General features: G+C 71.1%; 35 protein-coding genes, 1 pseudogene and 1 riboswitch. Of the genes and pseudogenes, 13 read left to right on the top strand and 23 right to left on the bottom strand.

The genetic code is table 11. From position 1 onward, the window contains the following. The first annotated feature begins 281 nt into the window (after positions 1 to 281). Positions 282 to 1,313: a septation protein SepH gene (gene sepH / locus AC3ETA_RS12310; RefSeq protein WP_432192884.1), complete on the top strand. Its 1,032-nt coding sequence runs from the start codon at positions 282 to 284 to the stop codon at positions 1,311 to 1,313. A 155-nt stretch (positions 1,314 to 1,468) separates the two neighbouring features. Here the strand turns inward: sepH and AC3ETA_RS12315 are convergent, their stop codons facing one another. Next, on the bottom strand, positions 1,469 to 2,356 hold the full coding sequence (locus AC3ETA_RS12315; RefSeq protein WP_432192885.1) for a sulfurtransferase: 888 nt from the start codon (positions 2,354 to 2,356) through the stop codon (positions 1,469 to 1,471). Between the two features lie 293 nt (positions 2,357 to 2,649). Between AC3ETA_RS12315 and AC3ETA_RS12320 the strand changes: the two genes are divergently transcribed. Next, on the top strand, positions 2,650 to 3,453 hold the full coding sequence (locus tag AC3ETA_RS12320; RefSeq protein ID WP_432192886.1) for a VOC family protein: 804 nt from the start codon (positions 2,650 to 2,652) through the stop codon (positions 3,451 to 3,453). Between the two features lie 18 nt (positions 3,454 to 3,471). Here the strand turns inward: AC3ETA_RS12320 and AC3ETA_RS12325 are convergent. The 3 genes and pseudogenes from AC3ETA_RS12325 to AC3ETA_RS12335 all read right to left on the bottom strand — a co-directional run. Beyond that, positions 3,472 to 3,732: pseudogene (locus AC3ETA_RS12325) on the bottom strand (thymidine kinase); the annotation flags it as partial. A 559-nt stretch (positions 3,733 to 4,291) separates the two neighbouring features. After that, entirely contained in the window at positions 4,292 to 4,783 is a 492-nt protein-coding gene (locus AC3ETA_RS12330) for a hypothetical protein (RefSeq protein ID WP_432192887.1), read from the bottom strand. A 17-nt stretch (positions 4,784 to 4,800) separates the two neighbouring features. Beyond that, complete coding sequence (locus tag AC3ETA_RS12335; protein WP_432192888.1) at positions 4,801 to 15,447, bottom strand: LamG-like jellyroll fold domain-containing protein; 10,647 nt, start codon at positions 15,445 to 15,447, stop codon at positions 4,801 to 4,803. A gap of 535 nt (positions 15,448 to 15,982) precedes the next feature. On the opposite strand from AC3ETA_RS12335, the gene AC3ETA_RS12340 reads away from it, so the two are divergent. Next, a complete protein-coding gene (locus AC3ETA_RS12340) occupies positions 15,983 to 16,459 on the top strand; it encodes a DUF2397 family protein (protein ID WP_432192889.1) in 477 nt (158 codons plus the stop codon). A gap of 102 nt (positions 16,460 to 16,561) precedes the next feature. Here AC3ETA_RS12340 and AC3ETA_RS12345 read toward each other — a convergent pair whose 3' ends face one another. Genes AC3ETA_RS12345 through AC3ETA_RS12360 form a run of 4 tightly spaced genes read right to left on the bottom strand, consistent with a single transcriptional unit; the run spans position 16,562 to position 21,945 of the window. Next, positions 16,562 to 17,212, bottom strand: coding sequence for a thymidine kinase (locus AC3ETA_RS12345; RefSeq protein WP_432192890.1), 651 nt, complete (start codon positions 17,210 to 17,212; stop codon positions 16,562 to 16,564). Between the two features lie 44 nt (positions 17,213 to 17,256). After that, positions 17,257 to 18,459: an alkaline phosphatase family protein gene (locus AC3ETA_RS12350; RefSeq protein ID WP_432192891.1), complete on the bottom strand. Its 1,203-nt coding sequence runs from the start codon at positions 18,457 to 18,459 to the stop codon at positions 17,257 to 17,259. Beyond that, positions 18,459 to 19,046: a DUF5998 family protein gene (locus tag AC3ETA_RS12355; RefSeq protein WP_432192892.1), complete on the bottom strand. Its 588-nt coding sequence runs from the start codon at positions 19,044 to 19,046 to the stop codon at positions 18,459 to 18,461. The genes AC3ETA_RS12350 and AC3ETA_RS12355 overlap by 1 nt, the downstream gene beginning before the upstream one ends. A gap of 52 nt (positions 19,047 to 19,098) precedes the next feature. Further along, on the bottom strand, positions 19,099 to 21,945 hold the full coding sequence (locus AC3ETA_RS12360; protein ID WP_432192893.1) for a bifunctional acetate--CoA ligase family protein/GNAT family N-acetyltransferase: 2,847 nt from the start codon (positions 21,943 to 21,945) through the stop codon (positions 19,099 to 19,101). Positions 21,946 to 22,125: 180 nt separating this feature from the next. Between AC3ETA_RS12360 and AC3ETA_RS12365 the strand changes: the two genes are divergently transcribed. Beyond that, the gene (locus tag AC3ETA_RS12365; RefSeq protein ID WP_432192894.1) at positions 22,126 to 22,407 is read left to right on the top strand and encodes an HPr family phosphocarrier protein; all 282 of its coding nucleotides are present in this window, start codon (positions 22,126 to 22,128) and stop codon (positions 22,405 to 22,407) included. 291 nt (positions 22,408 to 22,698) lie between these two features. On the opposite strand, the gene AC3ETA_RS12370 is transcribed toward AC3ETA_RS12365, so the two are convergent. From AC3ETA_RS12370 to AC3ETA_RS12385, 4 genes are all read right to left on the bottom strand, one after another. Then, positions 22,699 to 23,394 (bottom strand): GntR family transcriptional regulator, encoded by a 696-nt coding sequence (locus AC3ETA_RS12370; RefSeq protein ID WP_030957660.1) that lies wholly within the window; start codon positions 23,392 to 23,394, stop codon positions 22,699 to 22,701. A gap of 188 nt (positions 23,395 to 23,582) precedes the next feature. Beyond that, a complete protein-coding gene (locus tag AC3ETA_RS12375) occupies positions 23,583 to 24,368 on the bottom strand; it encodes a M23 family metallopeptidase (RefSeq protein WP_432192895.1) in 786 nt (261 codons plus the stop codon). Positions 24,369 to 24,380: 12 nt separating this feature from the next. Next, positions 24,381 to 24,546, bottom strand: a riboswitch (cyclic di-AMP (ydaO/yuaA leader). Positions 24,547 to 24,758: 212 nt separating this feature from the next. Continuing rightward, positions 24,759 to 26,147 (bottom strand): M16 family metallopeptidase, encoded by a 1,389-nt coding sequence (locus tag AC3ETA_RS12380; RefSeq protein WP_432192896.1) that lies wholly within the window; start codon positions 26,145 to 26,147, stop codon positions 24,759 to 24,761. Beyond that, positions 26,144 to 27,520, bottom strand: coding sequence for a M16 family metallopeptidase (locus AC3ETA_RS12385; RefSeq protein WP_432192897.1), 1,377 nt, complete (start codon positions 27,518 to 27,520; stop codon positions 26,144 to 26,146). The genes AC3ETA_RS12380 and AC3ETA_RS12385 overlap by 4 nt, the downstream gene beginning before the upstream one ends. A gap of 420 nt (positions 27,521 to 27,940) precedes the next feature. Between AC3ETA_RS12385 and AC3ETA_RS12390 the strand changes: the two genes are divergently transcribed. Beyond that, positions 27,941 to 30,397, top strand: coding sequence for a DNA gyrase/topoisomerase IV subunit A (locus tag AC3ETA_RS12390; RefSeq protein WP_432192898.1), 2,457 nt, complete (start codon positions 27,941 to 27,943; stop codon positions 30,395 to 30,397). 6 nt (positions 30,398 to 30,403) lie between these two features. Here AC3ETA_RS12390 and AC3ETA_RS12395 read toward each other — a convergent pair whose 3' ends face one another. Continuing rightward, positions 30,404 to 31,555: a CobW family GTP-binding protein gene (locus AC3ETA_RS12395; RefSeq protein WP_432192899.1), complete on the bottom strand. Its 1,152-nt coding sequence runs from the start codon at positions 31,553 to 31,555 to the stop codon at positions 30,404 to 30,406. A gap of 322 nt (positions 31,556 to 31,877) precedes the next feature. On the opposite strand from AC3ETA_RS12395, the gene AC3ETA_RS12400 reads away from it, so the two are divergent. From AC3ETA_RS12400 to AC3ETA_RS12420, 5 genes are all read left to right on the top strand, one after another. After that, entirely contained in the window at positions 31,878 to 32,429 is a 552-nt protein-coding gene (locus AC3ETA_RS12400) for a DUF6082 family protein (protein WP_432192900.1), read from the top strand. Positions 32,430 to 32,581: 152 nt separating this feature from the next. After that, complete coding sequence (locus AC3ETA_RS12405; protein ID WP_432192901.1) at positions 32,582 to 32,818, top strand: hypothetical protein; 237 nt, start codon at positions 32,582 to 32,584, stop codon at positions 32,816 to 32,818. A gap of 245 nt (positions 32,819 to 33,063) precedes the next feature. Next, the gene (locus AC3ETA_RS12410; protein ID WP_432192902.1) at positions 33,064 to 34,008 is read left to right on the top strand and encodes a ferredoxin family protein; all 945 of its coding nucleotides are present in this window, start codon (positions 33,064 to 33,066) and stop codon (positions 34,006 to 34,008) included. Between the two features lie 559 nt (positions 34,009 to 34,567). Continuing rightward, the gene (locus tag AC3ETA_RS12415) at positions 34,568 to 36,250 is read left to right on the top strand and encodes an ATP-binding protein (protein ID WP_432192903.1); all 1,683 of its coding nucleotides are present in this window, start codon (positions 34,568 to 34,570) and stop codon (positions 36,248 to 36,250) included. Further along, positions 36,247 to 36,927 carry a response regulator gene (locus AC3ETA_RS12420; protein ID WP_432192904.1) on the top strand — a complete coding sequence of 227 codons (681 nt, stop codon included), beginning with the start codon at positions 36,247 to 36,249 and terminating at the stop codon, positions 36,925 to 36,927. The genes AC3ETA_RS12415 and AC3ETA_RS12420 overlap by 4 nt, the downstream gene beginning before the upstream one ends. Before the next feature lie 260 nt (positions 36,928 to 37,187). Here the strand turns inward: AC3ETA_RS12420 and AC3ETA_RS12425 are convergent, their stop codons facing one another. The 3 genes from AC3ETA_RS12425 to AC3ETA_RS12435 all read right to left on the bottom strand — a co-directional run bounded on the left by AC3ETA_RS12425 (position 37,188) and on the right by AC3ETA_RS12435 (position 41,628). Then, positions 37,188 to 38,780 carry a solute symporter family protein gene (locus AC3ETA_RS12425; RefSeq protein ID WP_432192905.1) on the bottom strand — a complete coding sequence of 531 codons (1,593 nt, stop codon included), beginning with the start codon at positions 38,778 to 38,780 and terminating at the stop codon, positions 37,188 to 37,190. Next, complete coding sequence (locus AC3ETA_RS12430; protein WP_432192906.1) at positions 38,777 to 39,238, bottom strand: DUF485 domain-containing protein; 462 nt, start codon at positions 39,236 to 39,238, stop codon at positions 38,777 to 38,779. Before AC3ETA_RS12430 ends, AC3ETA_RS12425 begins: the two co-directional genes overlap by 4 nt. Before the next feature lie 266 nt (positions 39,239 to 39,504). Further along, positions 39,505 to 41,628 (bottom strand): DNA gyrase/topoisomerase IV subunit B, encoded by a 2,124-nt coding sequence (locus AC3ETA_RS12435; RefSeq protein ID WP_432192907.1) that lies wholly within the window; start codon positions 41,626 to 41,628, stop codon positions 39,505 to 39,507. A gap of 445 nt (positions 41,629 to 42,073) precedes the next feature. Between AC3ETA_RS12435 and AC3ETA_RS12440 the strand changes: the two genes are divergently transcribed. Continuing rightward, on the top strand, positions 42,074 to 42,304 hold the full coding sequence (locus tag AC3ETA_RS12440) for a DUF7455 domain-containing protein (protein ID WP_380865525.1): 231 nt from the start codon (positions 42,074 to 42,076) through the stop codon (positions 42,302 to 42,304). 111 nt (positions 42,305 to 42,415) lie between these two features. Here AC3ETA_RS12440 and AC3ETA_RS12445 read toward each other — a convergent pair whose 3' ends face one another. The 7 genes from AC3ETA_RS12445 to AC3ETA_RS12475 form a co-directional block, all read right to left on the bottom strand. After that, on the bottom strand, positions 42,416 to 43,273 hold the full coding sequence (locus tag AC3ETA_RS12445; protein ID WP_432192908.1) for a S1 family peptidase: 858 nt from the start codon (positions 43,271 to 43,273) through the stop codon (positions 42,416 to 42,418). A gap of 143 nt (positions 43,274 to 43,416) precedes the next feature. Then, entirely contained in the window at positions 43,417 to 44,961 is a 1,545-nt protein-coding gene (locus AC3ETA_RS12450) for an RNA polymerase sigma factor (RefSeq protein WP_432192909.1), read from the bottom strand. Between the two features lie 425 nt (positions 44,962 to 45,386). After that, on the bottom strand, positions 45,387 to 46,274 hold the full coding sequence (locus AC3ETA_RS12455) for a FadR/GntR family transcriptional regulator (RefSeq protein WP_432192910.1): 888 nt from the start codon (positions 46,272 to 46,274) through the stop codon (positions 45,387 to 45,389). A 163-nt stretch (positions 46,275 to 46,437) separates the two neighbouring features. Then, entirely contained in the window at positions 46,438 to 48,423 is a 1,986-nt protein-coding gene (locus AC3ETA_RS12460; protein ID WP_432192911.1) for an ABC transporter ATP-binding protein, read from the bottom strand. Positions 48,424 to 48,589: 166 nt separating this feature from the next. Then, positions 48,590 to 49,348 (bottom strand): NUDIX hydrolase, encoded by a 759-nt coding sequence (locus AC3ETA_RS12465; protein ID WP_030950575.1) that lies wholly within the window; start codon positions 49,346 to 49,348, stop codon positions 48,590 to 48,592. Positions 49,349 to 49,646: 298 nt separating this feature from the next. Beyond that, the gene (locus AC3ETA_RS12470) at positions 49,647 to 51,557 is read right to left on the bottom strand and encodes a glycogen debranching N-terminal domain-containing protein (RefSeq protein WP_432192912.1); all 1,911 of its coding nucleotides are present in this window, start codon (positions 51,555 to 51,557) and stop codon (positions 49,647 to 49,649) included. 614 nt (positions 51,558 to 52,171) lie between these two features. Further along, the gene (locus AC3ETA_RS12475; protein WP_432192913.1) at positions 52,172 to 53,980 is read right to left on the bottom strand and encodes a DUF4192 domain-containing protein; all 1,809 of its coding nucleotides are present in this window, start codon (positions 53,978 to 53,980) and stop codon (positions 52,172 to 52,174) included. A gap of 304 nt (positions 53,981 to 54,284) precedes the next feature. Between AC3ETA_RS12475 and AC3ETA_RS12480 the strand changes: the two genes are divergently transcribed. Together AC3ETA_RS12480 and AC3ETA_RS12485 are read left to right on the top strand one after the other, a co-directional pair. Continuing rightward, on the top strand, positions 54,285 to 56,450 hold the full coding sequence (locus AC3ETA_RS12480; RefSeq protein ID WP_432192914.1) for a RecQ family ATP-dependent DNA helicase: 2,166 nt from the start codon (positions 54,285 to 54,287) through the stop codon (positions 56,448 to 56,450). A gap of 314 nt (positions 56,451 to 56,764) precedes the next feature. Further along, complete coding sequence (locus tag AC3ETA_RS12485; protein ID WP_432192915.1) at positions 56,765 to 57,400, top strand: hypothetical protein; 636 nt, start codon at positions 56,765 to 56,767, stop codon at positions 57,398 to 57,400. Positions 57,401 to 57,671 lie beyond the last annotated feature (271 nt).

Consider the following 57,671-nt stretch of genomic DNA (forward strand, 5'->3'; position numbering starts at 1 on the left):
CGTGGCCCAAATGGAGTACTGTGGCGAGCCCTGGGTCCGGTCTCCCGCCTGGGCATCCGTGGCCTCCAAGGACCACCGGGAGGGGGCCAGTTGCACAGGGTGACGAAGTTGTCACTTAGCGTTGCGAATAGGTAACCGTGCCATAACGGCGATCCAGGGCCCTGGCCCGACACGCCGGGCAACTCGGCAAGGTTGTGGCAGGCTGCACCCGGGCAGGCCACACTCGACTAGCGGAAGCAGCGACGCACGTGACGTCGGCAGGCACCACCCGGGAGGTCCCCATGCCCGAACTGCGTGTCGTGGCCGTCTCAAATGACGGCACACGGCTGGTGCTGAAGGCTGCCGACGCAACGGAGTACACCCTTCCGATCGACGAACGCCTGCGCGCAGCCGTGCGCGGCGACCGTCCGCGCCTCGGCCAGATCGAGATCGAGGTGGAGAGCCATCTCCGCCCCCGCGACATCCAGGCGCGTATACGCGCCGGTGCCACCGCGGAAGAGGTCGCCCAGCTCGCCGGCATCCCCGTCGACCGCGTGCGGCGCTTCGAGGGTCCCGTGCTCGCCGAGCGTGCCTTCATGGCCGAGCGGGCGCGCAAGACTCCGGTGCGCCGGCCCGGTGAGAACGCCACGGGTCCGCAGCTCGGTGAGGCCGTCCAGGAGCGGCTGCTGCTGCGCGGCGCCGACAAGGACACCGTGCAGTGGGACTCGTGGCGCCGCGACGACGGCACCTGGGAAGTGCTGCTGGTCTACCTGGTGGCGGGCGAACCGCACTCGGCGAGCTGGACCTACGACCCGCCCAGGCGGCTCGTCCAGGCCGTCGACGAGGAGGCGCGCTCGCTGATCGGCGAGTCCGACGACCTCGCCGCGCCGGAGCCCAGCTTCCCGTTCGTGCCGCGGATCGCCCGGCTTCCGCGTGAGCGTTCCATGGACCGCGCCCTCGACCGGCCGAGCCTGCCCGCGCAGGCCTCCGAACCGGTCGAGGAGATCACGGAGGAGCGGGACTCGCTGACCAGCCTGCTGGAGGCGGTGCCGAGCTTCCGCGGCGACATGGTGGTGCCCGAGCGCCCCGCGGAGCCCGAGGTGGAGGAGCCGCAGGCCGAACCGGCCGCGGAGGAGCCGCCCGCTCCGGCCGCGTCGGCCGGTTCCGCCTACGCGGACGTCCTCATGCCGCGCTCCGTGGGCAGCCATCGCGATCGCCTCATCGGCGCCACCGACCGCCAGGCCGAGGCGGACGGCGTCCGTCCGGGCCGCCGGGCCGCCGTCCCGAGCTGGGACGAGATCGTGTTCGGCACCCGCAGGAAGAAGCAGGAGTAGCCGGTAGACCGACGGTCGACGGTCGTACGGCTGCCCGTGCGGCCGTACGAAGACGAGGGCCGCGTTGTTCGCAACGCGGCCCTCGGCCTGTCTGCGGGGCTGCGTCGGCGGCCACTTGGCGCTGCCACGCGCGGCGGCACCCGGACGGCTGAGCGTCAGTCGCCCGCGGACCGTCCTGCCCGGCGCTCGCTCTCTTGCGGATCCGCTCCCACGGCCACCGGACGGGACGGGTCCGAGGACCACTCCGACCAGGATCCGACGTACAGATCGGCCGGGATGCCCGCGACCGCCAGGGCCAGGGCCTCGTGCGCGGCGGAGACTCCCGAGCCGCAGTAGACGCCGACCCGGGTGTCCTCGGAGGCGCCCAGGGACTTGAAGCGGGCGGCGAGTTCCTCGGCGGGCAGGAAGCGGCCGTCCGGGGCGACGTTTTCGTTGGTGGGGGCGGACACCGCGCCGGGGATGTGACCGCCGACGGGGTCGATCGGCTCGACCTCGCCGCGGTAGCGCTCACCCGCTCGTGCGTCCAGCAGTACCCCCGACCGGGCGAGAGCCGCGGCGCCGTCGGCGTCGAGCAGACCCGTCGCGCCCGGAACCGGCTGGAAGTCGCCCTGCGCCGGCGTCGGCACCGAGGTCTCCAGCGGGCCCCGCCAGGCCGGCAGTCCGCCGTCCAGGACCCGCACGTCGGGGTGCCCCGTCCAGCGCAGCAGCCACCAGGCACGGGCCGCCGCCCAGCCCTGCCCGCCGTCGTACACGACCACCGGCGTCCCCGAGGACACGCCCGCCCGTCGCATCGCCGTACCGAATTCAGCCAAGTCGGGAAGGGGGTGACGGCCGTGCGAGCCGGGCGCGGAGGCCAGTTCCCGGTCCAGATCGACGTAGACCGCGCCGGGGACGTGGCCGGACTCGTAGGCCTTGCGGCCGTCGAACGGGGGCTCGCCAGGGGTCTTGGCCAGGCTCAACTGCCAGCGGACGTCGAGCAGCACCGGCGGCTGCTGCCCCGTCAGCGCGCTCGCGAGGTCGGATGCGGTGATGATGGCGTTCATGGCCACCATCCTCGCGCACGGGGTGGCCGCATCGCCCCGCTCCGGATACTCTGCCCGCCGGACAGGCCCGATCACGAGGCGTACGGGATCGGGCACATGCTGTACAGCCGATCGACATCCGTCGGCAATCGCACGGAAACGGGCAGTCCCTCGCACACCGGGCATCCTCCGGTCGGCGGCCGTCGTGCGGCGGCGTGCCCGCAGCGCGCACGACCACGGGCGGTGCGAGCATCGGCACGGGGCGGGACAGCGGATGAGACGCGGCCACCACGAGGGCCGAGGAGAGAGTGACGATGACCGAGGCACGGGGGTCGGCCGGCCCGAACAGCGTGACGCACGCTCGGCACTCGCCCGGCACGCCCTGCTGGGTGAGCCTGATGGTGCACGGGCTGGCCGCGACCCAGGAGTTCTACCAAGCGCTGTTCGGCTGGGAGTTCCGCCCCGGCCCCCAGCAGCTCGGCCCCTATGTGCGGGCCCTGCTCGACGGCCGTGAGGTCGCCGGCATCGGCCAGCTGCCGCCCGACCGTCACCTCCCCGTCGCCTGGACGCCCTACCTCGCCTCGAACGACGTGGACCTGACCGCCGACACGGTACGGCTGTGCGGCGGCACCGTCGGCGTCGGCCCGCTGGACGCCGCCGAGGCCGGCCGGATGGCGATCTGCTCCGACCCCTCCGGCGCCGTCTTCGGCATCTGGCAGACGGCCGCCCACCTCGGCACGGCCATCACCGGCGTGCCCGGCACCCCGGCCTGGAACGAGCTGGTGACCTTCGAGACGGTGACCGTCGCCAAGTTCTACGAGACGGTGTTCGGCTACGAGGGGGAGGCGGCGGCCTCCGCCGACCTCGACTACGTCGGCCTGTACCTCGACGGCCGACCGGTCGCCGGCATCCACGGCGTCGGCACCGCCCTGCCCCGCGACCGGGGCCCGCACTGGATGACGTACTTCGAAGTCGCCGACGCGGACGTCGCGGTGGAGCGGATCGTCGGCCTCGGCGGCCATGTCCTGCGGCCGGCCCACGACAGCGCACACGGCAGGGTGGCGACGGTCGCGGATCCCGAGGGCGCCAGGTTCTCCGTGATCCAGAACCCGCGCTGACGACGGCCGCGCGACGACTCAGGCCGGCTGCACCGGCAGCACGTCCGGGGACAGCGCCGCCGCCCGTGCGCTGGCCGCCGTCATCCGGCGGCGGTGGTGGCGGCACAGGACCTCGTAGCCGACGGCGTCGGACTGGTTGACGTCGCCGACGACCACCTGGGCGCCCTCGACGACCATCTCGCCGCCTGTCGTGCGGGCGTTGTGGGTGGCGCGGGCGCCGCACCAGCACAGGGCCTCGACCTGGAGCACCTCGACCCGGTCGGCGAGTTCCACAGTGATGACGCAGCCCGTGTACCTGCTGCTCTTCTTCGACGCCGGCCTGGCCTTCCCTACCCTCGCCGTGACGGCCCGGCCCCGCTGGACGCCGTCGAACGCGCCCGCACCAAGTCCTGGACACACCACTCCTACCTGGTCGCCTGCGTGCAGCGCGAGGTCGCCGTCCGCGAAGATCCACGGCGGGGAGGCCGCACCGCACCTGGGAACACTCGACTTCAGAACGGCCAAGGGGAACGCCGTTTTCCTCGGCCCGCCCGCCTGGCAGGCCCTCACGACGAGCCCGGTCGTGGCGTGCGTCTTGCCGGTGCGACCGCCTGGCCGCCGCCCATCACAACGACCGGCGCCCCCCTTCGAGGCCGAAGCCGCGAACCTGTTCTTCCGCAGTCGTGCAGCGCCCAGGCATCCAGACCTTGAGCGCGAGTACCGTCCGCCATGGCCCGGTCGGCCGCCCCCGGCTCGACATTGAACGGAAGTCCTCGATGGCTACGGCGCCGGCCCTACCGGCGCGGCGCTCGGCCGGTGCCGTGGCGGCATCCCCGCTCAACGGATGTCGCGCTCCTGCTCAATCGAGGAGACGGCGCTCCTCATCGCGCCATGTCTCGTACGTCGGCGGGTTGATGTCCAGCTGAGCGCCGAGTGGAACGCTGATGCGGCCTTGCACGAGCAGCAGCAGAAATTCCGCCATGCCCATGTCGTAGCCGAGCTGCCGGTCACGTCTTCTGGGAGAAAAGACCACCGTCCACTGATCGGGTGCCCCGTTGCAGCGCCAGAGGAAGCTGTCGGCGGCCTCGTTCGTGCCCCATTGCAGCACGCCGTCCGGCGGCGGGTACTCGACGTTGTACAGCAGGTGATCCCCGTAGGGATAGCCAGGGAACGGGGGGGTCGAGATCGCGATCGAGTCGCTGATCGCCCCCATCCCGTACACCGCCACGAAATCACGGTAGTCGGCGGGAAGAACCCATCCGAACTCGTCCCGCACCGAGTCCCAGTCCACGGCGTCACCGACTTCCGGTGGCGTCATGATGCGCCGCAGTTCCTCAACGGCCCAGTGCATGGGGTGCTCCTCCCTAGTCATCGTGTCGGCACGTCCAGCCCGGTTCGGGAATCCACGACAGTTCCCAGGTTCTTCCATCCGGAAGGCGTGTTCATGAGATTCGGTACATAGCGGCTCGTGGTCCCCACGTAGTTGCCGCCCGCATCCCAGGAGGTCGCCGACATGGTGAAGCCCCGGGGTACCGTCCGCCGCCCCGAGTAGTCAGGGGTCACCGTGTACGCGACGGTGTGCCGTGCCTGGACCTGGGCCAGTACCTGATTCTCGAACTGGACCATGTTGTCCATCGCTCCAAGACCACCCCTTGGGGGGTAGGCGTTCGCATCCCGGCCGCATGTGGCCAGGTTACGCAGGTCGGTGCCGGATCCTGAGAGCTGGGAGCCGAGGAGGTGGCAGTTGTTCACGGACACCTTCGGGATCGCTTTGAGATGCCTTGCGTATTTCTGGGCCCATGTATAGCCCGGAGGCCGGATGTACCTGTTGGTCTCGGTGCCCTCGTGCGTCTCCACGTACTGCCTCGTCAGACATGCGGTCACTCCCTGCGCCCGGTTGCCGTTGTCCGGGTCGGTGTCGCGGTAGTCCACCCAGCCCTCGCCGCCACGCCGGCAGTCGTTACCGCGGCCGTCAGCGCCGTTGCCGTTGCCGGGGTCGGTGCCGGGAGCCGGATGGGTCTGCGGGTCGGTCTCGGTAGGGGTGTAGGTGTCGTCGCCCGTGATCATGTCGATCAGGTCCTGGGTGTTGTAGACGGCCTTCACCGCGGCGAGGATCTGTTCCGGGGTCGGCTTCCACGGGTCCCAGTCCGGCTTGCGCGGCGCGCGCACCACCCGGGGAAGCGGACCCTTGGGGTTCTGGATGATCGGGGGACGGGGCGGAGTCAGGACTCCGCCGCCACCACCGCCGCCTCCGGTGCCGCCGCCACCGCCTCCTCCCGGGTAGCGGGGCGTGCTGCTGCCGGGGCCGCGGCCGCCGCAGTCGTACCGGCAGGTGTTGCCACCGCCCCTGCCGCCGTTTCCGCCGTTGCCTCTGCTCGCCGCGGCCGACTGTGCTCTGGCCTGAGCCGCGATCGAGTCCGCGAGACTGCCCGAGTAGCTGTAGGACAGGGCGGTGCTTCCCGCGTACGACGAGGAACTGGACGACGACCACGACCAGTTCCAGTCCCAGCCCCAGTCCCAGCTGGAGGTGTTGGTCTGGCTCAGCTCGTAGGACGCCCATCCGGCCAGTGCCACCCCGCCGGCGATGAGCAGGTAGCCCTCCATCGCGCAGGCGTCCCAGAAGCAGTGGCCGCTCGGGTCCGTCCCGTTGAGGGCCGCGCCGCTGCCGTAGCTGTAGCGGTTGGCCTGTCCCGAGGGCACCGGATCGAGCTGCCAGGTGTCGCGGGAGGCGAAGGCGCCGGTGCCCGGCCGGTACCAGCGGGCGGCCATGTTGACGTCGCCGTTGTCCGGGTCGGTCCAGCCGGACTGGTAGCCGAGGGCGGGTGTGCTGCCGGCGGTGGCCGTCACGGTGCCGAAGGGGTCGTAGGCCGTGGAGCCGGTGACCGTCAGACCGTCGGTGGACAGGCCCGCGACCAGGTCGGTGTGGCGGTCGGTGACGGACCACTGAGCCGTGGTGCCGTCCCCGGCGGCCAGCAGGGAGCCGTCCGGCATGCGGGTGTAGTCGGTCGTGCCGTCGCTCAGCAGGTTGTTGGAGCCGCCGTCGTAGCGGAACACCGTGGTGCCGTTCCGCGCGACGCGGTCCAGGGAGTCGTACGTGTAGGTCGAGGCGCCGTCGGTCACCTTGCGCTCGAAGGCGTCGAAGGCCTGGTGGCGGGTGTCCGTCCCCGTCTCGACCCCGGCAGTGGTGCCTCGGGGGGTGTAGGTGTACGTCGATGAGCCGTCGGCCAGCAGGCGGTTGCGCTCGTCGTACGTCGCCGTGGCCTCACCGGCCTTGGTGCGGTTGCCGGCCGCGTCCCACTCGTAGTGGGTGGTCTGGCCGTCCTTGGTCCGGTAGGCCAGGCGGCCGATCCGGTCGTAGCCGTAGACGTGCTCGCCCGCACCCGCCGTGCCGCTGGTCTCCTTCCAGGTCAGACGGTCGTCCAGATCGTAGGCGTAGGTCGTGGCCGCGATCTCGGTGGTCTCGTCCGGGGTGGTGATGACGTCGTCGGTCAGGCGGCCCAGGCTGTCGTAGCCGTAGGAGCGGCGCGCCGACTCCACCCACTCGGTGGAACCGTCCGGCTGGATGGCGTACTGCTCCATGACCGGCCGCCCGGCGGCGTCGAAGTCGTACCAGATGTCGGCGCCGGTCATCTCGTTCCACAGCCACTCCGGGCGGCCGGCCGAGTCGTAGCCGTAGGAGGTGGTGTACTTCCCGTCCGTCCGCTCGGTCATGCGGCCGTCGGCGTCGTAGGTGTAGTCCACCGTGCCGCCGGGGCCTTCCGCGGTCAGCAACTGGCCGCGGTCGTTGTAGGTGTAGGTGTTCGGGGTGAGCGGGGTGTCGGAACCGGCCGAGGTCATCCGGCCCGCCAGGTCGTACGTCAGTGTGCGGTCCGTTGTCGCCGCCTCCGCGCCGGTACCGGTCTCCTGGATCAGGCGCCCCAGGCCGTCGTAGGTGCGCTCGCGCTTCACCCCGCCGGGCAGCAGTTCCGTCACCGGCTGGCCGGCCTTGTCGTAGACCGTGGTCCAGGTGCGGTCGGCCGCGTCCGGGTGGGCGGTCGTGGACGGTTCGATCGTCGACTCGGGCAGGCCCCGGCTGTTGAAGGTGTAGACCGTCTTGTTGTCGCGTCCGTCGGTCAGCCGGGTGCGATGGCCCGCCTCGTCGTAGCCGAACGTCGTCGTGATCGACTCCTGAGCCGAGACCGGCTCCACCTGCCGAGTCATCCGGCCCAGCGCGTCGTAGGTGAACGTCGTGCGGGCCTGCGTCTCCGGGGAGATGACGGCCGTGCGGTTGCCGTCGGTGTCGAACTCGGCCGACGCCGTGCGCAGTTCCGCGGTGCCCGTGCCGTAGTCGGTGGACGCGGTGACATTGCCGAGCGCGTCGTAGGTGGTCGTGGTCCGCCGGTTGGTCGCGTCGATCGCTTCCGTCCGGCGGCCGAGGCCGTCGTGGTCGAAGCGGGTGGTGCCGGCCGGGTCCGTCACCGAGCGGACCTCGCCCGCCGGGTTGAAGGTGGTCGTCGTGGTGATGCCGCCCGGCGTCGTCGACGCCGTCTGGTTGCCCGCGTCGTCCCAGGTGTATCGGCTGGTCAGGTTCTGGACTGCCGGGTGGCGCTCGACCGTGGTGGCGGTCAGCTGACGGCCCAGTTCGTCGTAGGTGGCCTCGGTGCGCGCGCCCGTGGGATCCGTGGCCGACAGTTGCAGGCCGGTCGGGGTCCATGTGTGGCGGGTGACTCCGCCGCCGTCCTCGCTCACCGTCGGGCCCATGACGAGGTCCGGGTCCGTCTCGGAGGCCGCGAGAGCCGCGGCCGCATCGGCAACCGGGTCCGTCCTGCTGGTCAGCCGGCCGAACTGGTCGTAGGCGTAGCGGGTGGCACGGCCCAGCGGGTCGGTGACCGACGCCGGCAGGCCCAGGGCGTTGTACGTGGTGCGGGTGGTGGCGGTCAGTGGTGCGGCGGCGCCCGGCGGGGTGTAGTCGGGCAGGGTCACCGCGGTGGCACGGCCCAGGGCGTCGACCTCGGTGCGGGTCACCTCGCCCTGGGGGTCCTTCGTCTCGGTTGCCTCGCCGAAGGTGTTGTAGCCGGTCAGCGTCACCGGCTCGACCGTCGTGGCCGCGTCGCCGTTCTGCTCCGCCTGCACCGGCGGGGCGGTCTGCTGGACCAGGCGGCCCAGTTCGTCGTAGCGGTACGTCGTGGTGTACGCGGTGGTGTCGGCGCCGGACTCGTTGCCGCGCGGGCTGACCGTGGTCAGGGGCAGGCCGCGGTCGTCGTAGGTGTGGGTGGTGGTGTGGGAGCTGGTGCCGTCGGTGACGGTCTGCCGTGTCGGGTTGCCCGCGGCGTCGTACTCGGACACGGTGGTGAGCTTCTTCGTCCCGGCGATGGTCCGGGTCTGTTCGGTGAGCCGGTCGTCGCCGTCGTAGGCGTAGGTGGTGGTGCGATTCAGGCCGTCCGGGTCGAGGACCGATTTCACGGTGCGGCCCGTCGCGTCGACCTGGTGGGTGATCGTGGTCGCGCCGCCGCCGGTGACCTGCCGGGTCAGGTGGCCGGCGCCGTCGTACACGTTGCTCGCCAGCACGATGTCGTGCCGGGTGCCGTCGGACTGTGTGACCTGCTCGGCGGTGACCGTGGCCGTGAGTCCGTCGTCGAAGTAGGTGGACGTCGTCGTCGCGCCCATCGCGTCCGTCGTGGACGCCAGACGGCCGGCCGGGTCGTAGGCACGGGACTCCAGCACCAGGTCGCGGATCTCGCCGGACGGGTCGCCGGTCCAGTCCTTCAGGACCGTCTCTGCGAGCTGCCCGCGGGGCGTGTAGGCGTAGGTCACGGTGGTGTCGGCCGGGTCGGTCTCGCTCCTGACCCGGCCGAGGGGGTCGTAGGTGTACGTGGTGGTGTTGCCCTCGGCGTCGGTGACCGACTCGGGCAGGCCGTGGCTGTCGTAGGTGTGGGTGACGGTCCGGGCCGGATCGCCGCCGGTGGTGTCCGCGGTGGACTCGGTCAGCAGGTTGCCGTCCGCGTCGTAGGAACGGGTGACTCTGGCCCGGTGCGTGACGTCGGTGATCTCGTTCCTCACTCCGGCGCCGGTCTCGGTGACGACCCGTGACATGGCGTCGTAGGCGTAGTCGGTCGTCACGCCGTCCGGGTGGGTGTCCGAGGTCTGGGTCTCGGTCGTCTTGCGGCCCAGATTGTCGTACGTGAACGTCGTGACCAGCCCGGACGGGGAGGTGACCTGCGCCAGGTCGCCGCTCGCGAAGTAGGCGTACGTGGAGGCCGCGCCGCCCGTGGTGGTCTCCGAGGCGAGGAGCCCGGCAGGGGTGGTGCCGCCGCCCGCGGCCGGTTCGGTGCCGTCGGTGTAGGTCCTGGTGCTGCTGCGGCCGTCGGACAGAGTGGTGGTCGTGGGTTGGCCGAGAGCCGTGTAGGCGAGCTCGGTGGCGTACCGGTCGTCGGACGGGCCCGAGGAACGGGCGTCGCGGACGGTGACCGGGCGGTCGTTGCGCGGGTCGAGTGCGTCGTCCGGGTTGAGGTGGTGGTCGGTGAAGGACGTCCAGCAGGAGTCCGCGTCCCGGCAGGTGGTGCGGGAGACCGTGTTGCCCCGGGGGTCGTGACCGGTGACGGTGATGTGTCCGGCCGGATCGGTGACGGTGTGCAGGAAGCCGCCGGTGTCGTAGGCGAAGGTGGTGACGCCGCCGTCGGCGTCGGTGGCGGTGACGGCGCGCTGGGCGTGGAGTGCGTCGTACGTCTTGCCGGTCACGACGCCGAGCGGGTCGGTCACCTGGACCGTGGACAGCAGAGCCGACGTATCGGACTCGACCGCCGAGCGGTAGTGCGCGGAGACCTGCTGGTCGGTCAGGGGATGCTGGTAGATGGCGACTTCGTCGATCTGGCCGGTGAAGTGGCTGATGTCGCCAGGGCTGCTGGGCCAGGCCGCGGCTGCGAAACCGGCACCGATGTACGTGCGGGAGTTCGCCTGATGACTGACCGCACCGGCCAGCGTCCCCTGCTTCACCCCGTCCAGATACAGGGTCTGGGTACTGCCGGACGCAGAGACCACCGCGTGGTGCCACTGGTTGTCGGTGACGGTGCCCGTGGAGTTCAGAGAGGTGCCGGTCACCGACGTGCCCGCGTAGAACTTGCCGTGCAGCTTGCTGTCGGTGCCCACATACAGCACCGGGGTCCACGAGCCGCCCACTCCGGCCGGGTCGTCGATGGCACGCGACTGGTCGCCCACCAGCACACCCGCCTTGGTGGTCTTGAACCACAGTTCCACGGCCAGGTCGGTCGAGGCGTGCATGATGTCGCCGGGCAGCTCCGCGTGGTCGTCGCCGGAGAACTGTGCGGCGCTGCCCTCACCGGGTCCGAAGGCGCCGGTGGTGTCCAGGGTGACGCCGGTGTAGGTGCCGGTGCCGTCGTTGGCGGCGACCGTGCTCCTGACCGTCGTGCCGGAGGTCTCGTCCAGCCGCCAGTAGCCGCCCGGGGCGTCGGCACCGGTGGCACCGCGGTAGCGGGCCGCGTCGCCGGAGACCAGGTCGTGGCGGGCGTTGTGGTGTGCCGCGACGGTGGCCGCGTCCAGCGGGTGCTGGTAGATGGCGACTTCGTCGATCTGGCCGGTGAAGTGGCTGATGTCGCCAGGGCTGCTGGGCCAGGCCGCGGCTGCGAAACCGGCACCGATGTACGTGCGGGAGTTCGCCTGATGACTGACCGCACCGGCCAGCGTCCCCTGCTTCACCCCGTCCAGATACAGGGTCTGGGTACTGCCGGACGCAGAGACCACCGCGTGGTGCCACTGGTTGTCGGTGACGGTGCCCGTGGAGTTCAGAGAGGTGCCGGTCACCGACGTGCCCGCGTAGAACTTGCCGTGCAGCTTGCTGTCGGTGCCCACATACAGCACCGGGGTCCACGAGCCGCCCACTCCGGCCGGGTCGTCGATGGCACGCGACTGGTCGCCCACCAGCACACCCGCCTTGGTGGTCTTGAACCACAGTTCCACGGCGACATCGGTGGAGCCGTGCAGCGCGTCCGACGGCACCTCTGCGTAGCCGGACGTGCCGTCGAAGGAGGCGGCGGTGTCGTCGCCGTCGGCGAAGGCGCCGGGCGCGGCCAGGGTGACGCCGTCACCGTACGAGCCGTCGGTCCCGTCGGGCAGTGCGGTGGCCGCGGCCGCTCCGCGGCGGTCGCCGAGCCGCCAGTAACCGGACGGAGAGGAGGTCAGCACCGCCTGCTGGTAGGCCGCCGAACCGGAGGCGTAGCCGGGGGCCGAGATCTTCCACGTGCCACCGGAGGCGTCGGTCACCTCGGTGGCGCGGTCAGTGGAGGAGTCGTAGGTGACCCGTGCGTGCACCCGGCCCGACGGCAGGGTCGTCGTGACCATGCGGCCGGCCGGCTGCCGGGCCGCGTGGTGCTCGGCCACGGACTGGAGCGCGAGCGGACGGTCGTAGACGGCTACCTCGTCGATGACGCCGGTGAAGTGGCCGTAGGTGTCGGTGGTGTCCAGGGACGGCCAGCCGCCGCCGGTGTAGCCCGCGCCGACGTAGGTGAAGACCTGGTCGGTGTGGTTGATGGCGCCGTCCCGGGTGCCGATACGGGTGCCGTCCAGGTAGAGGGCCTGGGTGGTACCCGCGCCGGCGAGCACCACGTGGTGCCAGGCGTCGTCGTTCACGGCGGACGCGGAGGTCATCACGCCCTTGCCGCCCTCGCGCCAGAACTGGCCGCGCAGCTTGCCGTCGGTGCCGACGTACAGCGCCGGGGTCCACCAGCCGGGCTTGCCGTCGGTGAGGCGTTCGTCCTGGTAGGAGAAGAGGACTCCCGGCTCGCTCGTCTTGAACCACAGCTCGACGGACAGGAACGACGAGGAGTGCACGGTGCTGTCAGGCAGTTCCACGACGGAGTCGGTGCCGTCGAAGGAGGCGGCGGTGTCGGCGGTGCCGGACAGGGCGCCGGGCGCGGCCAGGGAGACGTCGGCGTACTCGGCGTTGTTCAGCCCGGTGCGCGACGGGGCCTGGCTGCGGGCCAGCGAGCCGTCCTCCTCGCCCAGCCGCCAGTACGAGACCGGGTTGTCGTCCAGGACCGAGGTCCGGTACAGCGAGCCGTCGGCATAGTCGTAGACCGTGCACTCGGTCGTCGAGCCGGGCGGGCAGACCTTCGTCAGCCGGTCACCGTCGTAGCCGTAGGTCCAGGTCAGGCCGGGCTCACCGGAGCCCGCCGGGCTGGTGGTCACGGCGGTGACATGGTCTCCGGTCCAGGCCAGGTCGAGGTAGCGGCCGGACAGGCCGTCGGTGACGCGGGTCGGCGGGCCGCCGTCCTCCTGCTCGTAGGTCAGCGCCTGCGTACGCCCGGACCCGTCCTTGATCAGCGTGAGCAGTCCCCCGGAGCTGAAGTGGTAGGTGGTGCCGGAGGTGTCACGCAGCACCCAGCCGTCCTGCTCGGGGGTGAGGGTGCTGGTGCCGCCGGAGGGGCCCGCGTAGCTGCCGTCGGAGTTCCTGCCGTAGCGGATCTGCGAGCCGTCGGCCAGGGTGATCAGGACGGTTCCGGTCTGCGGTTCCTCGACGAGCCGCATGTCCCAGCGGGTCGACCAGCCCGCCCCGAAGGCACCGGTCGTGCGCGGGTCGAGGGAGTTGTAGGTGCGGGTGACCGCCAGCTCGGGTCCGGCCGTCGCCAGGGAGGCGTCGGTGGCCGCGGTCACGTGGTTGCCGGCGCGGGCGCCGAACTCCCGGCCGCCGTCCGCGCCGCCGAGGTGCCGGGTGATGCCGGGCTGCGGGACCTGCGTGGTGAACAGGGCGGGCCCCGGCCGGGTGGAGGTCGCGGAGCCGTCGTAGGCATAGGCGTACCAGGCGTACTGCTGGCCCCAGGACAGCCAGCCGGAAGGTACCGCCCACTGCTTGGAGCTGGAACGGGTTCCGCTGCGGCAGTTCTTTCGGGTGTTCTTGCCCTCCACCTCGCAGACCTCGAAGGTGAACTGCAAGGTCCCGTTCGGATAGCGGTCGACGTCGGTGCCGTTCGCCCACAGCGTCGGCGTCAGCGAGTCGAACACCGCCCCGCTGCCCGGGGACTCGGCGGTCAGCTGCGGCGGGATGTTCGCCGAGGAGAACGTCATGGCCAAGCCAGGCACGCCCGCCTCGGTGAACGTGCTCGTGCCGTAGTCCGTCATGGTCCAGGCGAGGGTGTACTTGGCGGGGTCCAGCGCCGCGATCCTGGCGTTGACCGTCACCGTCTCGCCGGGCGAGACGGCCTGCGTCATGTCCGTGTAGAGGACGTTCGAGGCGTTGGAGACCGCCTTGCCGGAGGAGTCGTACAGGTTGTAGCGCAGTTTGTAGTCGCCGCCCGCCGGCCACGTCTCCTGGCCCTGATTGGTCACGGTCACCTTCATCACGCCCTCGGCGTTCGCGGTGACCGGGGTGCCCCAGGAGCCGAGCTTGTACGTGGCGCCGTACTTGACCCAGGTGACGTCCAGGCTTGGCTTGTTGGTGTTGTCGTCGGAGGCGAACTGCTTCCAGCCCTTGGAGTCGGTGGTGGAGGCCTTGACCGCAAGGCCGTAGTTCTTCTTGCGGCCGTGGGTCCAGTCGTCGACCAGCTTGCGCCCGGACGAGCCGAGCTTGATGGTCTCCCAGGCGCGTCCGCAGCTCCAGGTCTCGGTACCTTCGGGGCGCCAGCCGTGGGCGAAGCTCTTGGAGGCGAGGGAGGCACCGGTGGAGGGGCCGGGGTACTTGGTGACGGTGCTCTCCGACCAGTTCGAGGTGATCGGGTGCACGGTCACCGGGCGCGCGGTGCAGGAGTAGGACCAGGTCTCGTACAGGGCGAGGTTCGCACTGAGCACCCAGGCGTTCTTCAGCGTGGTCTCCAGGCCGGAGAAGCGCAGGAAGGACGCGGCCTTGTGGCTGCCGCCGTCGTAGGTGCCGACCTTGAGAAGGCTGTCGGAGGAGAAGCTCTGGTTGTACGGGGACTGCACATACGTTCCTGCAGTGGCATCCACCGACTTCACCGAGGGATCGACGGTCACGGGGTAGACGCGGGCCGGGTCGTCCAGCCACTCCTTGTCCAGCACCACCTTGAGCGCGAGTGCCCCGCCGGTCTGTACGAGCTCGTAGGTGACCGCGCTGGAGACCTCGCCCTGGTTGGCGTTCGGATCGGTGCCCGCGTCCTGCATCCACCCGGCCGGGATGCGGGCCCGCTCGGCGCCGTCGGCGGCGGTGAGCACGACCGCGCCGGATGCGTCGACGGCGGCCGTCAGTCCGGTGAGCGTCAGCGGGAACACCCACTCGGCGGGTGCGGTGCGGTCGTGCAGGATCAGCAGTTCCTTCACCGAGCTGTTGCCCGCCACGAAGGAGACGTCCGCGGCGGGGCGGGCGTTCCGATAGGTGATCGTGCTGCCGTCCGTCTCCCCTGCGCTGTGGGCGGCGTCCTGGAGGCCGAAGGCGACGGCCGCGCCGTCACCGAGGTCCATGGACACCAGCGGCTCGTCGTCCGCATGGGTAGCGAAGGAGGACACGGTCTCGGCCGAGGAAACGGTCCATCCGTTCGCCGCCGCGCCCGCCGACCGGCCCAGCCCGCCGCCGACCACACGCGGCACCAGCGTCGTGTCGATCTGCTGCCACGAACCGTCCGCACGGCGGAAGTTGACCGGCTCGTCGTAGAAGCGCGTGGTGAGGGTGCCGCCCTCGTTGCGGTAGGTGCGCTGCTGCCGCCCGCGTTCGCCGGGCAGTTCACGGCTGGTGTCCGGGTCGTACCCCTTGGCCTGCGGCAGCTTCGGCTCCGCGGCCTGTTGCGGCTGCGGAGCCGCCAACTCCGCCTGACCGGCGCCGGCCAGCGGGTCCGCGTTCGCCGGCACCGACGCTTCCGCCCCGAGTTCCCCGGGCGCGGCGTCGTGCCCGCGGCTGCCGCCCTTCGCCGCCGCGTCGGTGTCGGCGGAGGCGGCCGTGTGCGGCCGTCCGTCCGCGCTGCCGTAGGGCTGGTCGGGGGCAGGACCCGTCAACAGGGAGTTGGCGCCGACCGGTTGGGGGGAAACGGCGAACGCCGCTCCTTCCGTTGCCGACAGCAGCGCCATGACCGCGGCCATCGCCAATGCGGCCCTTCGCAAACCCCGCCCCATCATCCCCGTCCTTCACTGAAAAAGCACAAGTGGGCGAGAAGGTACGAGTGATTGACGATCAACACATGAACGCCAGTGACATGATCAACGACGATGCGGCCAAGCCCGACGTGCAGATACACGGCGACCGGCACGCTCCACCGCCGCACACCGTTCGACCACATCCGCGACCGTCGTTTCATCACCAGGTTCCCGGTCCGACCGGCGACCGCTTCTCACCAGCAGGCTCCAGGCGGAGCACTCCGGCGCGGGGATGTCGCAGTCGCCCTCCAGCGGACAGGCGGACGTCCCCGGCAAGGACCTGCCCAGCCGAACGCGCCGCAGGCCCCGTCCCCGGCGAGCCATCGGCGCCCACCCCGGTGGCCCTTCCGAGACGAGGCCCCCGCAGACGACTCGGTGTCGAAGCCGGCACCTGGCGATCCCGAGCCGGTGAAGCCCGTGGTCGCGTCCCGCGTCGTGGTGCAGGAAATCAAGCGTTGCGCGTTCCGGTACGAGGATCCAGGTGACCTTCGCTGATCACCCTGAGCGGGCGGATCGCCCTGCTGATCGGCGAGTTGGAGGGCAGGGGCCGGGTGGACGTGCTGCTGCGGCCGGCGGCGGCGCGGGAGGAGGCCGATGCCGCCCCGGGCGAGGCCGAGGACGCCGAGGCAGGGCGTACGCGCAGCGAACGGGGCGTTGGGCGGGGCTTTCCGCCTGCTTCGTGTCCGTGGACGGGCGTGAGTCGCGGGCCCGGCTGCCGCGCGGCCGGGTCCTGGGCGCGATTCCGCAGCTTCTGGCCGCTGTACGGCAGTTGGACGAGCGGCGGGGAGGGGAGCTCCGACCGGTCCGCAGACCTCCGCACCCTGGCCCGCTGGTTTGCCGAAGCCCCGGACGACGAGGCACGGCACCGGCTGTGCCTTCATCGCCAGCCCTGCGTCGGCTCGCAAGTGGGGGTCGTCTCGCCTGTTGTCCGCTTGACGGGGAACTCAGTAAGGGATAAAGGGCAATCCGCCCACTTCGAACGACCTCTGAGACGACGGGCGTCGGACCGACGTCGTGGCAGGCGGGGCAGGCGGGGCAGGCGGGGCAGCGAGTGTACGGGTCAGGCCGGATCGACCGGCAGGACGTCCGGCGAGAGCGTGCCGGCCCGCGCAGCGACGCTCGTCATACGGCGGCGGTGATGGCGTCGGCACAACACCTCGTAGCCGACCTCTGCAACGAGGCCGTTCACATCGCCGACGACGACCTGCTCACCTTCCACCACCATCTCGCCACCCACTGTGCGGGCATTGTGCGTAGCACGCGCCCCGCACCAGCACATCGCCTCCACCTGGAGCGTTTCTATCCGGTCAGCCAACTCGATCAGCCTCTGTGAGCCCGGGAAAAGTCTCGTCCGAAAATCGGTCGTGATGCCGAAGGCGAAGACATCAAGGTCCAGATCGTCCACGACCCGCGCCAGCTGATCGATCTGCTCCGGCGCCAGGAACTGCGCCTCATCCACAATGAGATAGTCGACTCTGTCACCCTGCGACATCCGACCCACGACGTAGGCGTACAGATCCATCTCAGACGCCGCCTCGACAGCATCCGTCACCAGACCGAGCCGCGAGGACAGCTTCCCCTCTCCCGCGCGGTCATCGCGCGTGAAGATCACGCCCTGCAGACCCCTGGCCGACCGATTGTGGATTCGCTGTAGTGCAAGTGTCGACTTCCCACAGTCCATGGTTCCGGAGAAGAACACCAGCTCGGGCATGTGGAGTTGAGCACCTTTCGGCAACAAGGGGTCGAGGGGAGGCTTCAGGAGCGTACTTCGAGCAGGGGGACCAGCTGCTCGGCGGGGGTCATCGAACCGTGGTTGCCGACCATCGCCGACTCCTTCGGCTCCCGCTCGGAGGCGATGATCAGGACGTCGTCACGTGCGGCCGCGATGACGTCGCCGATGCGGTCGTGGACCCGCTCGTCGATCTGCGGCCCGAACCAGCCGGCCTCGATCGCCTCGTCGCGCGAGGCCACCCAGAACTGCTCACCGAGCACCTCGCGCCAGCAGGTCAGGACGTCGTTCGCGGCGCCCGGCACCGCGTACACGTGCCGCGCGCGGCCCTCGCCGCCCAGCAGGGCGACACCGGCACGCAGCTCCCAGTCCTCGTCGAAGTCGATGCGGTGCTCTTCGTCGAAGGGTACGTCGATCATGCCGTGGTCGGCGGTGACGTAGAGCGCGGTGCGCGGCGGGAGCTGCTCGGCGAGGCGCTGGACGAGCCGGTCGACGTACATGAGCTGGCCGCGCCAGGTGTCCGAGTCGACGCCGTAGCGGTGGCCGGCGCCGTCGAGTTCGGCGTAGTACGTGTAGACCAGGGAGCGATCGCCCGCGGCCAGTTGCCCGGCCGCGAGGTCCATGCGCTCTTCGCCGGTCAGCCGCCCGAGGAACGTTCCGCCACTGAGTGCGACCTTGGTCAGCGGGGTGTTCTGGAAGGTGGGCGAGGACACCTGGGCGGCGTGCACGCCCGCCCGGTGCGCCAGCTCGAAGACGGTCGGATACGGCTGCCAGACGTGCGGCGCCGTCCACGGGTTCCAGCGCAGCTGGTTCATCAGCTCGCCGGTGTCGGGGTTGCGGACGGTGTAGCCGGGCAGGCCGTGCGCGCCCGGCGGCAGGCCGGTGCCGACGGAGGCGAGGGAGGTCGCGGTGGTCGCCGGATAGCCGGTGGTGATCGGGCGTCCGGTGCCGCCGCGCGAGCTGCCGAGGAGCGCGCTCATGAAGGGGGCTTCCTCGGGGTGCGCCTTGAGCTGCTCCCAGCCGAGGCCGTCGATGAGGAACACGCAGTTGCGGTCGGCCGGGGTCAGCTCGCCGATCGTGGCGGTCATGCCCGGTACGGCCATGCCGGCGGCCAGCGTGGGCAGCAGGTCGGCGAGTGAGCCGCTGCCGTACTCGGGGGACGGCGCGGAGGCGACGGCGAGGGGTTCCGGATGGGGGTCCCAGGCCGTGGACGGGGCGGACTGGGACATCAGCGGGTGAGGTCCGCGGTCGCCTCGGACAGGGCCTGGGCGAAGGCGAGCGTCTGGCGCACCGTCTCCGGTCCGTCGCCGGCCTCGCTGACGCGCAGGCTGAGGTCGTCCGCGGTCGAGCTGCCCGTGTAGCCGTGGTCGGCCTCGCAGTTGGGGTCGCCGCAGGCGGCGGGCTCCAGGTCGATGCGGGAGACGGCGCCCCAGCCGATGGTGAGGACCACCTCGCGGGGCAGCGTGCCCACCGTGTACTGCTCCGGGTTGGCGACGACGCGGCTGAGCACGACCGAGGAGATCCGGCCGAGCTTGACCGACTCCGTCGAGGTCGTGGCGTAGGGCGTCGGGGAGGTGCCGTCCGCGGCCTGCTCGTCGGTGTGGCTGACGATGAAGCGGTTGCCGGTGAGGACGAGGACCGTCACATGCCGCCGCACCTCGTTCTGGTCGAACGTGGTCTCCTGGTGGACCAGGTACGACCGGATGGGCTCGCCGCCCACGGCGGCCTCCACCGCCTCGGCCACGAGGGCCGGGTAGTAGCCGCTGCGCTCGATCGCCGCTCGCAGCCCCTGGGTCGTCGTACTGGTCTTGGCCATGACGCCCATCCTACGGGGGTGCACCGACTGCGAGGCACCGCTCACGACGGTCTCAGTACGTCGGCAGGGTCCTCGGCCCGAGGTCGTCGCGGGCGGGCGGCAGGGCGAGGCGCACAGAGGCGCCGAGCACGCTCAGACCCTGCGTTGCGACCACGACCGGCTCCAGGGTGACCGCGACCACCTCCGGGTGGTCGTCGACGAGCCGCGAGACCCGCACCAGCAGCTCCTCCAGGGCGGGGGTGTCGACGGGCGTGGAGCCGCGCCAGCCGAACAGGAGCGGCGTGGTCCGGATGGACCGGACGATCGAGGTGGCCTCGCGGTCGGTGACCGGGATCAGCCGGTGCGCCATGTCCCCGAGCAGCTGGGAGGCGGCTCCGGCGAGCCCGAAGGACAGCACGGCGCCGGCCGCCGGGTCGATCACGGCCCGTACGACGGTGTCGACGCCGCGCGGCGCCATGGTCTGCACGACCGGCCTGAGCTCCTCCGGCCTGCCGAACAGCTCGGTCAACTCGGCGTATGCCCGTCGCAGCTGCTCCTCGTCCGCGAGGTCGAGCCGGACGCCGCCGAGGTCGGCGCGGTGGCGCAGGTGCGGGGCGGTGGCCTTGAGGGCGACGGGGTAGCCGAGGGTGCGGGCGGCGTCGACGGCCGCGTCGGGGGTGGGGGCGTGCAGGGCGCGGTGCACCTCGATGCCGTACTTGCCGAGCAGGTCGCAGGTCTCGTCCGTGCCGAGCGTGAGCCCCTGCCCGCGCGCGAGCAGGCCGTCGATCAGCCGGGCGGCGCCCTTCTCGTCGATGTCCTCGTACTCGGGCACCTTGCCGGGCTCGGCCGCGTCGCGCCGCCACTGGGCGTACTTCACGGCTTCACCCAGAGCGCGCACCGCACGCTCGGCGGCCGGGTAGGCGGGGATGAGGCGGGGGGTGGTCCCGTCGGTGTCCGAGGGCTCGGGCAGCGGTTCGGCCGGGAAGTCCAGCGGGCGGAAGGGGTGGTCGCGGCCCGCGGCGCGGGGCGTCGTCGTAGCGGCCCGGGGCGCGGTGCTCGCCGCGGCGGACAGGGCCTCCGCGAGCCCGCCGAGCTCCACGTGCACCACCAGGACGGGCTTGCCCGGCACCCGCTCGGCCGCCGAGCTCAGGGCCTGCGCCAGCTCCGCGTCCCCGGTCGTGGCATCCCCGATCGCCGGTATCGCGGTGACGACGACCGCGTCGCAGGTGTCGTCGGCGAGCGCGCGCGAGAGCGCCTCGTGGAAGTCGGCCGCCGACGCCGCGGTGGTCAGGTCCAGCGGCGGCAGCGGCCGCAGGCCCTCGGACAGACAGGCGTCGTACGTCAGCAGGCCCAGCGACTCGGAGTTCCCGAGGATCGCCACCCGCGGCCCGGTCGGCAGGGGCTGGCGGGCGAGCAGCAGTCCCGCGTCCACCAGCTCGGTGATGGTGTCGACCCGGATCACGCCGGCCTGCCGCAGCAGCGCGGAGACGGTGGTGTGCGGGAGCCGGGTGACCCGCACGGTGTGGCCCTGCGGCGCCGCTCCCCCGTGCCGCGCGCCCTGCACCACGACCAGCGGCTTCGCGGCCGCGGTACGCCGGGCGAGGCGGGTGAACTTGCGCGGGTTGCCGATGGACTCCAGGTACATGAGGACGACGTCGGTGTCCGGGTCGTCGTACCAGTACTGCAGGACGTCGTTGCCGGAGACGTCGGCGCGGTTGCCGGACGAGACGAAGGTCGAGATGCCGGTGACGCCGGTGACCCCGCCGCCGCGCCGGTGCAGCCGGGACAGCAGGGCGATGCCGATGGCGCCGGACTGCGCGAAGAGGCCGATCCGGCCCGGCCTCGGCATCTCGGGGGCCAGTGAGGCGTTCAGCCGCACGTCGTCGGCGGTGTTGATGATCCCGAAGGCGTTCGGGCCGATGATGCGCATGCCGTACGTGCGCGCGCGGCGGACGAGTTCGCGCTGGCGCTCGCGTCCGTCGGGCCCGCTCTCGGCGTATCCGGCGGACAGCACGACCAGGCCCTGCACGCCGTGCTCGCCGCACTCGGTGACCACGTCGGGGACGTGCTCGGCCGGCACGGCGACCACCGCGAGGTCGACCTGCTCCCCGATGTCCCGCACGAAGCGGTGCGCGGGCACGCCGTCGAGTTCCTTGAGGTCCTCGGGGAACGCCTTGTTCACGGCGTACAGCCGCCCGGTGAACCCGGCGTCCCTGATGTTGCCGAGGACGCCGCGGCCGACACCTCCGGGGGTGCGGCCGGTGCCGATGACGGCGACGGAGCCGGGCACCAGCAGCCGGCGTACGGAGTGGGCCTCGGCGCGTTGCTCGCGCGCGTACTGCACGGCGAGCGAGCGGTCGGTCGGCTCCAGGTCGAACTCCAGGCGTACGACACCGTCCTCGAAGCTGCGCTTCTGGGTGTACCCGGCGTCCGTGAACACCTTGATCATCTTGGTGTTCGCGGGCAGCACCTCGGCGGCGAACCGGCGGATGTCGCGTTCGCGGGCGACCGCGGCGATGTGCTCCAGGAGGGCGGAGGCGACGCCACGTCCCTGATGGGCGTCCTGGACGAGGAAGGCGACCTCGGCCTCGTCGGCCGGTGCGGACGCGGGCATTCCGTCGGCGCCGATCCGGTCGTAGCGTACGGTGGCGATGAACTCGCCGCCGATCGTGGCCGCGAGTCCCACCCGGTCCACAAAGTCGTGGTGCGTGAAGCGGTGGACGTCCTTCGCGGACAGTCGCGGGTAGGGCGCGAAGAAGCGGTAGTACTTCGACTCGTCCGACACCTGCTCGTAGAAGCTGACCAGGCGCTCGGCGTCATCAACGGTGATGGGGCGGATGCGCGCGGTGCCGCCGTCGCGCAGCACCACGTCGGCTTCCCAGTGGGCGGGGTACTCGTGCCTGTCCGAGGCGCTCTGCATGGGGCCCAGATTACGGCTCGCGTACGACAACGGCGCGAGGCAGTCTGATCGGGACGTCACATGGGGTCGAGGCCGCGACCCCACGGTCACTTCAGGAGGGGACAGCCGTCCCGTTCCGGCATGCTTCACGAGTGTGGGAAACTGGTCTAGACAACCCTGAACACCGAAGGGCAGCATCACATGGCTGAGCGCCGCGTCAACGTCGGCTGGGCCGAGGGCCTCCACGCCCGCCCCGCCTCCATCTTCGTCCGAGCCGCCACGGCCGCAGGCGTCCCGGTGACGATCGCCAAGGCTGACGGCAACCCCGTCAACGCGGCCTCCATGCTGGCCGTCCTGGGCCTGGGCGCCCAGGGTGGCGAGGAGATCGTCCTCGCCACCGAGGCCGAGGGTGCGGACGCCGCCCTCGACCGTCTGGCGAAGCTGGTCTCCGAGGGACTCGAGGAGCTGCCCGAGACGGTCTGAACGACCTGAGCGGGTATCCGTAGCGAACGGTGAAGCCGCGTCCGCCTTTCGGCGGGCGCGGCTTCGCTGTTATCGGGCGGCTGGGCGTCGCGATTCGGCGAGCGCGGCTCGGCGTTTCGAGCGGGTGCGGCTCAGCGTTTCGAGCGGGTGCGGCTTCGCGTTTCGGGCGGGTGCGGCTTCGCGTTTCGGGCAGGCGCCGGCGGAATTCTCGGCACGGCGGCGATGCATCCGAAAAAGGGCAGCGGAAATTCCCCGCCGCCGAATATCTCCTCTTTGTATACGGCGCCTGTGTTAATGCCGCAGACTCGGCATGTTTACGGGATGTTGCGAATTCCTCACACGCTCCGCGCGCTCACCGCCCGTGCCGAACCGCAGACGGTGCGCGGCGAGGGAGCGCTCGGTGTGCAGGGCGGTGATCGCGCGGGCGCGTTCGCCGTCACCGCGCGCCACCGCGTCCACGATCGCGCCGTGCTCGGTCCAGGACTCCACGGGATCGGCGGGCGCCTCCACGGCGTACATCCAGGCGATCTTGTGGCGCAACTGGGCCAGTATCGAGGTCAGGGCGGGGCTGCCGGTGGACTGGGCGAGCGTCTCGTGGAACCAGCTGCCCAGGGAGCGCAGGTCGTCGCTGTTCCCCCGCTTGGCCCGCTCCTGCCCCAGCCTGACCAGGCCGCGCAGGACCTTCAGATGGGCCTCGGTGCGCCGCTGGGCGGCCCGGGAGGCACCCAGCGGCTCCAGCAGGCCGCGCATCTCCAGCAGGTCGGCGGCCTCCTGTTCGGTCGGTTCGGCGACGCACGCGCCCGCGTGGCGCCGGGTCACCACGAAGCCCTCTGCCTCCAGGGTGCGCAGGGCCTCCCGCACGGGGACTCGGGAGACGCCGTAGCGGCGGGCGAGCAGTTCCTCGGTGAGCCGGCTGCCGCGCTCGTAGACACCCGCGACGATGTCGTCCCGGATCGCCGTGCACACCGAGTGCGCCGGAATACGCATGACCGACCTCCGCCTTAATCCCCGTGAAACGTCGACGAATGACGTGTTCCCGAGGACTCTATTGCAACCGGCCGGAATTTCCGACGGCGGGCCGGAATCCATGGATATTTTTTGGTCAGCGTAACGTCCGGAAAGAGCGAAAGCCCCGGCTTGAGAGCCGGGGCTTCGAGGACGCTGCGGTGGTGGCGTCAGACGTTCACGCCGTGGCCGCGCAGATAGGCGACGGGGTCGATGTCGGAGCCGTACTCCGGCGTCGTGCGGGCCTCGAAGTGCAGGTGCGGCCCGGTGACGTTGCCGGTGGCGCCGGACAGGCCTATCTGCTGGCCGGGGGTGACGGCCTGGCCGACCGAGACGCCGATGGACGACAGGTGGCCGTACTGCGTGTACGTGCCGTCGTTCATCTTGATCACGATGCTGTTGCCGTACGCCCCGCCCCAGCCGGCCTCCACGACGGTGCCGGAGCCGACCGCGTGGACGGAGGTGCCGGCGGCGGCGTGGAAGTCGACGCCGGTGTGGCTGCCGGAGGACCAGACGGCACCGCCGGACTTGTAGCCGGTGGAGACGTACGAGCCGGCGATCGGGGCGACGTACGACAGCAGACGCTTGCGCTCGGCCTCGCGGGCGGCACGTTCCTTGGCCTCGCGCTCCGCCTTCGCCTTCGCGGCCGCCTTCTCGCGGGCGGCCTCCTGAGCGGCCTTCTTCGCGGCGGCGGCCTCCGCGGCGGCCCGCTCCTGGGCGATGGCCTGGGCGTCGATCTGGTCCGCGATGGAGTTCTCGACGGTGACGACGGGGATGAGGCCGGTCTGCTCCGCGGCGGGCTCGGCGGCCAGCGCGGGGGCGGCCAGGGTGCCGACGACTCCGGTGGCGGTGAGCGCGGCGACTCCGGCCGCGCGGGCGGTGGTGCGCTCGAACCGGCCGGGCTTACGGTGCTTCCCGGTGGGGCGGTTCTTCCCCGTGGCGCAGGTGAACGCCATGAAGTGGCTGATCCTTTCCTTCCCTCTCGCCTACCGGGTTAGCTGACGGGTTCGGAGCAGGAAGGTCTCCTACGGACCCCCTCGCGACTCGCGCGGGCGTCCGATTCACCCCAGGGACTACGGGTGGGTCCCCGGCTCCCCTGGCTCGCGCCGTACGGGGACTCGGCGATGGCTGTCCGGTGCCGCGGGCGCGGCGCACTGCCTGACGAACAGCCCGGAAGACGCTAAACGCGGCGTCTTTCAATCCCCAAACGGATCGCGGCTTTTGTAGCGCATCCCACAGGCCAGACAGGCAGCCTCTCCCTCAATTCGGGCATAAAGGGGCCCTGGTGACTCAAAGGTCACCAGGGCCTCTGCAGGCGCGTGCGCCGGACGGCGCGAGCCCGTCCTCTACTCGGCTGCCACGACCGTGACTTCACCGATGCCGAGGGCCTCGACGGGCTCCCGGATCTCGGCCGCGTCACCGACCAGGATCGTCACCAGACGGTCGACCGGGAAGGCGCTCACGGCCGCCGCCGTGGCCTCGACCGTGCCGGTCGCGGCCAGCTGCTGGTAGAGCGTCGCCTGGTAGTCGTCGGGCAGGTGCTGCTCGACCTGGTCGGCCAGCGTGTTGGCCACGGACGCCGCGGTCTCGTACTTCAGCGGCGCCACCCCGACGAGGTTCTGCACGGCGAAGTCCCGCTCGGCGTCGGTGAGGCCTTCGGCCGCTACACCGCGCAGGACCTTCCAGAGGTCGTCCAGGGCCGGACCGGTGTGCGGGGTGTCGACGGAGCCGCTGATGGCGAGCATCGCCGCGCCCGTGCCGTCCGGGGCGGAGCGCAGCACCTGGCCGAAGGCCCGCACACCGTAGGTGTAGCCCTTCTCCTCGCGCAGGACCTTGTCCAGACGGGAGGTGAGGGTGCCGCCGAGGCAGTAGGTGCCGAGCACCTGCGCGGGCCACACGCGGTCGTGCCGGTCGGGGCCGATACGACCGATCAGCAGCTGCGTCTGGACGGCGCCGGGGCGGTCGACGATGACGACCCGGCCGGTGTCGTCCGCGATGACCGGCGCGACCGCGCGCGTCTCGCCCGGGGAGCCGGTCCAGGCACCCAGGGTGTCGCCGAGCAGGGTGTCGAGGTCGACGCCGGTGAGGTCGCCGACGACCACGACGGTGGAGGTGGCGGGGCGTACGTGCCGCTCGTAGAAGGCGCGTACGGACGCCGAGTCGATGTCGGCGACGGTCTCCTCGGTGCCCTGGCGCGGGCGGGACATGCGCGCCGTCGCCGGGAACAGCTCCTTGGAGAGCTCCTTGGCGGCGCGGCGCGAGGGGTTGGCCAGCTCGTGCGGGATCTCGTCGAGCCGGTTGTTCACCAGGCGCTCGACCTCGCTGTCCTCGAACGCGGGCGCCCTCAGGGCGTCGGCGAGCAGGCCGAGCGCCTTGGGCAGGCGGGAGACGGGCACTTCCAGGCTGACCCGGACGCCGGGGTGGTCGGCGTAGGCGTCGAGCGTGGCGCCGCAGCGCTCCAGCTCGGCTGCGAACTCCTCGGCGGTGTGCTTGTCGGTGCCCTCGGACAGGGCGCGCGCCATGATCGTGGCGATGCCGTCGAGGCCCTTCGGCTCGGCGTCCAGGGGTGTGTCCAGGAGGACCTCGACGGCGACGACCTGCTGGCCGGGGCGGTGGCAGCGCAGGACCGTGAGGCCGTTGTCCAGCTTGCCGCGCTCGGGCGCCGGGAAGGCCCAGGGCCGGGCCTGGCCCGCCTGGGGCTGCGGGTGGAACTCCATGCTGGCGAGCTCGGTCACTGCGCCGACTCCTCGTTCTCGTCGGTGGCGGGGGCGGCCCCGGCGGTGGCGGCGGCCTCCAGTTCCTCGGCCTCGTCACCGACCGGCTCGTACACGAGCACCGCGCGGTTGTCAGGGCGCAGCCGGGCCTGGGCGACGGCCTTGACCTCCTCGGCGGTGACGTCGAGGACGCGCTGCACGGCGGTGAAGGCCAGCTGCGGGTCGCCGAACAGGACGGCGTAGCGGCACAGTTCGTCGGCGCGGCCCGCGACGGTGCCGAGCCGGTCCAGCCACTCGCGCTCCAGCTGGGCCTGCGCGCGCTCCATCTCCTCGGCGGTGGGGCCCTCCTGCGCGAAGCGGGCGAGCTCCTCGTCGACGGCCGACTCGATGACGGGCACCTCGACGTCGCCGGAGGTCTTCACGTCCAGCCAGCCCAGCGAGGGCGCGCCGGCCAGGCGCAGCAGGCCGAAGCCGGCCGCCACAGCCGTACGGTCGCGCCGCACGAGGCGGTTGTAGAGGCGGGAGGACTCGCCGCCGCCCAGGACGGTCAGCGCCAGGTCGGCGGCGTCGCACTCGCGCGTGCCGTCGCTCGGGAGGCGGTAGGCGGCCATCAGCGCCCGCGCGGGGACGTTCTCCTCGACGACCTCGCGCAACTGCTCGCCGATGACCTCCGGCAGCGAGCCGTCGCGCGGGGCGGGCTTGCCGTCGTGGCCCGGGATGGAGCCGAAGTACTTCTCGACCCAGGCGAGCGTCTGCTCCGGGTCGATGTCGCCGACGACGGACAGGACGGCGTTGTTGGGCGCGTAGTAGGTGCGGAAGAACGCGCGGGCGTCCTCCAGGCTCGCCGCGTCCAGGTCGGCCATCGAACCGATCGGAGTGTGGTGGTAGGGGTGTCCGTCGGGGTACGACAGCGCGGTCAGCTTTTCGAAGGCCGTGCCGTACGGGACGTTGTCGTAGCGCTGGCGGCGCTCGTTCTTGACGACGTCGCGCTGGTTCTCCAGGCTCACCTCGTCGAGCGCCGTCAGGAGGCTGCCCATGCGGTCGGCCTCCAGCCACAGGGCGAGCTCCACCTGGTGGGTGGGCATGGTCTCGAAGTAGTTGGTGCGCTCGAAGCTGGTGGTGCCGTTCAGCGAGCCGCCGGCGCCCTGGACGAGTTCGAAGTGCCCCGTGCCCTTGACGCTGTTCGAGCCCTGGAACATCAGGTGCTCGAAGAGGTGGGCGAGTCCCGTACGGCCCTTGACCTCGTGGCGGGAGCCGACGTCGTACCAGAGGCAGACCGCGGCGACCGGCGTGAGGTGGTCCTCGGAGAGCACCACGCGCAGGCCGTTGGCCAGGCGGTGCTCCGTCGCGGTGAGGCCGCCGGATTGTGCCTCCGGTGTGGCCGTGTGACCCATGGGCAAGGTGTCCTTCCGGTCGCGTGCACTGCCTTGTGCCGAGCAGTTCGGTATAAGTTCCTGCCACTGTATGCAGCGTGCGAAGGCTCGGCGAAGTTCCCGGTCAGAACGGCTTCCTCGGGACGCGCGTGTGGCGTGTGGGGCGGATGTGCCGTGTGTGTGCGGGGGCGATCACTCCGGCGAGTGAACGGTTGTGGGGCGTGAGCTTGCCACCGAGGTCGGAGTGCCTGTGCGGGCTCCCTCGTCCACGCCTGTCGGTCCTCGATGGCGCAGTCGGTCGCCGATGGGGGCCGGCGTCGGCGACACTTCTCTCGCGCCGGGCCGGAGCCCAACATCGGGTCCTGGTCGGTGGTTGTCAGTGCCGCGGTCCACAATGGTCCGCGTCAGATCCGTCCACGCTTCAGCAAGGAGCCGGCAGCGATGGCCCGCCGTAGCACGAAGACCCCGCCGCCCGACGAGTCGTACGAGGAGAAGATCCTCGACATCGACGTCGTCGACGAGATGCAGGGCTCCTTCCTCGAGTACGCGTACTCGGTCATCTACTCCCGCGCCCTGCCCGACGCCCGCGACGGCCTCAAGCCGGTGCACCGCCGCATCGTCTACCAGATGAACGAGATGGGCCTGCGCCCCGACCGCGGCTATGTGAAGTGCGCCCGCGTCGTCGGCGAGGTCATGGGTAAGTTGCACCCGCACGGCGACGCGTCGATCTACGACGCCCTGGTGCGCATGGCGCAGCCCTTCTCCATGCGCGTCCCGCTGGTCGACGGCCACGGCAACTTCGGCTCGCTGGGCAACGACGACCCGCCGGCCGCCATGCGGTACACCGAGTGCCGTCAGGCGCAGGCGACGAGCCTGATGACCGAGTCGATCGACGAGGACACGGTCGACTTCACCCCGAACTACGACGGCCAGGAGCGGGAGCCGGTGGCGCTGCCCGCCGCCTTCCCGAACCTCCTGGTCAACGGCGCGTCCGGCATCGCCGTCGGTATGGCCACGAACATGCCGCCGCACAACCTCGGCGAGGTCATCGCGGCCGCCCGCCATCTGATCCGCCACCCGAACGCGGATCTGGACACGCTGATGAAGCACGTCCCGGGCCCCGACCTGCCCACCGGTGGCAGGATCGTCGGCCTCTCCGGCATCCGGGACGCCTACGAGTCGGGCCGCGGCACCTTCAAGATCCGTGCCACGGTCGAGATCGAGACGGTGACCGCCCGTCGCAAGGGCCTCGTCGTCACCGAGCTGCCCTTCACGGTCGGCCCGGAGAAGGTCATCGCCAAGATCAAGGACCTGGTCGGCTCCAAGAAGATCCAGGGCATCGCCGACGTCAAGGACCTCACCGACCGCGAGCACGGCCTGCGCCTGGTCATCGAGATCAAGAACGGCTTCGTGCCGGAGGCGGTCCTGGAGCAGCTGTACAAGCTGACGCCGATGGAGGAGTCCTTCGGCATCAACAACGTCGCACTGGTCGACGGCCAGCCCCTCACCCTCGGCCTCAAGGAGCTCCTGGAGGTCTACCTCGACCACCGCTTCGAGGTCGTCCGGCGCCGCAGCGAGTTCCGTCGCAGCAAGCGCCGCGACCGGCTGCACCTGGTCGAGGGCCTGCTCACGGCACTCGTCGACATCGACGAGGTCATCCGGCTGATCCGCTCCAGCGAGAACAGCGCGCAGGCGAAGGAACGCCTGATGGAGCGCTTCTCCCTGTCCGAGATCCAGACCCAGTACATCCTCGACACGCCGCTGCGCCGTCTGACCAAGTACGACCGCATCGAGCTGGAGGCGGAGAAGGAGCGGCTCAACGCGGAGATCGCCGAGCTGACCCGGATCCTGGACTCGGACGCGGAGCTGCGCAAGCTGGTCTCCGCCGAACTGGCCGCGGTGGCGAAGAAGTTCGGCACCGAGCGGCGTACGGTCCTGCTGGAGTCGGCGGGCACCCCGGTCTCCGCCGTGCCGCTCCAGGTGGCCGACGACCCGTGCCGGGTGCTGCTGTCCTCGACGGGACTGCTGGCCCGTACGGCGAACGGCGACCCGTTCGCGGACGACGGTGACGCCAGGCGCTCCAAGCACGACGTGATCGTCTCGGCGGTGCCCGCCACGGCCCGCGGCGAGGTGGGCGCGGTGACGTCCATGGGCCGTCTGCTGCGGATCAACGTCATCGACCTGCCGCAGCTGCCGGAGACGGCGTCGAGACCGAACCTCGCGGGCGGCGTGCCGCTGTCGGAGTTCGTGTCGCTGGAGGACGGCGAGACGCTGGTCTGCCTGACCACCCTCGACGAGTCGTCGCCCGGCCTGGCGCTCGGCACCGCGCAGGGCGTCGTGAAGCGTGTGGTGCCCGACTACCCCTCGAACAAGGAGGAGTTGGAGGTCATCACGCTGAAGGAGGGCGACCGGATCGTCGGCGCGGTCGAGCTGCGCACCGGTGAGGAGGACCTGGTCTTCATCACGGACGACGCCCAGCTGCTGCGCTACCAGGCCGCACAGGTCCGCCCGCAGGGCCGCGCCGCCGGTGGCATGGCGGGCGTCAAGCTCACCGAGGGCGCGAAGGTCATCTCGTTCACCGCGGTGGACCCGGCGGCCGACGCGGTGGTGTTCACGGTCGCGGGCTCGCGCGGCACCTTGGACGACTCGGTCCAGACGACCGCCAAGCTGACGCCGCTCGACCAGTTCCCGCGCAAGGGCCGCGCCACCGGCGGTGTCCGCTGCCAGCGGTTCCTGAAGGGCGAGGACTGCCTGTCCCTGGCCTGGGCGGGCGCCACTCCGGCACGGGCCGCGCAGAAGAACGGCACGCCGGCCGAGCTGCCGGAGATGGATCCGCGCCGCGACGGCTCGGGTGTGTCGCTGGCGAAGACGGTGTCGGTGGTGGCGGGGCCGGTGTAGACCGGCCTAGACCACCAGACCCGACTGGTCGGACAGGTCGTCCGGGCCCTGCCCGTCAGGGTCCTGCCCGTCAGGGTCCTGCCCGTCAGGGTCCTGCCCGTCAGAGTCTTGGACATAGCGCAGAACGCCCCACATGCCGTGCTCGTCGGCCGCGTGTGGGGCGTCGCTCCTGCACCCCTCCAGATCCTTGGCCAGGGCGCCCGAGTCGATGCCGGAGCCGATCAGGACGAGCTGGGTGAGGCGAGTGTCGGTGTCGACGTCGGCCCACGGTTCCGGATAGAAGCGCAGGAACGGCCCGACAGCGTGCACGGCGTAGCGGTTCGCGGTGTCGTGCGGCCCGAAGTCGACGTACCCCTTGATCCGGTACAGCCCCTCGGACCGACCGTCCAGGAACCCCATCAGCCGCCGCGGATCGAGAGGCTGTTCGGAGACGAAGGACAGGCTGTCGTAGCCGGTGTGCAGGTGGCCGTGGTGACCGTCCTGGTCGTCGCCGTCGCCGGTGTGCTCGTGCAGGTCGTCGAAGGACAGCTGCCCGATGCGCTCCTCGCCCGGCCGGCAGTCGAAGAGGAACTCGGGGTCGATACGGCCGTAGGTGGCCGGGACGACGGCGGCCCGGTCGGCCAGCTCACGGACCAGTCCGAGGACGCGCCCGCCGTCCGCCGCCCGGTCGAGCTTGTTGACCACGACGAGGTCGGCGAGGGCGAGATGCCGGTCGATCTCGGGGTGCTTGGCGCGTGTGCCGTCGAACTCGGCGGCGTCGACGACCTCGACGAGCCCGCCGTACACGATGCCGGGATGCTCACTGGCCAGCAGCATGCGCACGAGTTCCTGGGGCTCAGCGAGCCCGCTGGCCTCGATGACGATGACGTCGATACCGGTGGACGGCCGGGCGAGCCGCTCCAGATAGACGTCCAGCTCGCTCGCGTCGACCGCGCAGCACAGACAGCCGTTGCCGAGGGAGACCGTGGAGTCGCCGAGCGCGCCCGCGACCGCCATGGCGTCGATCTCGATGGCGCCGAAGTCGTTGACGATGGCCCCGACCCGGGTGCCTCCGCTGCGGTGGAGGAGGTGGTTGAGCAGAGTCGTCTTGCCGGAACCGAGAAATCCGGCGAGAACGACGACCGGAATCTGCTGCGGGCCGGGGCTCTGCTGACTCAACGTGCGACCTTTCTCACGCCGACGGGTGCACCGGCTCGCGGCTCGGCGCACATACGGGATCTGAATGCCGACCCAGGATACGAGCCGGAAGAATCCCGGCGAAGTGAACGATTGTTAGCTGCACTTGCCGGGCAGACGTTGGGCATGGCGCCGGAGTGTGCGACCCTCGCATCCCTCTGTGCGCCTCCTCTCCGCCTCCCCGCCGATCAGAGCCGCTCGGCACTCTGGGAGACGGCAAGCGCCGCCCACCGCTCGCCGGTCCCCTCCAGTCGACCCGCACCCCGACGACCGGCGGACGGCCGCCTGATCGGGGGTAGTTGACATGGCCACACTGAATCACTTCTCGAGGGGGCTGCGCTCCGCCGCGCTCGCCCTCCTGGTCGCCACCGCGACGGCGACCGTGGCAGCGCATCGACGACGGTCGCAGGAGGCACGGCTACAGGAGAGGCAGCTGGAACTCGAGGAGTTGGCGATCCGCCGCAAGGCCCTGGCCCACCAGCAGCGCATGCAGTGGGAGTTGCTGGCCAGGGCGATCGACGACCCTTCACTCGCCGCGGTGATCGACACCTACGACAAGAGCATCCCGGTGGAGAGGCGCCGTCAGTTCTTCTATGCCAATGCCTGGTACGTCCATCTTTTCCATCTTCACCGGGCGGGAATTCTGGACCGGGAGGAGCTTTACAGGCATCTGCGTGAGTTCTTCCAGAGCCCGGTCTTCCGGGAGTACTGGGAGGCGTCGCAGCACATGCGCGCATCCCTGAACGACTCGTCCGAGGAAGCACAGCTGGGTTACATGGTCGACGGCCTGGTCAGGGACCTCGACGAGGCGGACACCGACGAGTGGTGGGTCGTCGGCGAACCGCCGGCCGACTGACCACGGCAAGGGGCCCTCCAAAGGTCAACAAAGAAGGAGCCAAAGGCGCGAGTGGGTGAGTTTTTCGCGATCAAGCCGCGTCACAATGAGAAACACCAGTACCCTGCTCCCCACCAGTATGTACAGCCCTTTGTTCCTAAGGACCGGTACCTTTGAAGATCGTGCGCCGCATTGGTGTGCCTCCAAGCGCCCGTGGCAGTAACTCTGGAGCGACCTGCCCGGACGTGTTCGAACTCAGCGACGGGAACTTCGCCGTCATCGGCACCGAGGCCACCGAGACGCTTGAGCCGGAGCTGCCCGCCGATGCCGCCCGCGCCGACTACGAGCGCATCGTCATCGTCAGCCGCGAGACTCTCATCCGCGCCAAGGCAGACATCCCCGACGCCTGACAGCCCCGCACGAGCACGCGTCCAACCGGACCCGTACCGTCCCACTTCCCGGTCGCAAGCCACCGTTGAGCGAGCCGGGCCAGCACCCACCCGGCGAGCAGCCGGTACCCCGTCACTGCTCGATCTCCACCGATGAGGCCTGGCGCCAGAACGGCACCAGGCCACACGCATGCCTGGTGCCCCTCGAACGGCACGGCGCCCCCTCGAACCCTCACGCCACGCCAAGTCAGGTTAGGCTCACCTCTGTGAGTACGTGTTCAACCGTCTCGCAGGACCTCGACGAGCCCATCGCGGGGACCGCGCCGACCACGACGACATGGCTGCTGCTCGAGCAGCCCGGTCCGTGGGGCGCCAGGGCGCTCACACAGAGCCACCTGGATCCCACGCTGGGCCGCGCCCTGGAGGCCGCTGCGCACGGCACGGGCGTACGTATCGCACTGATCCGCCGCCCCGGCCGGCACGCCGACTGCGGCGGGCCCGCCGAACGCCAGGTCTACGTCGCCCACACCGTCCCCGGCCACGTATGGCTGCACGCGGCCACGATCAGCGATCCCCAGCGCCTGCTCGACCTGGACTTCACCGCCCTCGGCATGGGCGACCACCACACCTTCGACTCGGTTCTCCAGGGGCAACCCCACACAGGCGACCCCCTCGCGCTCGTCTGCACCAACGGCAAGCGCGACCGCTGCTGCGCCCTGCTGGGCCGCCCGCTCGCGGCGGAGCTCGCCGCCTCCGGAGCGGACGGGGTCTGGGAGGTCACTCACCTGGGCGGACACCGTTTCTCCCCCACGCTGCTCGTGCTGCCGTACGGCTACGCGTACGGCAGGGCGCAGGCCCACGCCGTCAAGGAGGTCCTGCACAGCGTCCAGGAGGCCCGGATCGTCGTCGAGGGCTGCCGTGGGAACTCGGCCTGGGAGCGGCCCGGCCAGGCGGCCGAGCTGGCCGTCCGCAGGGCCACGGGCGAGGCCGCCGCCGAGGCGCTCAGCGTCGTACGGACCGAAGGCGCGGCCCCGCGCTGGGAGGTGACCGTCGCCCATGCGGACGGACGGCACTGGCGAGTGAGCGTGGCCCAGGGCACCTCCGCGCCGCCCCGCCCCGAGAGCTGCGGGACGTCGGTGCTCGGCTCGCCCGCACGCATGGACGTGATGGCGCTGCGCGAGCTGAGGACGACGACGGCGCTGGCGAGCTGACTCGGGGGGCAGGGCAGGGCAGCGGCGCCGCCCGGAGGGCGTGCAGTACGCCCTGCCCGACCCGCACACCCGTCCTGAGCCCTCCCACGTGCCCACACGACCCGCGCGGCCGTGCCCAGCCCTCCCACGTGCCGACACAACCCGCGCGGCCACCTTGAAGGTCCTCACGTGCTCACACGACCCGCGCGGCCGCCCTGAACCCTCACGTGCCCACACCGCCCGCACGCCCGCCCTGAACCCCCCTCACGTGCCCACACGACCCGCGCGGCCGCCCTGAACCCCCACGTGCCGACACAACCCGCGCGGCCGCCTTGAACCCCTCACGTGCCCACACCGCCCGCACGCCCGCCCTGAACCCCCCTCACGTGCCCACACGACCTGCGCGGCTGCCCTGGACCCCCTCACGTGCCCACACGACGCCCGCACGCCCGTCCTGAGCCCTCCCCCGGGCCGCGCGCCCCGCACGCCCCTCCGGACACCCCACCCACCCCTGTCCATCAGGAGATCAACGCCACATCCCTCTACGGCCCTCCCCGCACCCCCACGTACCGTCATGGGCATGAGCCCCACTCCCCCCGCCCGTCGCCTGCGCCTGCATCTGCCCCGGCGGATGTTCGCGCAGGTGCTGCTGATGCAGGTGGCGATCGCCGCGGGGGTCGCGGTGCTCGCGACCGGACTTTTTCTCGCCCCGCTCAGCGACCAGCTGGACGACCAGGCGATGCGCCGCGCGTTGTCGATCGCGCAGACCACCGCCGCCCAGCCGCAGATCGCCGAGGACCTGACGGATACGCCCGCGACGGCCGGCGGCCCGGTGCAGCGGGAGGCGGAGCGGATTCGTACGGCCACCAAGGCCGAGTACATCGTCGTGATGGACCGGCGTGGGGTGCGCTGGTCGCACCCCACCCCCAGCGAGATCGGCAGGCTCGTCTCGACCGACCCGGGCCAGGCCCTCGCCGGCCATGACGTGATGCAGATCGACAGCGGCACCCTGGGCCGCACCGCCCGTGGCAAGGTGCCGCTGCGCGACGACGACGGCAGGATCGTCGGCGCGGTCTCGGTCGGTATCGCCTACGACAGCGTGCGGGCCCGGCTGCTGCACGCGATCCCCGGGCTGTTCGCGTACGCGGGCGGGGCCCTGGCGGTCGGCGCGCTGGCCGCCTGGCTGATCTCCCGCCGGGTCCAGCGGCAGACCCGTGACCTGGCCTTCTCCGACATCTCGGCACTGCTCGCGGAGCGCGAGGCGATGCTGCACGGCATCCGGGAGGGCGTCGTGGCCCTCGACCGCGCGGGCCGTATCCGCCTCCTCAACGACGAGGCGCGGCGCCTGCTCGGCATCGGCGACGAAGCCGTCGGCCGCTCCCTCGACGAGGCGCTCGGCAAGGGCCGTACCGCCGACGTGCTCGCCGGCCGGGTGACCGGCACCGACCTGCTCACGGTCCGCGGCCAGCGCGTCCTGGTCGCCAACCGCATGCCCACCGACGACGACGGCGCCGTGGCCACCCTGCGCGACCGCACCGAGCTGGAGCAGCTCGGCAGGGAGCTCGACTCCACACGCGGACTGATCGACGCCCTGCGCGCCCAGGACCACGAGCACGCCAACCGCATGCACACGGTCCTCGGGCTGCTGGAGCTGGAGATGTACGACGACGCCGTGGAGTTCGTGGGCGAGGTCGTCGGAGATCACCGGGCCACCGCGGAGCAGGTCGCCGAGAGGATCCAGGACCCGTTGCTCGCCGCCCTGCTGGTGGGAAAGACGACCGTGGCGGCCGAGCGCGGTGTCGCGCTGAGCCTGGCGGACCGCACGGGGCTGCCGGACCGGCTGATCGACCCCAGAGGGCTCGTCACGGTCGTCGGCAACCTGGTGGACAACGCGCTGGACGCCGCCGCGGGCACGCCGCACGCGCGCGTGGAGGTCGAATTGCAGGCCGAGGGCCGTACCGCGACCCTCAGGGTGCGCGACACGGGACCGGGAATCCCCGAGGAGCAGCGCGAGTTGATCTTCACCGAGGGGTGGTCCACCAAGCAGCGCCCGGCCCACCGCGAACGCGGCATCGGGCTTCCCCTCGTCCGCAGGCTCGCCGAACGGCAGGGCGGCAGCGCGACGGTGGGCGAGGCGGCGGGCGGAGGCGCCGAGTTCACGGTGGTCCTGCCCGAGGCGCTGGCCGAGGCGGACCTGGAGCCGGCCCTCAGCGTGCCGTCGGATCCGCATCCGCACACCGTCGCCGAGGAGGAGTCGCGATGATCGAGGTCCTGGTCGTGGACGACGACACGCGTGTCGCGCGGGTCAACGCCGCCTACGTCGAGAAGGTGCCGGGCTTCCACGTGGCCGGCGAGGCGCACAACGCCGCCGAGGCGCTGCGCCGGGTGGAGGAGCTGCCTGAGCTGGACCTGGTCCTCATGGACCACTATCTGCCCGACGAGACGGGCCTCGCGGTCGTCCAGGAGATGCGCCGGCGGGGCCATCAGACCGACGTGATCATGGTCACCGCGGCGCGGGACGTCACGACCGTGCAGGCGGCGATGCGGCAGGGGGCGCTCCAGTACCTGGTCAAGCCGTTCGCCTTCGCCGGCCTGCGCGCCAAGCTGGAGGCGTACGCGGAGCTGCGCCGTACCCTCGACGGCGGCGGCGAGGCGGAACAGGCCGAGGTGGACAAGATCTTCGGCGCGCTGTCCGCCCCCACGGAGCCCGACCTGCCCAAGGGGCACTCCCCCACCACCGCGGAACTCGTACGCCAGGCGCTGATGAACTCCGAAGGCCCCCTGTCGGCCCAGGAGATCGCCGAGCGGACCGGCGTGAGCCGCCAGACCGCCCAGCGCTATCTCAAGCTCCTGGAACGCACCGGACGCGCCCGCCTGACCCTGAAGTACGGGGACGCGGGTCGCCCGGAACACCGTTACGTGTGGGCGACCCGCGCCTGAGGCACGGCCCGTGGGGGCGGGGGAAGGAACCGTGCCACCTCTTCATACGGATGCCGACCGCCGAATCGTCAGCCGACGGCTGGACGGGACGCGAAGGACGTCTCGGCGGTACGGCCGCGGAGAGCCTCGTACGACGACGGAGAGGACCGTTACGACGGCTACGACGGCCCTCACGGCCAGCACAGCCAGCACAGCCACCGGCAGGCACCGGCAGGCACCGGCAGGCACCGGCAGCCACCCGACGGAACATCGGCCCCGCCCTAGACCGCCCCCGCCCCCGTCAGCGACCGCACCTCGGTCTCCGCGTGCTTGGCCTCGTCGGGGACCTCCGCCGAGGTGACGGTGCCGAGCCAGCCCGCGACGAAGCCCAGGGGGATCGAGACGAGGCCGGGGTTCTGGAGGGGGAAGTACTGGAAGTCGACCCCGGGGAACAGCGATTCGGGGCTGCCGGACACCACCGGCGACAGCACGACGAGCACCACGGCCGGGATCAGCCCTCCGTACACGGACCAGACGGCTCCCCGTGTCGTGAAGCCCCGCCAGAACAGCGAGTACAGCAGCGCCGGAAGGTTGGCGGACGCGGCGACGGCGAAGGCCAGGCCCACCAGGAACGCGACGTTCAGGTCCCGGGCCAGCAGTCCGAGGCCGATCGCGACCACGCCGATGCCGACGGCGGCGACGCGGGCCACGGCCACCTCGCTGCGGGGCTTGGGGTGCCGGCGTCGTAGCGAGGCGTACAGGTCGTGGGCCACGGAGGCCGAGGAGGCGAGCGTGATGCCGGCGACCACGGCGAGGATCGTGGCGAAGGCGATGGCGGCGACCACGGCGAACAGAACCGTTCCACCGGTGGAGTCCGCGCCGCCGCCCAGGTCGAGGGCGAGGAGCGGTACGGCCGTGTTACCCGCCGCGTTCGACCCGCGTACCGCCTCGGGACCGACGATCGCCGCCGCGCCGAACCCGAGGACGATCGTCATCAGGTAGAAGCCGCCGATGAGCCCGATCGCCCAGACCACCGAACGCCGGGCCGCGCGGGCGGTGGGCACGGTGTAGAAGCGGGACAGGATGTGCGGCAGCCCCGCGGTGCCCAGCACGAGGGCGAGGCCCAGGCTGATGAAGTCGAAGCGGGCCGTCCAGTCACCGCCGTACTTCAGGCCGGGCGCGAGGAACGCGTCCCCGTGACCACTGCGTTCGGCCGCCGTGAGCAGCAGTTGGTCGAAGTCGCCGTGGAAGCGCAGCAGAACGAGCACGGTCAACGCGACGGTGCCGCCGAGCAGCAGGACCGATTTGACGATCTGAATCCAGGTGGTGGCCCGCATCCCTCCCAACGACACATAGATCACCATGAGTGCGCCGACGCCGATGACGGTCCAGGACTGTGCCGCCTCGCCCTTGCCCCCGAGCAGCAGCGCGACCAGGGTGCCCGCGCCCACCATCTGCGCCACCAGATACAGAACGGACACGGTGACCGAGGAAGTTCCCGCCGCGATCCGCACGGGCCGCTCGCGCATCCGCGCGGCGACCACGTCGGCGAGCGTGAACCGGCCGCAGTTGCGCACCAGTTCGGCGACCAGGAACAGCACCACGAGCCAGGCCACGAGGAAGCCCACCGAGTACAGCAGCCCGTCGTAGCCGAAGAGGGCGATGAGACCGGAGATGCCGAGGAAGGAGGCGGCGGACATGTAGTCGCCGGCGATGGCAAAACCATTCTCCGCGGGCGTGAAGAGCCGGCCGCCCGCGTAGAACTCCTCGGCGGAGCCACGCCGGTTGCGGCTCACCCAGGTGGTGATCCCGAGTGTGATCGCGACGAAAGCGCTGAACAGCAGCAGCGACAGCGACTGATGATCGACCGTCACGCGGCACCGCCCTTCGCGACGCGCGTCAACTCCTGCGTGTCCCAGCGCAGTTCGAGCGCCGCGTGATCCCGGCGCAGGCGCGCGTGACGGGCGTAGGCCCAGGTGAGCAGGAAGGTGGTGAGGAACTGGCCGAGTCCGGCGAGCATCGCGACGTTCACGGCACCCATGACGGGCCGCGCCATCAGCCCCGGCGCGGTCGTGGCCGCCACGACGTACGCCACGTACCAGGAGAGGAACACGACGACCGCCGGCACCACGAACCGCCGGTAGCGGCTGCGCACTTCGCGGAAGGCGGCGCTGCGCTGCACCTCCAGGTACACATCACCGGCCGGAGGCGGGGCGGCCTCGGGGGCGTCCGGAGCGTCCGACTCCCCCCATCCGGCGGCGAGGGCGTCGTACCAGGGATCGTCGTACCGCGCACCTGTGGCTTCGCGGGGACGACCATCGCTTGAGTGCATGCCCAAGCATGGACAGAACGGAAAGATCGCCGACCCGGCTTCCCCGCCCGCTTCACCCCATCAGGTGATTCAAACCGGAAGGACCAGTCAAGTCGGTAAATGTTCCCGCATCCCGCCGACGGCGTCAGACCCGCACAGGGGCCACCCGCACCCGACGATGAAAGCCGCACGGGCGGTGCGGCTGGGAACCCAAAAAACAGCCGAAGGCGAAGCCGAGGCCGAGGCCGAGGCCGAAACCCCGGCCCCGGCCCGGCCCGGCGCAGCGGCTACGCGTCGATGCGCGACCGGTCCAGCGTCGCCGCCGAACTGGAGATGAACTCCTTGCGCGGCGCCACGTCGTTGCCCATCAGCAGATCGAAGACCCGCTCGGCCGCCTCGAGATCGGTGAGGCTGATCCGCCGCAGCGTGCGGTGGCGCGGGTCCATGGTCGTCTCCGCCAGCTGGTCGGCGTCCATCTCGCCGAGACCCTTGTAGCGCTGGATGGTGTCCTTGTAACGCACACCCTTGCTCTGGAACTCCATGAGCTTGTCGCGCAGCTCGCGGTCCGAGTACGTGTACACGTACTTGTCCTGCCCCTTCTTGGGCTGGACCAGCTCGACCCGGTGCAGCGGCGGCACCGCGGCGAACACCCGGCCCGCCTCGATCATCGGCCGCATGTAGCGCTGGAACAGCGTCAGCAGCAGCGTCCGGATGTGGGAGCCGTCCACGTCGGCGTCGGTCATCATGATGATCTTGCCGTAGCGGGCGGCGTCGATGTCGAAGGTCCGGCCGGACCCCGCTCCTATGACCTGGATGATCGCGCCGCACTCGGCGTTCTTGAGCATGTCGGTCACGGACGACTTCTGGACGTTGAGGATCTTGCCGCGGATCGGCAGCAGCGCCTGGAACTCGGAGTTCCGGGCGAGCTTGGCGGTGCCGAGCGCGGAGTCTCCCTCGACGATGAACAGCTCGCTGCGGTCGACGTCGTCGCTGCGGCAGTCGGCGAGCTTGGCGGGGAGCGAGGAGGACTCCAGGGCCGTCTTGCGGCGCTGCGCGTCCTTGTGCTGGCGGGCCGCGATGCGCGTACGGGCCGCCGCGACGGCCTTTTCGAGCACCACGCGCGCCTGTGCCGCCGCGTCCCGCTTGGTGGACGTCAGGAACGCCTTGAGCTCCTTGGCGATCACCGTGTTCACGATGCGCCGGGCCGCCGAGGTGCCGAGGACCTCCTTGGTCTGGCCCTCGAACTGCGGCTCGGCGAGCCGGACGGTGACGACCGCGGTCAGGCCCTCCAGGGCGTCGTCCTTGACGATGTCGTCCTCGGCGACGCGCAGCATCTTCTTGGTGCGCAGGACCTCGTTCATGGTGGCGGCCACAGCCGTCTCGAAGCCCGCGACGTGGGTGCCGCCCTTGGGGGTGGCGATGATGTTCACGAACGACTTCAGGGTCGTGTCGTAGCCGGTGCCCCAGCGCATGGCGACGTCGACGCCGAGCTCGCGGGTGACCTGGGTGGGTGTCATCTGGCCGTGCTCGTCCAGGACCGGGACCGTCTCCCTGAAGGTGCCCTGACCGGTGAAGCGGAGGACGTCGCAGACCGGCTTGTCGGTGGCCAGGTACTCGCAGAACTCGCTGATGCCGCCGTCGAAGCGGAAGGACTCCTCGCCCTTGCTGCCGCCGTCGCCGAGACCGAACTCGTCACGGACGACGATGGTCAGGCCGGGCACCAGGAACGCGGTCTGACGGGCGCGCTGGTGGAGGTTCTCGAGGGAGAGCTTGGCGTCCTTGAGAAAGATCTGGCGGTCGGCCCAGTAGCGCACGCGCGTGCCGTTGCGCGTCTTGGGGATCTTCTTGGTCTTGCGCAGGCCGCTCTTGGCCTCGAACTTCGCGTTCGGACCCTCGGCGGCGAAGGCACCGGGGACACCGCGCCGGAAGCTGATGGCGTGGGTGTGACCGCTGCGGTCCACCTCGACGTCCAGCCGCGCGGACAGGGCGTTCACCACGGAGGCGCCCACACCGTGCAGACCGCCGGAGGCGGCGTAGGAGCCGCCGCCGAACTTGCCGCCGGCGTGCAGCTTGGTCATGACGACCTCGACGCCGGACATGCCGGTCTTGGGCTCGACGTCGACCGGGATGCCCCGGCCGTTGTCCCGGACCTCCACGGACCCGTCGTCGTGCAGGATCACCTCGATGTGATCGCAGTAGCCGCCGAGAGCCTCGTCGACGGAGTTGTCGATGATCTCCCACAGGCAGTGCATGAGACCGCGGCTGTCGGTGGACCCGATGTACATACCCGGGCGCTTGCGCACGGCCTCGAGCCCCTCGAGGACGAGCAGGTGCCGCGCGGTGTAGTTGGAACCGTCCCGGTCTGCTCCTGCCAGCAGCGCTGTGGACGGCACGGACGTCTCGGCGGTCACGCGGTTCGCTCCTCGCTGAATTTCAGGTTGCGCCCTGGTGGGTAGGGGCGCGGCTTCGGTCGCCGTCAAGAGGGTACCGAGGCCTGGTAGAGCCGTTGTAACGCCACCCTCGTACGAAACACAGACTAGTCCAGGGTCGCATAGGTGTTCGATCCCTCTATGGGGTGAAGTACATATCACGTTCCCTTCCAGGCATGAACCATTTAGGCTCCGGGCACGTCCTCATGAACAAACCGGCAAGCCAGCCGGGTGGGACCGACCTTGACCGACAGCGCGAAACCGTAAGCAAGACACCGACGCAATACGGCACATTCGCCGCCAAGCCGGCAGCAGCCGGCCGCCCCCGAAAAATTTCTCTCTGGGTGAAGCCACGAGCGGGAACGTTTTGGGGCTGGTTGGATGTTGACCCTGGTACGACAGCTCGTCGAGCTAGAGAAGAGGCGACGTGACTACTGTTCTGACCCCCGCGAGCCCGCTGACGGCCGCTGACCGCTGCGACCGTTGCGGCGCCCAGGCGTACGTGCGCGTCGTCCTGCTCAGCGGCGGAGAGCTGCTCTTCTGCGCCCACCACGGTCGCAAGTTCGAGCCGGAACTCAAGAAGATCGCCGCTGAGATACAGGACGAGACGGAGCGGCTTACGTCCGTTCCCGCATCGGCGTCCGACGAAGAGCGCTGACACCTCGCATCAACGACGAGCCAGCTTCCGGCACAGGCCGGTCGACGGGCGGCCGCCCCTGACATCAGGGACGGCCGCCCGCGCTCATGTCCCGCTCGTAACCGCGAGGCCTCAGCCGCCCGCCGCGGACTCCTGCGCCCCGGCCCGCGACCCCACGGCCCGTACGATCTCGGACACCCGCGTGTACACGCCGGGACTGCCCGCGCGACCGCACCCGTTCCCCCAGGACACCAGCCCGATCAGCTTCCCCCGGGCGACCAGCGGCCCGCCGCTGTCCCCCTGACAGGCGTCCCTGCCACCCGTCCGCTCCCCCGCGCAGAGCATGCTGCCGGCCATGTACCTGCCGTCACCACCGCCCGGATACGCCTGCCTGCACAGCGCGTCGGGCAGTACGTGCACCCGTGCCGCCCGCAGGCCCCGCGGATAGTCGCCCGCGCCCGTGACGTCCCCCCACCCGTAGACCAGCGCCGGCGTCCCCGGCACATAGGCAGGGTCGCCGGGACCGGCCATCCCGATCACCGCACTGGCGGGAAGGGCCTGCGAGAGACTCACCACGGCGAAGTCGCCGCTGTTGCTGTCCTCGTCGTAGTCCGGGTTCACCCAGGCGCCCCGGACGGGAATCTCCTGCCCCGCGCCCGACAGCAGGTCCGAGCGGCCGGCGATGACCTTGAAGTCGCGCACCTGCTCCGGCGACGACCCGAGGACCCCCTCGCTCAGACAGTGGGCCGCGGTCAGCACGGTGGTCCGGCCGACCGCCACACCGACGCAGAACTGACCGGCCCGCGTACCCCCGAACCGGTCACGGCTGGACAGCGCCACGGTCCAGGGACTGTCGGACACATCGACCGGGAACCCACCTACGACGACACTGTCGGCGGCCACGGGTGCTGCGGACGCCAGCGGTACGGCGGTCGCCATTGCCGCCATAACCAGCGGCCGGGCCAGCGCCCGGGCAAAGGGACGACGCATGGCGCTCCTCACTCTCGGGTGGTCATGGGAAACCCAGAGTGAGTCAGCCCGCCGCACCCCGCACCCGCTGGCCAGCACAAAGGCCCGGCCCCACGCGGGGACCGGGCCTTTCGCGTCCTGGAAACGCGTGGCGCGTGTGCGACCTAGTCGAGGTAGTCGCGCAGCACCTGCGAACGCGACGGGTGGCGCAGCTTCGACATGGTCTTCGACTCGATCTGGCGGATGCGCTCACGCGTCACGCCGTAGACCTTGCCGATCTCGTCGAGGGTCTTCGGCTGACCGTCGGTGAGACCGAAGCGCATGGACACGACGCCCGCCTCGCGCTCGGACAGGGTGTCGAGGACCGAGTGCAGCTGCTCCTGGAGGAGCGTGAAGCTGACGGCGTCGGCCGGGACGACAGCCTCGGAGTCCTCGATGAGGTCACCGAACTCGCTGTCGCCGTCCTCGCCCAGCGGGGTGTGCAGGGAGATGGGCTCGCGACCGTACTTCTGGACCTCGATGACCTTCTCGGGAGTCATGTCGAGTTCCTTGGCCAGCTCCTCCGGGGTGGGCTCGCGGCCCAGGTCCTGGAGCATCTGCCGCTGCACGCGCGCGAGCTTGTTGATGACCTCGACCATGTGCACCGGGATACGGATGGTGCGGGCCTGGTCGGCCATGGCGCGGGTGATCGCCTGACGGATCCACCAGGTGGCGTACGTGGAGAACTTGTAGCCCTTGGTGTAGTCGAACTTCTCGACCGCGCGGATCAGACCGAGGTTGCCCTCCTGGATGAGGTCCAGGAAGAGCATGCCGCGGCCGGTGTAGCGCTTGGCCAGGGAGACCACGAGTCGGAGGTTGGCCTCCAGGAGGTGGTTCTTGGCGCGGCGGCCGTCCTCGGCGATGATCTCCAGCTCGCGCTTGAGCTTGGGGGCGAGCTTGTCGGCGTTGGCGAGCTTGTCCTCGGCGAACAGACCGGCCTCGATGCGCTTGGCGAGTTCGACCTCCTGCTCGGCGTTGAGCAGCGGGACCTTGCCGATCTGCTTGAGGTAGTCCTTGACCGGGTCGGCGGTGGCACCGGCGGCGGCGACCTGCTGCGCGGGCGCGTCGTCCTCGTCCTCGTCGGAGAGCACGAACCCGGCGCTCTCGGCACCCTCGGGCTCGTCGCCGGCCTTGCCGCCGGGCGCCGCCTCTTCGAGAGCCTCGTCCTCGAGAATCTCGGCGTCGTCCTTCTTGGCGGTCGTCTTCTTGGCAGTCGTCTTCTTGGCTGCCGTCGTCTTCTTCGCCGCAGTCTTCTTGGCGGTCGTCTTCTTGGCGGCGGCCTTCTTCGCGGGGGCCTCGTCCTCGACGGCGGGTTCGGCGGTGGGCGCCGCGGGCGTGGCGGTGGCGGTGGCCTTCTTGGCGGTCACCGTCTTCGCCGCGACCGTCTTGGTGGCGGTGCGCTTGGCCGGACTCTTCGCTGCGACGCTCTTTCGGGTGCGCTTGGGCTCCGCGGCACTGACCATCAGCGTCACACCCTCTTCCTCGAGGATCTGGTTGAGGCTGCGCAGTACGTTCTTCCACTGAGTGGCCGGAATCTGGTCGGCTTCGAAGGCCCGACGCACATCGTCGCCGGCGATCTGCCCCTCAGCCTTTCCCCGCTCGATAAGAGCCATGACAGAGACGGACTCGGCGATCTCCGGCGGGAGCGTACGGGATGTGCTGGCCGACACGAACAACCTCTCGGAACGTTGAAAAACGGCTTCCGGCCCCGTCCACGGCGGACAGGAGCCGACCACCGGCCTGGGGATTGGACCGACGGTGCGGGCGGGGGCCGGGAAGATTCACAGCGCCTGAAACGGCGTCCGTATTCCCTCCGCGGCTGTCACCTCTTAGGTCATCGCGCTGTTTCCCCGAGTGTTACGCCCAATCTGCGTGGCCCGAGTCACATCCCGTAACCGATCAAAAGCACGCAGACACAGACAGAACCGGTCGCCAGCTGCTTCGACCATGCACTGTACGGCGATTCCGCCGTCCCTCGCACCGTCGGACCCGCAGGATCCGCGCGGGATCCTGCGGGTCCGACGGGAGGGGTTGCGCAGACCGGGAGCGCCACAGGAGGGGGAGGCGCCCCTGGCCGCGTCACCCTGGTGCGCGGTCAGTGCTCGCGAGGTGCGGGCACCACGCGCTCCACCTCGGGATGGACCGTGAGCAGCTGACGCATCGCGGTCTCGGCCGCCGCTCCGTCGCCGCCGGCGAGGGCGTCGACGATCCTGCTGTGCAGCGTCAGCGAGGTCTCGTTCGGCCGGTCACAGCCGGTCACGGGGCCACCGGAGACCTGCAGGGCGGCCGAGACGATCCCGGAGAGGTGCTCCAGCATGCGGTTGCCGGCGACCTGGATGAGCAGCGTGTGGAACTCGGTGTCGGCGCGGGAGAAGGTGAGGACGTCACCCTGCCCCATCGCGTGGCTCATGATCTCGACCATGTCGGCGAGCCGCTGCTGGACGTCGTCGCGCCCGTGCCCGGCGGCGAGGCGGGCGGCGAGCGGCTCGATCGTCCAGCGCAGCTCGCTCAGCTCCCGCCGCTGGTCGTCGCGCTGCGGTCCGAAGGCGCGCCATTCGATGATGTCCGGGTCGAGGAGGTTCCAGTCACTGACGGGGCGCACGCGCGTGCCGACGTTCGGGCGCGCGCTGACCAGGCCCTTGGCCTCCAGAACGCGGAGCGACTCGCGGACGACGGTGCGGGAGACCTCGAAACGCTGGCCGATCTCCTCCGGGACCAGCGGGCGGTCGGCGCCCAGGTCTCCGGAGACGATCATCTGGCCGAGCTGTTGGACGAGTTGGCCGTGCAGCCCGCGCCCGCGGCTGCCCGCGGCGCGTCGGCCGACACGGCCCAGTTCCGGCTCCGCGCTGTCCCAGGCGGGGGCTCCGACGCGGTCGGCGACAGAGGCCTCGGCGTAGGGGTAGCGGTCGAGATCGCCCGGGCCGGCGAGACCGGAGTCGGCGGCGCGGGCGGCGGTCATCATGGTGTGCGCAAGGGTACTCACGGTTCCTTTGTCGGCGGCCTCCTCAACTCCCTTGAGGTCTTTGGTGAAAAGCACACGAAAGGGTGATCGCTCACCCCGTCGCAATTGACGCCTTATCGGAAAGAAATGGGCTTTCCCCGGGGAGTTGCGAGCACGACAGGTCGGGGAACGCCACGGACGGTCGTCATCGGACCCTGCTCCTCAGCGTTGTGAACAGATAGGCGCAGAGCAGAGCGGCCAGCGACAACGTCAGTGCGCCACCCACGGGTTGACCGACGACCCGCGCGACCGCCGCGAGATACCGCTCTCCTCCGAACGGCCACTGGGACAGGAGCACCTCCCTCAGTCGCAGCGGAAATCCGGCCGCCGTTCGCACAGATGGTCCCTCCAGGACCTTTTGTACGAGGGGTACGACGACAATGGGCACGGTAACCACTGCGGCAAGGCCGGCAGTGGTGGACCGGAAAAGGCCGGCGGCGAGCACCCCGGCCCAGGCACAGCCGACGACGAGTCCGATCCAACTCGCGCTCAACGACAGCCAGTCGGCGGGAACTTCCGCGAGCTCCCGTCCGTAGACGAGGTAGAGCACCTCGATGTTGCAGCCCACGGTGAGGACGGCCAACACCAGGGCGGTGGCCGAGGCGACGAGGAGTTTCGCGGCCAGCAGCCCCAGCCGACGGGGGACGGTGCCGCGGTCCGCCGCCAGGGCGGGGTGGCGGAACTCGTCGCCGAACGCGATCGCCCCGAGCAGCCCGGCACCGAGCGCCGCGGGCGGCAGCGGCAGCTCGCGCGGCCACGCGACCAGCAGGCGCGCATGCGGCGTGTGCCCGATGCGGGCGAGCACCACGGCGGTGAGGACGGACACCACGAGCACGAGACCGGTGGTGACGAACCCCGTGCCGACACCGAGCGCTCGTCGGAGTTCGTAGCGGAGGGGGCGGAGGGGGCTGGGGGCGGGGCGGACGGAGATGGGGGGCGGGAGGTCCGGCAGATCGTGGGCGGGATGGTCGGACGCGCGTGAGCCGGCGTCCCGCGCCGAAGGCCCGCTCTCGGTTCCGTGCGAGGTCTCGTGGGCGTCCTCGCGCGCCGCGCCCCCGCCCTGCCCTTCGCCGGACGCCTGCGACCTCTCGGGGGCAGGGGCGAGATCACCGGCCGGGGTCCGCCTGCGCGCTGCGCCCCTGCGCCGCCGACCGCCGGCTCCGGCATCGGCCTTGGCCGGCGCGGCATCGTCGTGGGCCGCCCGCGCCTCCTCGTCGGCCCGCGCCTCCATCCCGTCGGGGCCCGTGTCGGACCCCGGCCCCATGTCCCCGATCTCGTCGGCGAGTTGGTGTACGAGGATGCCGTTGCGGAAGGCGATCTCGCCGACGTCGGCGCAGCTACTGCCGTACACCGAGAGACGGTTGCCGCTCTCGCGGACGACCTCGACGGAACGGTGGGCGGTGCGTGCCTGCTTGCCGAGCAGGGTGGCCAGGCGCGAGGCGTGCGGGGTGCGCACGGCGACACGGGGACGCAGCCGGGTGCGTGCGAACTCTGCGGCGTCCTGGTCGGCGACGAGCCTGCCCCGCTCCAGCGTGACGACCCGGTCGGCGGTGCGCGCGGCCTCCTTGGCGTCGGCCGTGGTCAGCAGGACCGTGCCGCCCTGAGTCGCGTGTGCGCGTAGCGCGCCGTGCAGCCAGCGGCGCTCGCGGGTCGTGAGCCCTTCCGCGGGGTCGTCGAGCACGAGGGTGTGCGGGTCGGCGAGGAGCGTGCAGGCAAGGCCGAAACGGCGGTCCATGCCGCGCGAGAGGGTGCCGAGGCGCTCGTCGCGCAGGCTGACGAGGCCGACCACCTCCAGAACCTCGTCGGCGCGGCGGGCCGGTACGCCCGCCGCGGCGCACAGCATGCGCAGATGACCGCGCACCGAGCGGGCCGGATGCCCGGGAACGTCGCCCAGAAGCACACCGACCTCGCGCGACGGATGCGCCATGCGATGCAGGGGGCGGCCTCTGAAGAAGGTGACGCCGCGGCCCTGTTGGAGTTCGAGCATGAGTCTGAGCGCCGTCGTCTTGCCCGCTCCCGCCCCTCCGAGCAGCGCGGTGACACAGCCCGCCTGAGCCTCGAAGGACACGTCGTCGAGGGCAGGGGGAAACTCCTTGCGAGGGTTGCTGGTCAGTCCGATCGCCTGGATCACCCGCAGCAAGATAGCGTGCTATGTCCGTTTTTTCCGGTAGGGCAAGGCCCTCTCGCCCGACGGCATTCCGCCCGGTCAGCCATCTGCACGGCCACGGGTCGCTTCGGCTCCGGACCGGGATACGTCGGACCGTCTCCGGACCGGCGTCGCACCTCGGTCCCGCGCGTCAGACTTCGGGGCGCAGCATCGGCGGGTTGAGCAGGGTCGCGCCACCGGCTCGGAAGAGCTGGGCGGGACGTCCGCCCTGACGGGTGGTGGTTCCCCCGGTGGGCACGAGGAAGCCGGGCGTGCCGGTCACCTTGCGGTGAAAGTTGCGCGGGTCGAGCGCCACGCCCCACACCGCCTCGTAGACCCGACGCAGCTCTCCGACGGTGAACTCGGTCGGGCAGAACGCCGTGGCCAGTGACGAGTACTCGATCTTGGAGCGTGCCCTTTCCACACCGTCGGCCAGGATCTGCGCGTGGTCGAAGGCGAGCGGCGCAACCGGTTCGCCGTCACGCCCGTATCCACCCTGCTGCAACAGTTCGTCGACCGGGGCCCAGCGGGCATTGCTCGCGTCCCCGCCCGCGCGCGGCGCCGGCAGATCCGGGGCCAGCGCCAGGTGGGCAACGCTCACCACCCGCATCCGCGGATCCCGCTTGGGGTCGCCGTAGGTCGCGAGCTGCTCGAGGTGAGCGCCGTTGTCCTGCACGGGGGCGGCGGGTTCGTGCGCCCGCAGCCCGGTCTCCTCGGCCAACTCGCGCGCGGCGGCCTGCGCCAGGTCCTCGTCCGCCCGCACGAACCCACCCGGCAGTGCCCAGCGCCCCTGAAACGGCGGTTCACCCCTGCGCACCGCCAGCGCGCACAGAGCGTGGCGACGCACGGTCAGCACGACCAGGTCCACGGTTACGGCAAAGGGCGGGAAGGCTGACGGGTCGTAGGGCATGCGGCGATCATAGTCGTCTGCCTGACGATAAACACTCCCTTCGTCGAGCCCATCGACTGTTGATCAAATTCGGCCCGGCATGGGGTGCACCGGCCTCTGACGTGGCTCGTCCTGTCGTGCGCCACCGTCCGCGGTCGCGGCACCCGGCGGGTGGGGTCATGTGTGTGCGGCGGGTGAGGTCAGGGGCTGCGCGGGGTGCGCGGTCACGGCTGATGTCGAATGAGGTCGCAGCGTGCGCCGCGCGTCGTGCGAGGCCGCGTCGGGTGAGGTGCGAGGCCGTCTCGGGCACGGCGCGTGGTCATGCTCGCAATTGCAATCCGTCGGCCGCCTCCTCGACCATGGCGAGACCCAGTCGGCTGACCCGCACCGAAAAAGGGGCTCCGGCGACCCGGAGACCGGTCAGGACGATCTCGCCCAGCGGCGCACCGCGCATGGGCCGCAGTGTGACCGTCCTCGCCGGGGCGTCCGGGCGTATGCCGACGAGGGTGGTGAGGAGCAGTGGTCCGGCTGCCGCGGACGCGGCGGCCGGGCGGCAGGCCGCCGGATGCGGGAGGGGAGCGCTTCCTTCGGTGCGTACCTCCCCCGCGTACATGTCCGGGAGCCGGTGGCCGAACGCCTCTGCGGCCGCCAGTACGCCGCGCAGCAGTGCGCTCGCCTCCTTCTCGTAGTCGGCCGCGGCGAGGCCGGCCACAGCGACGGCCGTCTCATGCACCCGCACGGCGCCGCTGCGGTGACCGAACGGGTTGTATCCCGCCTCCTTCGCGCTCAGCCCGCGCAGTCCCCAGCCCGAGTCCATGGCCGGACCGCCCAGCAGCCGGGCGAGCTGCTCGGTCTGCACCTTGTCGAGCAGTCCGGGGGCCAGTTCTCCCCCGCCGAGCAGGCCGGTGTCGAGGAGGTGGGCGGTGGCGGCACCGAGATGCGGCACCGGGCGGCCGTCCGGGGTCCGGGCGGCCGCGGGTCTGCCGCCGCCGAGGTCGTCGATCCAGAAGTCCGTCCGGAATGTTGCGCGTAGTTCCCCGGCCCAGTGGCGCAGCTCGGCACCGCCCGATCTGCCGCAGGTGTCCAGCAGATCTGCGCCGAGCAGCGCCGCACGGTGGGCGTGGGCCTCGGTCTCGCAGCGCGCAGGACCGCCTGGGTGCGGGTCCGGGAGGTAGGTGCCGTCGCCGACTGTGGTCCGCAGCCAGCTCAGACAGCGCTCGGCCGCCGGCAGGAGCTCCTCGACCTCTGGCTCGGGCAGCCCCCAGCGTCGGGCCTCCGCGAGCAGCGCGGGGAAGAGCAGCGTGGCCTCCGTGCCCGTGCACCCCGGCGGCAGATGCGTGCCCGCGTCGCGTCTCGGTCCGGGGATCATGCCGGACTGCGTGCCCTTGTCCCGGAGTTGTGTGCGGGCGAGAGTGCGCAGCGTGCCGGCGGCGAGGCGGGTGCCCAGGGGCAGGGTCATCCGGGCGGCGGCGAGGGCCTCGGCCGGTGCCAGGCCACAGCGCCAGGGTGCACCGGCAGCCAGGTGGGTGTCGGAGGGGTGGGCGGGGTCGCGCAGGAGGAGGCCTTGCAGGTCCTCGATGCTCGTCCGCAGCAGGCTCTCGACCCTGGGGTCGTCACCGGCGGCCCGGGCCGGAGGCAGCGGACTGGTCGCCGCCCGGCCTACCGCACGCACGGGTCCGGCTCCGTCCGACCGCACCCTCAGCTCGATGTACGCGACGCCTCCCGGCGGCAGCTCGAACTCCCAGCGCAGCAGTCCTGCCGAGGCCAGCGCGTCGGTGGGCGGCGGATCGGCCATGACCGTCGAGCGTCCCCTGGCGGACGACCACCGCAGGCCGGAGTCGTGGACGGTGGCGGGGAGTTCAGGTCCTGCGTTGCCGCATGCGACGGCACCGATGTCGGCCAGGTCCGTGGCCAGTGCGACCTCGACCGGCAGCCGGAGCAGGCGAACTGCCGCACTGCGCAGGGTGATCCGTTCGGTGCCGTCCGCGTGGCGGGTTCGCTCCACGACGACGTCCGGGTCGGGGCCGGCCAGTGGGGAGGTGCGCAATGTGCCCACGAAGCGGACGCAGTCTGCCGCGGTCATCCGGGCCTGCACCGCGAGGGGTTCACGTCCGGCGACGCGAATCTGGCAGCGGGAGAGCACGCGTCGACCCGCGCGGTAGAAGCCGTCGAGGCCTTGGCCGGTCAACTGGCCCTGGTCCGAGGAGATCGCGAGGCCTGGGAGGGCCACGCAGAACAAGGCGTTGTGGGTGGGAGGCAAGGCGGTGGAGGTGCGTGCGGAAGCGGTGTGCGGAGAGGGTGTCGGAGTCGGGTTCGTTGGCCTTTTCGGACGGTGCGGCCTGGCCGGTTGTTGCGGGAGCCTGGTGTGTTGTTGCTGTTCCGGTAGCTGTGGTGGGGTCCAGCTCTTGACGGTGGGCGACGGCCAGTCGGTGGGGGTCGGCCAGGGCGCTCCATGGCTGGCCGGCTGGACGGTTCGAGGAGCGTCGCTCGGAACCCTGAGCGTGTGCTGCACCCCAGTGCTCCCGCCGCGAGGCGGACCTGTGTCCTGCCGTTGGGAAGGTACCGGCCCGCGGGCTGTCGAGCGGTCGTCGGCGGCCGGCGGGGGCGGAATCGGCTGTGGCATGGTGCGGCTTCCTCTGCGCTCATCGCACCGCGGGCGAATGCGGCGCCGCCCGGGGGATCCGGAGTGACAGGGGCGGTTCGGCGGCACGACCGGTCCAGGCGTTCCGCCACTCAGGTGAACGGGGTGGGATCGCTCCAGGTCACGCCCGGCACGGGGTAACCCCGGCGCGTCAGAATCTCGTTCAGCTCGACAGCGCTCCTCAGTGCTCGGTCCGCGCCGGTTCACGCCTCCCCCTCGACGCCGGTGTTCTTGGGGCGCGTGCCGTCGAGGCCGACCTCGCCCTGACGTACAGCTCCCTGTTTCGGGCGGCGTCCAGCGGCGCTCTTCACCTCGCTCGGTGCAGAGCTCTTCGTCGTGCGTGCAGCCGCGGGCTTACCTGCCCGCGCTGCAGAGCCACTCCGCGAACGCGAACTGGTGCCCTTGGCCGTACGCGACCCCGCATCCTTCGATACTCCCGACGCGTTGCTGCCAGGCCGCGCGGCCTTCGGGTTGCCAGGCCGCGCGGCCCTCGGATGAGACCCGGCCGCCGTACGCGCACGTGAAGCGCTCGACCCACGCTTTCGCACGACGGCCCTCGCGACACGGGAGAGCCCGCCGGCCGAGCCCAGGGCATGGCGGGACCGCCCAAGATCCCCCACTTCGGACATCGACGCATGCTGCCCGGCCTCGCCCCGCATCGAGCCACCAGCCGGCTCCTCGCCATCCCCGAGCACACCCCGCGGCGCCTCATCGGCCTGCCCCTCGCGCCTCGCGCGCTCAGTTCGCAGGCAGCGGCGAATCGACTCGGGGTCCAGCCCCTCGTTGCAGGCCTGGTGCAGCAAGCGAGCGAAGAGATAGTCACTGTCAGCGCCCAGCGCCATGGCAAAGGCCTCGCGGGCCTCCACCTCATCGCCGGTGGACCAGGCGACCCAGCCGGCCAGGGTGAGGGGCGCCGCGCCATGCTCCCGGTACGGCCCGACGCAGCGACGGGCCAGTGCGCGCCAGAGCCGTAGGGCGGGTGGGGCCTCGTCGCCCTCCATCCACTCGGCCACGCGGTCGCGCGTCACGCGGTCCTGCAAACCCAGAATGAGCCTCGCGGCTTCGTCATGATCGAGCAGCTCGTCGTCACGGAGATCCGCGGTGAGCGTTCCGGTCACGGCCGGGGCCGCCGCGAACCGGTTCCGAAGCAGCTCGGCGAGCTCCAGCGTCTCCACGCTCACGCCTGCGCGTTGCTCGTCGTCGAGGATCCGGGGGACCAGGGCCATCCCGCCCCGGTCGAGGGCGCTTTCCTGCTCCAGGGCGGCTGCGGTCTCCAAAGGCAACAGCCTCGCCCGCAGTTCGCTCAGTGTTCCACGGACCTGCACTCCGGCGTATGCGGCCGCGGCCGCCAGCACCGACGTACCGGGCAGGCCCATCGGTCGGCCCTCGGCCGGACAGCACTCCGTCCGGTCGCAGCAGTAGGACCAGTAGCGGCCGTCCGAGATGCAGAGGGCCTCGACCACCGGCACGTCCAGGCCGCCGCACGCGAGGCGCATCTTCTGGGCCAGCGGCCGCAGCCGTTCCATCACCTGCCGGCCCGTCTCGCTCTGGGCCGGTTCCTGGCAGAGGAAGGCAACGATCTGTTCCGGTCGGGCTCCCCTGCGCTCGCTGCCCGTCACCAGGCCGTGGGCCAGCTGTGTGGCCGCGGCGTCCCAGTCGTCCACACTCGCGGGGATGCCGAGCCGTGCCCGGCCACCGAACCGGCCTCGGCCGTCCCTGTCGTGCAGGGCGGCGAGCACCATGCTGTCCTCGGGGCGGTAGCCGAGGAGGTACGGCAGTGCGTCGGCCAGCTCGGCCGGGGTACGCAAGGTGACCTGGTGCTCGGGCAGCTGGCCCTTGTATGCCGTGCAGTCGAGCGGGTTCTCGCCTCGCGCACCTCCTGGACTCTCGCCGTGCCCGCCGCGCATGTCACGCGCGTCGTTCGGGTCGGTTGCCCGAGGGACGGGAGGCTGCTCCTGACCCGTGGTGCCGTCGTTTTCAGGAGATCCGGTGGCTTCGCTGTGGTTCGTCATGCGGAGACCATCTCGCGGATCTTGAGACTCCGCTTTGCGCTGTGGATAACTCCGACCAGGGACACGACAACGGGAACGATCGAGGCGGACCGCCTCAGCCACTCCACTCCACGCCATGTCCTGCCCTGCCCTGCCCTGCCCATGATTTTCGACCGTGCGGCACTGGTTCTCGACCCTTGCGACGTCGGATGCCCAACCTGTCCAGCCCTCCATGCCTGACCCCCGCCTGTGCCCGACCCGTCCGGCCGCCTGTGCCCGACCCGTCCGGCCCCGGATGTCAGTCCCGTCCTGTTGTATGGAACCCATGGAACACACGAGCAACGCGGATCTGCGGACGGCCGCCGACGCGGTCCTCGCCCGCCTCGTCGGAGACGCCACGGGCACGGCCCGGCTGCGCGAGGACCAGTGGCGAGCGATCGAGGCACTGGTCGCCGACAGACGCCGCGCACTCGTGGTCCAGCGGACGGGGTGGGGCAAGTCCGCGGTCTACTTCGTGGCCACGTCCCTGCTGCGGTCCCAGGGCAGCGGGCCCACCGTCATCGTCTCCCCGCTGCTCGCCCTCATGCGCAACCAGGTCGAGGCCGCCGCCCGCGCCGGCATCCACGCACGCACCATCAACTCCTCCAACACCGAGGAGTGGGACACGATCCAGAGCGAGATCGCCGCCGGTGACGTCGACGTGCTGCTCGTCTCGCCGGAGCGCCTCAACAACCCCGACTTCCGCGACCAGGTACTGCCCAAGCTGGCCTCGGCGACCGGCCTGCTCGTGGTGGACGAAGCGCACTGCATCTCGGACTGGGGCCATGACTTCCGGCCGGACTACCGACGGCTGCGCACCATGCTCTCCGACCTTCCGCCCGGAGTACCTGTGCTGGCGACCACCGCCACCGCCAACGCGCGTGTGACCTCCGACGTCGCCGAACAGCTCGGCACCGGGGGCACCTCGGACGCCCTGGTGCTGCGCGGCCCGCTGGACCGGGACAGTCTGAGCCTGAGCGTCCTGCGCCTGCCGGACGCCGCACACCGGATGGCCTGGCTCGCCGATCACCTCGACGACCTGCCGGGCTCGGGCATCATCTACACGCTCACAGTGGCCGCTGCCGAGGAGGTCACGGCCTTCCTGCGGACACGCGGACACCCGGTCGCCTCCTACACCGGCAAGACGGAGAACGCCGACCGCCAGCAGGCCGAGGACGACCTGCTCGCCAACAGGGTCAAGGCCCTGGTCGCCACCTCAGCGCTCGGCATGGGCTTCGACAAACCGGACCTGGGCTTCGTGGTGCACCTAGGTTCGCCCTCCTCCCCCATCGCCTACTACCAGCAGGTCGGTCGTGCCGGCCGCGGTGTCGAGCACGCCGAGGTGCTCCTGCTTCCCGGACAGGAGGACGAGGCAATCTGGCAGTACTTCGCCTCGCTCGCCTTCCCGTCGGAGGACCTGGTGCACCGCACGCTCGATGTCCTCGCCCGGTCCGACAGGCCGCTGTCCCTGCCCGCCCTGGAGCCCTTGGTCGAGCTGCGCCGCTCCCGTCTGGAGACCATGCTCAAGGTCCTGGACGTGGACGGCGCGGTCCACCGGGTCAAGGGCGGGTGGATCGCCACCGGGCAGCCCTGGGTGTACGAGGCCGAGCGGTACGACTGGGTGGCCCGGCAGCGCAAGGCCGAGCAGCAGGCGATGCGCGAGTACGCCTCGACGACGGGCTGCCGCATGGAGTTCCTCCAGCGTCAGCTCGACGACGAGGGAGCCAGGCCCTGCGGTCGCTGCGACAACTGCGCGGGCGCGCGCTTCACCGCCGATATGTCATCGGGCGCGCTGGACGCCGCGCGTGTCGACCTCGGCCGAGCGGGCGTCGAGGTGGAGCCGCGCCGCATGTGGCCGACCGGCCTCCCGGCGATCGGCGTCGACCTCAAGGGACGTATCCCGGCCGGTGAACAGGCAGCTCCGGGGAGGGCTTTGGGACGGCTGTCGGACATCGGCTGGGGCAACCGTCTGCGACCGATGCTTGCACCGCACTCCCTGGACGGGCCCGTGCCCGACGACGTGGCGAAGGCGGTCGTGGGTGTCCTGGTCGACTGGGCAAAGGGGCCGGACGGCTGGGCTTCCGGAGCTCAGGACGCTGTGCCGCGCCCGGTCGGTGTGGTCACCATCGCCTCACGCACCCGGCCGCAACTGATCAACTCCCTTGGCGCGCGCATCGCGGAGGTCGGCAGACTCCCCCTGCTGGGCTCCCTGGAGTACGCCGGTGAGGGGTCTTCGGTCTCCCGGAGCAACAGCGCACAGCGGCTGAAAGCGCTGGACGGCGCGCTGAACGTGCCTGCCGACCTGGCCTCGGTCCTCTCCGAGAACCCGGGCCCCGTGCTCCTGGTGGACGACTTCACGGAGACGGGCTGGACTCTCGCTGTCGCCGCTCGCATGCTCCGCCGCGCGGGGGCGCAGGGGGTCATGCCATTGGTTCTGGCCGTCCAGGGGTGATCACGGCCGACACGAACCGCGATCGCCAAGCCCACCTCCTTCAGGGCGTACACCCTCGCCCGATGGGTACGAGCCGATTGCGCACGGTCGCCGCATGCGTCTCGCAGTCATGCACTGGGTAGGGATATAACCCGCGCACCGTCAGATATCGGTCGGTGGCCCCAATTGCTCGTTGCCGCATTCCGGTTCGGCAGGAAGAATTGGAGTCCGCTCCCCGTGCGGCTCGTCCGTGATTCGGATGGGCTCTGCCGCGGCGTGCGCTCCCCCGAATCCGATCTCGCCCGCAGTGTGGGCGCGTAGCCGAAGGGAGGACCGTGACCTTCGGATTCGCTCCGTCCTCCGCGGCATCCATGTCGACGTCAGCCGACCTGTCCGCCGCATCCGCCAACTCCCTGGCCCGCATGCTCGAACCCGCCGAGTGGGCCGCTGCGGGCATTCCCCTGCTGCGCAACCCACGCGAGATCGTCAGCGGTCTTCACTCGCGGCACCGCCCCAGGCCGGCGACCGCAATCGTCGCCGTGCTCGACGCGGAGGAACGGCTGCGGGCGAGTGCTTCGTTCACCCGCCAAGCGGCCCCTGCCGACGGCTGGATGTTCCGCAACGCGCTGCTCTCGCAGTTGCGCCGGGTCATCCCGCACGACCTGCGGCGCCGCACTCCGGTGCGCACCGCCGTGTTGCTCTACTGCCGCGAGGGCGACGCCCGTTGGACGGAGGAGGACGGCGCCTGGATGTGGGGCCTGCGCGACGCCTGCACCCTGCACGGCCTGCGCTGCGGGGCGTACATCACGCTGACCAACGACGGCTGGCAGGTGCTCGGCGAGGGACGCGGCGGCCGCCGCCCCAACGCCGACTCGGTGCCTGAGCCCTTCGCGACGTCCGAGTCACCGGTCCCGCTGCCACGCACCGGCGGGGCGGCGTCGGAAGTTCTCCGTCGCGCGGCTGCCCGCTGAGCACACCGGACGCCTGCTCCCGCCCAGAACCAGACGTTCCCTGAGGACGCATACCGAAGCTTCCGGCCGACAACCGGATACGACGTACACCCGTCGCGGTTCACGGCGTACTCGGAAACCGGTCCACGACGACATGTCGTACATGGACCCGCCCCCCGAACCTACGGGGCCTGAGCACGGTGAGTTCCCCACTCGTGCGTGCACTCCAAAGGCCCCACCGTGCGGAGACGCCGCCACAGCGGCGTCCCGTCCCCCGACGTCCTGCGTCCTG

It is taken from the genome of Streptomyces sp. bgisy027, assembly GCF_057710365.1.

Coding starts and splice junctions, on each gene's coding strand:
- sepH (WP_432192884.1), top strand. CDS start 282: ATGCCCGAACTGCGTGTCGTGGCCGTCTCAAATGACGGCACACGGCTG.
- AC3ETA_RS12315 (WP_432192885.1), bottom strand. CDS start 2,356: ATGAACGCCATCATCACCGCATCCGACCTCGCGAGCGCGCTGACGGGG.
- AC3ETA_RS12320 (WP_432192886.1), top strand. CDS start 2,650: ATGACCGAGGCACGGGGGTCGGCCGGCCCGAACAGCGTGACGCACGCT.
- AC3ETA_RS12330 (WP_432192887.1), bottom strand. CDS start 4,783: ATGCACTGGGCCGTTGAGGAACTGCGGCGCATCATGACGCCACCGGAA.
- AC3ETA_RS12335 (WP_432192888.1), bottom strand. CDS start 15,447: ATGGCCGCGGTCATGGCGCTGCTGTCGGCAACGGAAGGAGCGGCGTTC.
- AC3ETA_RS12345 (WP_432192890.1), bottom strand. CDS start 17,212: ATGCCCGAGCTGGTGTTCTTCTCCGGAACCATGGACTGTGGGAAGTCG.
- AC3ETA_RS12350 (WP_432192891.1), bottom strand. CDS start 18,459: ATGTCCCAGTCCGCCCCGTCCACGGCCTGGGACCCCCATCCGGAACCC.
- AC3ETA_RS12355 (WP_432192892.1), bottom strand. CDS start 19,046: ATGGCCAAGACCAGTACGACGACCCAGGGGCTGCGAGCGGCGATCGAG.
- AC3ETA_RS12360 (WP_432192893.1), bottom strand. CDS start 21,945: ATGCAGAGCGCCTCGGACAGGCACGAGTACCCCGCCCACTGGGAAGCC.
- AC3ETA_RS12365 (WP_432192894.1), top strand. CDS start 22,126: ATGGCTGAGCGCCGCGTCAACGTCGGCTGGGCCGAGGGCCTCCACGCC.
- AC3ETA_RS12370 (WP_030957660.1), bottom strand. CDS start 23,394: ATGCGTATTCCGGCGCACTCGGTGTGCACGGCGATCCGGGACGACATC.
- AC3ETA_RS12375 (WP_432192895.1), bottom strand. CDS start 24,368: ATGGCGTTCACCTGCGCCACGGGGAAGAACCGCCCCACCGGGAAGCAC.
- AC3ETA_RS12385 (WP_432192897.1), bottom strand. CDS start 27,520: ATGGGTCACACGGCCACACCGGAGGCACAATCCGGCGGCCTCACCGCG.
- AC3ETA_RS12390 (WP_432192898.1), top strand. CDS start 27,941: ATGGCCCGCCGTAGCACGAAGACCCCGCCGCCCGACGAGTCGTACGAG.
- AC3ETA_RS12400 (WP_432192900.1), top strand. CDS start 31,878: ATGGCCACACTGAATCACTTCTCGAGGGGGCTGCGCTCCGCCGCGCTC.
- AC3ETA_RS12415 (WP_432192903.1), top strand. CDS start 34,568: ATGAGCCCCACTCCCCCCGCCCGTCGCCTGCGCCTGCATCTGCCCCGG.
- AC3ETA_RS12420 (WP_432192904.1), top strand. CDS start 36,247: ATGATCGAGGTCCTGGTCGTGGACGACGACACGCGTGTCGCGCGGGTC.
- AC3ETA_RS12430 (WP_432192906.1), bottom strand. CDS start 39,238: ATGCACTCAAGCGATGGTCGTCCCCGCGAAGCCACAGGTGCGCGGTAC.
- AC3ETA_RS12445 (WP_432192908.1), bottom strand. CDS start 43,273: ATGCGTCGTCCCTTTGCCCGGGCGCTGGCCCGGCCGCTGGTTATGGCG.
- AC3ETA_RS12465 (WP_030950575.1), bottom strand. CDS start 49,348: ATGCCCTACGACCCGTCAGCCTTCCCGCCCTTTGCCGTAACCGTGGAC.
- AC3ETA_RS12475 (WP_432192913.1), bottom strand. CDS start 53,980: ATGACGAACCACAGCGAAGCCACCGGATCTCCTGAAAACGACGGCACC.
- AC3ETA_RS12480 (WP_432192914.1), top strand. CDS start 54,285: ATGGAACACACGAGCAACGCGGATCTGCGGACGGCCGCCGACGCGGTC.